Annotated in this window: 33 protein-coding genes and 1 pseudogene (1 of these 34 only partly in view); 19 read left to right on the forward strand and 15 right to left on the reverse strand. The window is 42.3% G+C overall.

All coding sequences use genetic code 11. From position 1 onward, the window contains the following. Positions 1 to 2,096: the 3' portion of a formate dehydrogenase subunit alpha gene (fdhF, locus tag G3R48_RS14480; protein ID WP_153665825.1), read on the forward strand. Its footprint begins 2,140 nt before the window's first position; only the last 2,096 of its 4,236 coding nucleotides appear in the window; its start codon lies off the left edge, out of view; it ends in the stop codon at positions 2,094 to 2,096. A 196-nt stretch (positions 2,097 to 2,292) separates the two neighbouring features. Here fdhF and chrA read toward each other — a convergent pair whose 3' ends face one another. Further along, positions 2,293 to 3,501: a chromate efflux transporter gene (chrA, locus tag G3R48_RS14485; protein WP_153665823.1), complete on the reverse strand. Its 1,209-nt coding sequence runs from the start codon at positions 3,499 to 3,501 to the stop codon at positions 2,293 to 2,295. A 192-nt stretch (positions 3,502 to 3,693) separates the two neighbouring features. Then, positions 3,694 to 4,131 carry a transcriptional regulator OhrR gene (ohrR, locus tag G3R48_RS14490; protein ID WP_194823914.1) on the reverse strand — a complete coding sequence of 146 codons (438 nt, stop codon included), beginning with the start codon at positions 4,129 to 4,131 and terminating at the stop codon, positions 3,694 to 3,696. Positions 4,132 to 4,414: 283 nt separating this feature from the next. Between ohrR and G3R48_RS14495 the strand changes: the two genes are divergently transcribed. Continuing rightward, positions 4,415 to 4,600, forward strand: coding sequence for a cytoplasmic protein (locus tag G3R48_RS14495; RefSeq protein ID WP_153665819.1), 186 nt, complete (start codon positions 4,415 to 4,417; stop codon positions 4,598 to 4,600). 68 nt (positions 4,601 to 4,668) lie between these two features. Here the strand turns inward: G3R48_RS14495 and G3R48_RS14500 are convergent, their stop codons facing one another. From G3R48_RS14500 to G3R48_RS14525, 6 genes are all read right to left on the reverse strand, one after another. Beyond that, entirely contained in the window at positions 4,669 to 5,367 is a 699-nt protein-coding gene (locus G3R48_RS14500) for a DUF3581 domain-containing protein (protein WP_153665817.1), read from the reverse strand. Between the two features lie 163 nt (positions 5,368 to 5,530). Continuing rightward, positions 5,531 to 6,553, reverse strand: coding sequence for a sterol desaturase family protein (locus G3R48_RS14505; protein WP_153665815.1), 1,023 nt, complete (start codon positions 6,551 to 6,553; stop codon positions 5,531 to 5,533). Positions 6,554 to 6,752: 199 nt separating this feature from the next. Next, on the reverse strand, positions 6,753 to 9,077 hold the full coding sequence (locus G3R48_RS14510; protein WP_228497492.1) for a TonB-dependent receptor family protein: 2,325 nt from the start codon (positions 9,075 to 9,077) through the stop codon (positions 6,753 to 6,755). Beyond that, positions 9,077 to 10,330, reverse strand: coding sequence for an imelysin family protein (locus G3R48_RS14515; RefSeq protein WP_153665813.1), 1,254 nt, complete (start codon positions 10,328 to 10,330; stop codon positions 9,077 to 9,079). The genes G3R48_RS14510 and G3R48_RS14515 overlap by 1 nt, the downstream gene beginning before the upstream one ends. Positions 10,331 to 10,416: 86 nt before the next feature. Continuing rightward, a complete protein-coding gene (locus G3R48_RS14520; RefSeq protein ID WP_153665811.1) occupies positions 10,417 to 12,177 on the reverse strand; it encodes a DUF4856 domain-containing protein in 1,761 nt (586 codons plus the stop codon). A gap of 439 nt (positions 12,178 to 12,616) precedes the next feature. After that, positions 12,617 to 14,104, reverse strand: coding sequence for a CYTH domain-containing protein (locus tag G3R48_RS14525; protein WP_153665809.1), 1,488 nt, complete (start codon positions 14,102 to 14,104; stop codon positions 12,617 to 12,619). Between the two features lie 238 nt (positions 14,105 to 14,342). Between G3R48_RS14525 and G3R48_RS14530 the strand changes: the two genes are divergently transcribed. From G3R48_RS14530 to G3R48_RS14560, 7 genes are all read left to right on the forward strand, one after another. Next, positions 14,343 to 15,023: a TIGR00153 family protein gene (locus G3R48_RS14530; RefSeq protein ID WP_153665806.1), complete on the forward strand. Its 681-nt coding sequence runs from the start codon at positions 14,343 to 14,345 to the stop codon at positions 15,021 to 15,023. Between the two features lie 27 nt (positions 15,024 to 15,050). Further along, entirely contained in the window at positions 15,051 to 16,319 is a 1,269-nt protein-coding gene (locus tag G3R48_RS14535) for an inorganic phosphate transporter (protein WP_153665804.1), read from the forward strand. A gap of 119 nt (positions 16,320 to 16,438) precedes the next feature. Further along, entirely contained in the window at positions 16,439 to 17,014 is a 576-nt protein-coding gene (locus G3R48_RS14540; RefSeq protein WP_212593378.1) for a TIGR04211 family SH3 domain-containing protein, read from the forward strand. A gap of 507 nt (positions 17,015 to 17,521) precedes the next feature. Then, positions 17,522 to 20,704: a bifunctional proline dehydrogenase/L-glutamate gamma-semialdehyde dehydrogenase PutA gene (putA, locus tag G3R48_RS14545; protein ID WP_153665802.1), complete on the forward strand. Its 3,183-nt coding sequence runs from the start codon at positions 17,522 to 17,524 to the stop codon at positions 20,702 to 20,704. Between the two features lie 427 nt (positions 20,705 to 21,131). Then, positions 21,132 to 22,481, forward strand: coding sequence for a Na+/H+ antiporter NhaC family protein (locus G3R48_RS14550; protein ID WP_153665800.1), 1,350 nt, complete (start codon positions 21,132 to 21,134; stop codon positions 22,479 to 22,481). A gap of 234 nt (positions 22,482 to 22,715) precedes the next feature. Next, complete coding sequence (locus G3R48_RS14555; RefSeq protein ID WP_153665798.1) at positions 22,716 to 23,363, forward strand: hypothetical protein; 648 nt, start codon at positions 22,716 to 22,718, stop codon at positions 23,361 to 23,363. Between the two features lie 34 nt (positions 23,364 to 23,397). Further along, positions 23,398 to 24,126: a pseudouridine synthase gene (locus G3R48_RS14560; protein WP_153665796.1), complete on the forward strand. Its 729-nt coding sequence runs from the start codon at positions 23,398 to 23,400 to the stop codon at positions 24,124 to 24,126. 40 nt (positions 24,127 to 24,166) lie between these two features. Here G3R48_RS14560 and G3R48_RS14565 read toward each other — a convergent pair. From G3R48_RS14565 to G3R48_RS14595, 7 genes and pseudogenes are all read right to left on the reverse strand, one after another. Continuing rightward, positions 24,167 to 26,322 (reverse strand): annotated as a pseudogene (locus tag G3R48_RS14565) (S46 family peptidase). Between the two features lie 475 nt (positions 26,323 to 26,797). Next, positions 26,798 to 28,003, reverse strand: coding sequence for an aromatic amino acid transport family protein (locus tag G3R48_RS14570; RefSeq protein WP_212593379.1), 1,206 nt, complete (start codon positions 28,001 to 28,003; stop codon positions 26,798 to 26,800). A gap of 286 nt (positions 28,004 to 28,289) precedes the next feature. Further along, entirely contained in the window at positions 28,290 to 29,750 is a 1,461-nt protein-coding gene (gene katB / locus G3R48_RS14575) for a catalase KatB (RefSeq protein ID WP_153665794.1), read from the reverse strand. 507 nt (positions 29,751 to 30,257) lie between these two features. Next, entirely contained in the window at positions 30,258 to 30,512 is a 255-nt protein-coding gene (locus G3R48_RS14580) for a YgjV family protein (RefSeq protein WP_153665792.1), read from the reverse strand. Positions 30,513 to 30,825: 313 nt separating this feature from the next. Further along, entirely contained in the window at positions 30,826 to 31,263 is a 438-nt protein-coding gene (locus G3R48_RS14585; protein WP_153665790.1) for a PaaI family thioesterase, read from the reverse strand. 261 nt (positions 31,264 to 31,524) lie between these two features. After that, positions 31,525 to 32,193 carry a response regulator transcription factor gene (locus G3R48_RS14590; protein ID WP_153665788.1) on the reverse strand — a complete coding sequence of 223 codons (669 nt, stop codon included), beginning with the start codon at positions 32,191 to 32,193 and terminating at the stop codon, positions 31,525 to 31,527. 262 nt (positions 32,194 to 32,455) lie between these two features. After that, the gene (locus tag G3R48_RS14595) at positions 32,456 to 33,052 is read right to left on the reverse strand and encodes a DUF2238 domain-containing protein (RefSeq protein ID WP_153665786.1); all 597 of its coding nucleotides are present in this window, start codon (positions 33,050 to 33,052) and stop codon (positions 32,456 to 32,458) included. 149 nt (positions 33,053 to 33,201) lie between these two features. Between G3R48_RS14595 and serA the strand changes: the two genes are divergently transcribed. The 10 genes from serA (at position 33,202) to G3R48_RS14645 (ending at position 50,408) form a co-directional block, all read left to right on the forward strand. Beyond that, positions 33,202 to 34,434 (forward strand): phosphoglycerate dehydrogenase, encoded by a 1,233-nt coding sequence (gene serA / locus G3R48_RS14600; RefSeq protein WP_153665784.1) that lies wholly within the window; start codon positions 33,202 to 33,204, stop codon positions 34,432 to 34,434. Between the two features lie 198 nt (positions 34,435 to 34,632). Further along, positions 34,633 to 35,604, forward strand: a complete 972-nt coding sequence (gene ygfZ / locus G3R48_RS14605) for a tRNA-modifying protein YgfZ (protein ID WP_153665782.1) — start codon at positions 34,633 to 34,635, stop codon at positions 35,602 to 35,604. Between the two features lie 307 nt (positions 35,605 to 35,911). Next, positions 35,912 to 36,655 carry an ABC transporter ATP-binding protein gene (locus tag G3R48_RS14610; protein ID WP_153665780.1) on the forward strand — a complete coding sequence of 248 codons (744 nt, stop codon included), beginning with the start codon at positions 35,912 to 35,914 and terminating at the stop codon, positions 36,653 to 36,655. Further along, positions 36,655 to 39,252 (forward strand): ABC transporter permease, encoded by a 2,598-nt coding sequence (locus G3R48_RS14615; protein ID WP_153665778.1) that lies wholly within the window; start codon positions 36,655 to 36,657, stop codon positions 39,250 to 39,252. The genes G3R48_RS14610 and G3R48_RS14615 overlap by 1 nt, the downstream gene beginning before the upstream one ends. 95 nt (positions 39,253 to 39,347) lie before the next feature. Then, the gene (locus tag G3R48_RS14620) at positions 39,348 to 40,484 is read left to right on the forward strand and encodes a lipocalin-like domain-containing protein (RefSeq protein ID WP_153665901.1); all 1,137 of its coding nucleotides are present in this window, start codon (positions 39,348 to 39,350) and stop codon (positions 40,482 to 40,484) included. Positions 40,485 to 40,889: 405 nt separating this feature from the next. Further along, complete coding sequence (gene napA, locus G3R48_RS14625; RefSeq protein ID WP_153665776.1) at positions 40,890 to 43,373, forward strand: nitrate reductase catalytic subunit NapA; 2,484 nt, start codon at positions 40,890 to 40,892, stop codon at positions 43,371 to 43,373. A 105-nt stretch (positions 43,374 to 43,478) separates the two neighbouring features. Next, a complete protein-coding gene (locus G3R48_RS14630; protein ID WP_153665774.1) occupies positions 43,479 to 43,904 on the forward strand; it encodes a nitrate reductase cytochrome c-type subunit in 426 nt (141 codons plus the stop codon). 260 nt (positions 43,905 to 44,164) lie between these two features. After that, positions 44,165 to 45,649, forward strand: a complete 1,485-nt coding sequence (locus G3R48_RS14635) for a leucyl aminopeptidase (RefSeq protein ID WP_153665772.1) — start codon at positions 44,165 to 44,167, stop codon at positions 45,647 to 45,649. A 563-nt stretch (positions 45,650 to 46,212) separates the two neighbouring features. Continuing rightward, positions 46,213 to 47,328 carry an efflux RND transporter periplasmic adaptor subunit gene (locus tag G3R48_RS14640; protein ID WP_153665770.1) on the forward strand — a complete coding sequence of 372 codons (1,116 nt, stop codon included), beginning with the start codon at positions 46,213 to 46,215 and terminating at the stop codon, positions 47,326 to 47,328. Further along, on the forward strand, positions 47,328 to 50,408 hold the full coding sequence (locus G3R48_RS14645; RefSeq protein ID WP_153665768.1) for an efflux RND transporter permease subunit: 3,081 nt from the start codon (positions 47,328 to 47,330) through the stop codon (positions 50,406 to 50,408). The genes G3R48_RS14640 and G3R48_RS14645 overlap by 1 nt, the downstream gene beginning before the upstream one ends. Positions 50,409 to 50,717: the final 309 nt, after the last annotated feature.

The raw sequence follows: 50,717 nt of genomic DNA on the forward strand, positions 1-50,717 counted from the left end.
GTCAGGGCGAAACAGAAACACTGATCACCAAGTCGACCATTTGTACTTATTGTGGTGTGGGCTGTCGACTTAATGTTAGCGTGTCACCATCAACTGGTAAAATTTGCCATGTTGAAGGCAGTATTGACTCTGACGTTAACGAAGGGATGTTATGTGTTAAAGGTCGCTTTGGGTTTGACTTCTTACAAAGTGAAGAACGCCTAACAACACCACTGATACGTAAAGAAGGTGAACTTGTTCCTTGTTCTTGGGATGAAGCACTTGACACCATTGCTGAAAAACTAACGGCGATTAAAGCCAAAAAAGGCGGCGATGCCATTGCCACTTTAGCTTCAGCAAAAGCCACCAATGAAGACAACTATTTAATTCAACGTTTTGTACGCACCGTACTGGGCACAAATAACATCGACCACTGTGCGCGCTTATGTCACTCAAGCACGGTATCGGCGTTACAGCAAAGTATTGGTAGCGGCGCAATGACTGGGGATATTCCAGGAATTAAAGAGTCAGACTTAATCTTTATCTTAGGTTCAGACACCTGTAATGCGCACCCCATCATCGCCTCTAAAATCAAGCAAGCACTGCGTCACCATGGTGCACGCTTACTAGTTGCCGACCCGAAACGAGTGTCAATTGCCGACGAAGCGCAATTATACGTTGCCCAAAAACCGGGATCTGATGTGTCGTTAATCAATGCCATTATGGGTGAGATTATCCGTAATAATTGGCATGACGTTGACTACATCAACAAGCATACCCAAGGTTTTGACGCGGTAATGGACGCGGTCTTACAACCTGAATATACACCAGAAATTGCAGCTAAAGTGACAGGTGTGAGTGCGCAAAACATTATCAAAATGGCGCACATGATTGGTACTGCAAAGAAAACGGCCATTTATTATGCCATGGGGATTACTCAGCATACTTCAGGCCATGACAACGTGACCGCGATTTCAAACTTACAATTGCTGTGTGGCAACATTGGTCAACCAGGCGCGGGAATTAACCCTCTGCGTGGTCAAAGTAATGTGCAAGGTGCTTGTGATATGGGTTCATTGCCGCAGTATTACACCGGTTATCAAAAAGTGGACAACCCAGCGGTTCAAGCCAAATTTGAACAACACTGGAATACCAGCTTATCACCTAACATTGGCCTTACCGCCACAGAAGTGATGCACGCTATTACCCATGAAGACGTCGACGCGTTATACGTCATGGGTGAAAACCCTGTATTAAGCGATCCAGATCAAGCGCATGTACTTGAAGCATTGGAGAAAATTCCATTCTTAGTTGTGCAAGATATCTTCTTAACTGAAACCGCTAAGTTTGCCGACATTGTATTGCCTGCGGCCGCCTTTGCTGAAAAAACCGGTCACTTCACCAATACCGAACGCCGCGTACAGCGCTTAGAACCCATACTGCCACCACCAGGTCAAGCGAGACAAGATTGGAAAATCATCCATGAAATTGCTAACCGAATGGGCGCAAATTGGCACTACGAGAACGAAAAAGCCATCACTAATGAAATAAATCAAGTGACCCCGCAATATCAAGGGATCTCATGGGACAGACTCAATAGTGATGAACACGGTAAACCAAGCAAAGGCATCCAATGGCCATGCCCAAGTGAAGACCATTTAGGCACACCTGTACTGCACAAAAACCAGCCGATTATTGGCAAAGGTGTGTTTACGCCAGTAACGTATCGCAGTCCTGCTGAAACCACTGACGAACAATACCCATTAGTATTATCAACGGGGCGTTTATTGGAACAATTCCATACCGGAACATTAAGCCGTAAAACGCAAGGTTTGGATACGTTAGGTTCGCCACGGGTGATGATTTCAGTCTTTGATGCAGAGCAACTTGGGGTAAACAATGGCGACATGCTGAAACTGTCGACACGACGTGGTGAGCTTGAAATTGCCGCCTTTGTGACTAAACGGGCCCAAGCTGGGGTACTGTTCTTGCCTTTCCACTTTGTGGAAGCGGCGGCGAATAAACTCACCATTAATGCCATTGACCCAGTATCTAAAATTCCAGAATTTAAGGTATGTGCAGTTAAGGCTGAAAAAGTGGTTGCTGTCGTCGCATAAGCTGACGGTTCATTTCATATTGCGCCAAAGGCAACACCATGCAGCAATATGGGTTAACCAGATGAAAATAACGCAAACTAACCTAATGCACTAAAGCATTAAGTTAAGCCAATAAAAATGCCAAACTTACACGATTAAGTTTGGCATTTTTTATGGTTTTAATATTGCTTAACAACGCTGTTGTTATCAGTACTGTTTAGCCAAGAGTCAATGTTAATAGTGCGCCGATAATGGCAAAGGCGGCCACCAGCAGCACAATATGAGGTCGAAACACTTTTAACACACCAAAACCTAACAGCACTAGCGCCATATCCTCAGACGACAACACGCTAGAGGTAAACACGGGCTGATACAATGCGGCGCACAACAAACCAACAACCGCGGCATTCACTCCAGCAATCGCTGCTGCAATTCGTGGTCGTTGGCTAATGGCTTGCCAGCTTTTAAGCCCCACTAACATCAACAAAAAACCCGGTAAGAAAATAGCTGCAGTGGCAACCAATGCCCCTAATATTGGCGATTCCAGCCAAATATCCGCCCCTAAAAAGGCTGCTAAGGCAAACATCGGTCCAGGAATAGCTTGTGCCAACGCATATCCAGTTAAAAAGCGCTCTGGCGAAACCATGTCCCCAACACTGGACTCAAGCAATGGCAACACCACATGACCGCCACCAAACACTAAACTGCCAACTTGAAAGAACTGAGCAAAAATTTGCCCTAAACTGTCGTCTTTGCCCACAAAGAATATTGAGCCCACAAGTACAGCAATAAAACAAACCAACCAGAAATAGTTTAATGAAATGGGCGCTGTGTTTGGCGCTATGGATGCGGGTTCACGGGTAGATGCGGTGTCACTAGCATCAAGTTGTTTTGAATGAGAATCAAACTGCAGCCCCCCCCATAGCGCCGCAATCAACAACACCCCAATTTGGGTCAACATGCTCGGTAAAAGAATTAAGGTTGTCGCGGTAAGTAATGCAATTATTTGCGCATGTTTGCGCTGGCAAAATTGTTTAAACATAGTCAATGTCGCATCAGCAACTATCACCACTGCCAATAATTTTAAACCATGAATAATCCCCATCACGACCGGTAAATCTAACCATTTAGCACTGGTGACGGCGAACAAAAATAACAGCATAAATGACGGCAAAGTAAAGCCAATAAAGGCAGCTAAAGCCCCCAGTAATCCCCCCCGATGAAAACCAATGGCAAAGCCAACCTGGCTCGAACCTGGCCCGGGCATAAACTGACTCAACGCCACTAAGCTGGCGTAACGTTTGTCATCTAGCCATTGTAGATCTTCAACAAAGGCTTTACGAAAATACCCGATATGTGCCGCAGGGCCACCAAAACTAATTAAACCAAGGGCTAAAAAACGGCTGAATATTTGCCAATAAAGCATATTATTTACCTGTCCTTTTTGGGTAAATCAATGAGTTTTAACGCAAATGCGTGCGCCTTAACATTGGTGCAAAAGCATAATATGACAAACACATGACAGTGAGATGACGATAGTAATTAAACGGCTGATATACACATTAATCAATCCCATATTAATTAGCAGCCAATCATCACTCATATCATTTTGTCGTCATTATGATGGGTTCATTAATCTTAAGGTGTCATCGCACAGTTGTTTTAATTTTTGTAAATCAGTACCTTGAGCGGCAATTTTACACTGCATTCGCTCGGGGATTTTTTTTGCTTGCTGTTGTAAGCCTTGACCTTTTTGAGTTAAATGTAACACCCGCACACGTTCATCTTGCTCACTGCGGCCACGCAACACTAACCCTTTAATCTCAAGCCGTTTAAGTAGGGGAGTTAACGTACCTGAGTCTAAATGCAATTTATCACCTAAGGTTTTCACGCTAATACCAGACTCTTGCCATAGCACCATCATGACTAGATATTGCGGATAAGTCAGCGATAACTCATCAAGCAAAGGGCGGTAAGCTCTTACCATGGCATTGGTTAAACTATACAGCGAAAAACACACTTGATTATCAAGCAGTAAAGTTGGTTCGTTGTTCATATCACTCTCGTTAACTTGCATGTTTGTTATTTATCATTAGGCAGCAAGTGCTGTAATGGTAGCATAATTAAATTGCACACAATTTAAAAATTGTGCAAAAAATCACACATAAATGATGAATGAATCAGCACATAAAAACGGTAATAAAAACAACACGCCTTAACAATAGATGCGTTGAAAGCCACTATTTAAGCGTATTTAATGGTGCTTGATAGCAATCAAAACTTCAGCTAACGTTAATGGTGCCGATACAGTTATACAGTTTTCACTGTCAGAGGTAATAATGACAATTTCTGTAAATGCTCCATCATCAATGCCGACAAACATTAATAGCGAAAACAGTTTAAAAGTGGCCGCTATGTCGAATAAACAACAGAAAGTTGAAGGTGATATTGCCATGAAGCTAATTAATGCTGCAGTGCCACCACCAACAGGTAATTCTGGACACAATATTAATGTCAAAGCTTAGCCTTTGGCATATTCCCAAAAAGCCATGTGATTCACATGGCTTTTTTATTGGCTGGCCGGTAAGCTGCGTTACGTGACTTTGCTGCCTTCATAGGTTTGACACATTTGTTCAATTTTGTCGTGTTCAAGCTCGCGTAATCCACTGAGTACGAGAGTTTTAATTCCAGTACCAATCACCTTACCTTGGCTGGTCAATTCAAACGTTAATTTCACGTCACCGCGTTTGCCATCCACTGTTAAGCTTTGCTCAATTAACGACAAATTCATTTCGTCAAAATCAAAGTGGTTTAATTCAAATGCCATGCTTTCATAAATCACTAATGGTCTTGCAGGGTTGATCATGACGTTATGTTGGCGCATTAATGGAATTAACACATGAATAAAGTTAACCCCTGAAAATGCCACATAACTTTTTATAAACGCCGCTTTTTGAGTGTCACATTGGCATAGGTCGCCCCTGCGCTTCACATTCAAGTAGGTTTTTTGTTTATTGTCTTGAATGTCAAAGTCGTCATCGACATCAGCGTTGATCATTAACTCAACACTGTCACCGACCATACCTTGGAAGTTAAATTGCATTTGCTGACTTAACCCATACTCCGTGAGCACTAAAGCAAATAATAAATCTCCCGGCACACAAAAGCGTTTAGCGCCGACATTATGGATAGGATTAAAGTCACCAGCGACTTGCTTAGCAAAGTCACTAGCTTGTTGTGCACTGATCACAACCGTTTGTTGTTGCTTAGAATAGTAAGGCGATAAAAACATAATTTGATAATCTATTTAGGTTGTTGTGTGCATGATGAAAACGACTGGCCTCAGAGTGTACGTTAATAATCGACGATGACACACCCGATGACTTGGTTTTACCACGATATTAATGAATGTTGAGTGCGACCAAATGTCGTTGCTTCAGCTATTGATGCACATACTAGCGCTGCGTAGATGACGTTTTAACAACGCGGCTAACGACTTTAGCCGTCGTAATAGCCCGCCATGCTTGCTTAAATGGGCTAAGGTAAATACCCATTAAGCTTTGGTGGCCGGCATCATTATGAATGCCAATTTTCAGCGTGGCGGGGTCGACTTCACTGGCCTTAACTAAGCTCCCACCGAGGCGATCCCATATTGATAATGCGCTGCCAAGATTTTTATCACGGTGCTCTATGGCAATACTGTGATGAACTTGATGCTGCGCTGGGCTAATAAACCAACCTTCACCCCTATTACCCCAACTCAACCAAATATGGCTATGACGTAAATTAGCGCCGCAAACGTTGAATATAAACACAAATATATTTGCCCCTAACACGTCATACATTTTAAGGTTAGCGCCAAACAGGTAATAACCTATCCCAACTGCGCAGCCTTGCGCTAAAGCCATACGGCAAGCATAAAGATAACTTTCTACTGGGTGACTTCGATAAATAGTAAAAGGAGTTAATACTTTAGCGGAATGATGTACCGCATGAAACGCCCACAAAAACGGCACTTTATGTAACACTAAATGCAGTAAATAGCGGCTGGCATCATCGAGTAAAAACAACAACACCGTAAAAATACCCATCACCATAACGGCGTTGCTTGTAAGCGGTTCTAGCACACCAAAACTTTGTTCTAACGTGTCACTTAACATCAACGCCACGGGCACCATGGTTAAAATTAACGGCGCATATAACAGCGCTTTGATTAATTTATTACACACTAACAAAGCATAATCGTGGCCCGCCGAGCGCGACAAATACACCTGTTTGGGAAACAAAAAACGGAATAAACCTTGTACGCTTTTAGATCGCGAAGTTTGCCAATATACAGGCAGTGCTAACACAACTGCGCCCAACAAATACCAGCCAAAAATGCGTTTATTGGCATCAAACGGATACTGAGCAATGCTGGCAACTTCTGCCAGAGTGCTTGAAAACAATGTGCTAAAAAACAAAGATAATTCCTGCATACTGCGACTCTTTGGTCATTGAGCTAATTGAGCTAATTGAGCTGATAAAGATAACCTTAGCTTTGGGATAACGTTATCTTCTATAGTCATTGCATTCATTAGATAATGAATGCAATGCAGCTAAGTGTTATCGCTTAACTGCTTTTCAATCAGCAATAATGAGTAAAGCACGTCAATCAATACCGCGTTCATCCCCTCACTAGAAACGGTATTGATAACCCAATTGCCATTGTTGCGGCTTGCTTGGCCTTGCCCCATATGGACGTCGACTGACAATCTGCTGGTTATCAAAAATGTTATCTGCTTTTACGTACACTAAGCCGTATTGGTCAAAGTCGTAACTGGCCGACATATCCACCACGGTAAGCGCTTTGGTTGTCACTCCTGATAACACCACACCGTCACCAGATGCTTCTAGCATTTCATCCACAAACCGTATTGCCATATTGATGTCCCAGGTTTGCGCGGTTAAACCAAAGGTTAATGACACTTGGTGATTAGGCAAATATGGCAATTGATCTCCCGCGCTGACATTGCCCCACATATCAAAGCCTGATTCAAAACTGGTTTTAAACTCAGACTGGGTATAGGTATACGACAGTGCTATCGGTAGGTCGATATCGTCATTTAACACAAAGCGATAATCAGAGGTCAGCTCAACCCCGTATAAATCTACTTCCCCACCATTGAACTCAATGTCGTTATCACTGCCGCAACTTGAGAACTGGCAACCTTCTTTTAAGTTACTAATGTCATTGAAAAAGCCAATCACCTCAATGTTGAAATCATCTTGATTATAGCGTCCACCAAATTCGTAATTAACACTGCTTTCGGTATCGATAAGTGGATTTTGTTTTGGGCTGGTAGGTAAAAAACCTTCATGAACGCCAAACAACAAGCCGCCATGATCAGATAAGCTGTAGAACAAACTTAAACTTGGCAACCAAATACGGGTCGATTTATCTAAGTAGTCCCCTTGCGCTCCCGCAGCGCGGTTTTGATATTTAGCATCAATAAATTCACCGCGCACACCTGCTGTAATATCTAATGCATCAATACTGATGGTGTCTTTTAAATACACCGAAATAGCATCTGTTTTCTCGCGATCGGTTGTCGTAGCAAGCGTGTCTGCGCCCGTTGAGACTAATGCCGCATTTTGCATAACATAACTGTCGGTGGTGTGATTACGTTCAATTTGGTCTTGATGAAAGCGCACGCCAGCTTCAACTTGGTTAGTAAAACCAAAGAATGCAAGATTAAGGTTAAGATCAGACTGGATCCCTTGAGAGTAATAACTGCGATCGTTATTGCCTAAAATCAATTTTTCATATTCTTCAACGCTGTCTTGCTCACCGGTTAAAATATGGTAAAAACGCTGATTGGTTTCGTCTGCATTTGGGTTGGCTAACACATCTTGCAAACTGCGATTAACGGCGCCGCCTTTAAAGCCATTAATTTTGTACCAAGCACGATCAAAGTTATTTCGATAAACTCGAGTGATGACTTCAAAATCATCGTTACTTATATAGTGATTAAATTGAAATTGGCTGTGAGTCCAATCCATATTATCGAGCTGACTCGACACGTAACGACGATTTGGATTAGCACTAAAGTCCTCATCGGTTAATCCTAAGTAGGTTTCGTTTGACGTTTCTTTGGCATAAGCCAGTTTTAGCTCAAACACTTGATCAACAAACTCACCGTCTAAGTCATAACGCAACTTGGTCATAATGTCAGACTTTTCAAACCCGGTGTCACCACCGCCATCTAAGTCTTTAAAGCCCTCAGCGCGTAAATGCACGCCTTCTACCAAGATGCCAAGGTTATTAATGGTAGTGCCATAATAACCGTGTGCTTTGGCATAACCGTCAGAGCCGGTAGCAACATCAATAAAGCCTTCGCTTACTTGTGGCACTTGTCTGGTAACCATATTTAATGAACCCGCCACGGTGTTGGGGCCATATTTAATTCCCGCAGGGCCTTTAAAGACTTCTATGGCGGTCATTTTATTGGTCATTGGAAAATAATAAGCCGATGCCGCGGAATAAGGCGCTGGGCCAATTAACACCCCATCTTCCATGATATTGATTTTTTTACTGCGCTCAGGAGTTGCGCCGCGAAAGCCAATATTAGGACGTAAACCGTAGCCGTCTTCTTCGCGAATATTGACCCCAGGAATGCTATAAAGCACCCGGTTAATATCGTCGAACTTAAAACGTTCTAACGCTAGTTCGTTAATTAATGTCGCCGAACCCGAGGCTTTATTGAGTGCTTGGCTACGCCCAATGATCTGCATTTTTTCAATGTAGCGATCTTGGGTGGTTTGCTGCGCGCTCGCAGTCTCGTCATTAGCAGCCGAACTATTAGCAGTATTGGCGGCGTTGTTAACATTGTTTGGCGCGGCATTATTATTTGCATTTTGCTCTGCATCCACTGCGGTCTGCGCTGCCATGGCATAACTGCTTAAACTGGCCTGAATGGCTAATACTAATGATAATTTCTTAGCAAGATAAAGGGGCTTCATTAGTCGTTATCTCCTGCTGATGTTTGCGGTAGTTCAAGTGCGAGGCTATTGATAAAGTCAGACTTTAATTGATCGGTAACGGCTTTTACCTCTGCATGGGTAGTGATAACTTGCTGTTCGTTATCAAGTAGCGCTTGTGCTAGCGACACTTGATAAGCACTGGCATTAGCAATCGCGGCGTCAATGGCTTGAGTAATATTTTGTGCTGTAATGGCGTCATTTTCATCGACCAAAAAGTCGTCAAAACCTAAGCCTTGTTCGCCTTCGTATAACGCTTTTAATGCCTGTAAGTTACTCAAAATATTGTCTATAGAATGGGCAGCTAATGGCGACTCAACACTTTCAGGACATACGCTAGTGCCGCAGCTATTGGCAAATAGCCCTAATGGTGTGGCTAATTTGCTGTCTTTGGTGAATACGTCAATATAAAACAACGCATCACTAAGCTTGTTAACGCCATCATGCACCGTGGTAAACTCACTGCCTTGTTCGCCTGCTTGTTTTAATTTCTGTGCGTAGCCTTGCTCGCCATCCCATTGACTGATTAACGATTGCGCATTCACATTGATATCTTTGGCGGCCTCAACAGCAAATTCACAACGGGCAATTAACCGTGATGATTCAGTGCGGTTATCCCAACCTTGTGGCACAGTTGACTCGGTGCAGCTGTGCGCTGTGGTTTCGCTAAACAGCAAATACTCTAATGCCAACATGCCTTTTCGCGCTGGCGTACGTAAACTAATGTCATAGGCAACGCCGTTAATGTTACCTTGTTCAAATGACACCACATCAAGGTCGACACCGCAGCGACTTTTTACCGGCCATGAGTAAATTTTATTACGCAGCGCATTGTCATTATTAAGTAGCGGCCCAATTTGCATCACTTCAACACGTTGCCATTGCACCATCGCATCTCGCCAGCTTTGCTTGGCTTGGCTAAAGGCTTGGTCGCGTTCATCTTGAGTCACGCTGTTTTGTGCTAGCCCTTGTTCAGCAGTGCAGTAAGCCGTTAGTTGGCTATGAAGTTGCACGCTTTTTTCTTCAAACTGAGTAAACGTTGGCGTTATCACGTCATCAACGATATTGCTGATCAGTGCACGTTGATCAAAGTCTGAGCTGGTTTCACCATTATTGTCACTGCCATTACTGTCATAGTTTGGCCCTTTGGTGCTACTGGTACTCTCACCACAACCTGCGCCAAGCAACGCACTGATCACCAGCAATGCACTTGTATAAACGGTACGATATTGCATAAAAATCCCTTCTATAAAAACGACAAAAGCTCGCCACTTTTCAGTGCCAAGCTTTTCCTCATATTGAGGTGTTTATCGTGCTGCGATTACCAGTTTTCAACATTCTCAGCGTTTAAGCCGTAAGTTGTTTGCAGTAAGTCACGTGCGGTAATTAAATCCGCGATGTAAGCGTCTACATCACCAGTTAATACCGGCTCATCAGCAAAGTATTGGTGTAACATTTCAAAGTCAGCATCGCTAATTACGCCATACTCACTGAACTGCAAACCTAAACCAAAACCTTTCATTTCAGAATAATGCTTCGCTAGATTTTCATAGTTGAAATCGGCTGCGTTACCGCCCGTTGCCAGCGGTGCTAAATCCGCATTTACGTCATTAATATAATGTACTACGGTTGCAACGATAGCTAATTCCCACGCTTTAACGCCGGTTTCAGCATACATTTTCAAATCGGTTTTTTGGTCAGCGGTTAGCGCTGCGCCAACGTTGTCGTTAATCACTTTACGACCGGCAATAAAGGCTTCCATTGCTTGCATGGTGTAGTCAGTTGGCATGGCGTTATCTGCCGTACCTAAATCACGCTTAGCAGCATTAACTGATTGACCAAAGTTATATTCTGCATGTAAATCCACTTTGCCATCACCGTCAGTGTCGTGCCAACCGTTCCAGTCTTCACGCCCTGCATCAGCGCTCACGCCGCCTGCTATTTCAATATCGGCATATTCTAAGTAATTTCGTGCGGCACCAAAGTAACCAAAACCTTCATCAAATTGATGTTCTAGGTTGGTGTATGCCGCTCCATCTTTTGCGGCACTAATATTGTCAGTTGTTAACCCTTTACCGTCAGTGTCATCACCAAAGTAGTCATCTGACGCTTGTGAGTAAGTGATCGACATTAATAAGAATTTTTGGATAAGCTGCGCAAGATCAACACCGTTTTCGTCAATATAGACTTTACTAATATCATTACCTAAAACGTCTTGACGCACTTGACCATTAATACGCTCAACAGCGTTGTCAGCCAAACGATCAAACAAGGTTTCAATTAACATGGTTGGAGTGGTTGAGCCTTTTGCCCCCCAACCTGCAAATGCACCGTTGTTCCAATCTTCATGTTGGCCACTAGCGTCATTACCAGCCACTTTGTCGTGCAAGTTTTTATAACCGGTGATTTCACTTAATAAGCCATCTTTTGAATCGGCGACAAAGGTAATCGGTAAGTCATCGTATTGCGTGGTTTCATCAGGTAGGTAGAAGTAATTTAGCTTCGCTAATACTTCGTCTTTGGTCGTTAAAGTATTATTGTCAATATCAGTCACTAACTGCGACTTGATGTATTGGTTTAATTCTTCAATAAGAATGTGACGCGCAGTTTGCCCTGTGTATGACACACTTGATTCGCCCGTGTTAAGCATGCTGTCAAACTCGTAACGGTCCATAACATCCATTAATGTCACGGTTAAATCTTTGGTAAAGGATTCTCCGCTGTTGTCAGTCACGGTAACGGTGGCTGTCAGTTCCAGGTTTTCAGTGGTGTCAGCGTCAAGCATGACATCTTCAGCAAGCATCAATTGCGTGCCATCTACCGCAAACACGTCGCCTTCAACGCTATAAGTATGCGTATCAGCACTGTCTGTATCTGTTACTGATAATTCACCAACAATGGCACCATACATATTTTCATCAACACTGGCGTTAGAAAGCATGATGTCTGTTGGCGCTGAGTTTACCGGCGTAACAGGATCAGCGACATCAGCAGCATCAGATGAATCTGAACCGCCACATGCGGTAAGTAAGCCTAATGAAAGTGCGATAGTGGATGCGAGAACAGTTTTCTTTAGTTGCATGTGTGGATCCTTGTACCTATACCTGAGATATCTGTAACAGACTTGTTACGCTTTTGTTGTAAGCATAATACACGAATGCAAATGAGAATCCATAGCATTCGCAAATTAATTTGCGCTAATATTCCTATGGTGAATATAGTCTTCACTGCAAGGGTTAAGTCATTTAAATCATCTTAAGGCATTAATAAAATGGATAAAAAATGTCAATCAAACTTGCGTTGATGAGGATAAATTTTGAAATGAATTTGGAGGGTAAAATAAAAAATGCACCTCAAAAAGGTGCATTTTAAAAATTATCGATTTAAAAGATAACGATTCACTCGCTTAGAAAAGCCGGGAGTAGTTGCACATGAGTGCGATCAAATCACTGACCATGAAACGTTAAAAATGCCTTATAGAAGCAAAGCATTGCTAATGCATCTACAGTCCAAGCGTTAACTTATTTCCAATATGGTTTTACGTTAAGCGCACTTTTACGTGAGTGCTCCATGGCTAATAATAAACTCGACTCTTTATTGCTTAGCCATGATTCAAGGTCTAATTGTTGCTCATGACTTAACTGCCTTAAGCATTGATACGCATGCAAGGTGGTGATCCCTAATGCTAAATCTTGCCAAGGTGCGCGAAAAGTTTCGCGCTCAGTAGATAAGTACAGCTCACCATAAGCAAAACCAACCAGAATACTTTCATCGAGTGCTTGCTCAACTTGACGGTAATCAACAATACTCATGTCCGCTTGTTGCGGCATTAAATCGACAATGCGTTTCCATGAGTCTTGTTGTAGCAAATTAGCAAATAATCCAAGTTCTGGATAATTAACTAATTGATGTCGCCCTTGCTGGCTGTTAAGCAGTAATTCAACCAATGCCAATTGCAACTGCCCGTAATGCGCTTGCTGCCATATTTGTGCAAGTTTTGCTTGGTATTGCTGCTGCTCAATATGTTGCTCCACACTCGTTAGCACCCCCGATTTTTGAGCTGATTTAGCCAATAAACTGCCATCATCAGCCACAATAAGGCAATGCGCTTGCAAGGCTGGAATAAAGCTAAAGTCTGACTCAAGCAAATCAAATAGCTCATCAACCTGCTGGTTTAAAAGGCCAAATTGACTCAATGTCATTCTTAACAAACGTACACATGCACGCAGCTGAGACCACAATAAACCTTGTTGATGAATGTCGCTGGTATCAATCAAAATGCTTTCGATAAGCTGCCAACGTTCAAGCCCCGTTTCAAGCAAGGTCGTTAGGGTTTTATCTAAGCTTTTATCAGTAGGTAACGCAATATAGCCAATCTTGGCAAATGTCGCCGCTTGGCTCTTACCTGCGAGAAAATACCCCCGCTGTGCTTTACTGGCTTTTCCTAAACGTAGCGGCACACTTTTAGCGATATCGGTAGCAAGTTGTAGTAACGCATTGGCGTCACCTGCCAATAATTCCAATTCTAATTCACAAATGGGGTCTGTTAATTGCCCAGCAATAACATTGCCTTCATCAAAGGCTATTTCGATTAAGCTGTCTTGAATGTAAATATGCCAAGTATGGCGTGTGAAATTTGTTTCAAAAATACACTTAAGCTGCGAATTGATTGAATTTATATTGACGGTTTCTGGCCAAATGTGAGCAGGAAACAAGCTAAGCTCTGGTTCGTTAACATTAATTTCAACATTGTACTCTGGCCTTGAGTGAATACCGCCGACTACTTTTCCCGCAGTTTTAATGGTTTGCTCGCGATAAGCATCACGTTTTCGAACACGTAATCCCATTTTTAATTGGCGTAATACAAGTGTCTCTGTGTCGAAATATTTATTGACTAAAAGATGGCTACCTTGGGTTGTTGCCCCTGGGATGTTGTTCAGTGTTTCTTTTAATAAATCAGTTAATTGCGCTGGAACAAACAACTTTAATTCTATCTCAGTGTCCATCATTATCTCGCTCAATTTGTAATCAAACCTTCATTAATTCGTCACAATAAGTTCATATTGTCACATTGTTGTAATAAAAATCCCTTAGGATTGCCTCGCTCGATTCATATATACTGAGCGCGAAAATTGAATATAAGCTGCGAATGTCGAAAAAACTTAACGCAGTTTCATTATGTGGTCGCTTGAGTTAACATGCGACCGCTTTTTTCCAAACCGGAATTAATTAAATAGGTAAACGGCAATGCCAGTAAACTCTATTTTAGGTGTGTTTGCAAAATCACCTCTTAAGCCATTAGAACAGCATATCGATAAAGTAGATGAGTGTGCATCACTTCTTGTCCCTTTTTTCGAAGCAACTATCGCAGGTAACTGGGATGAAGCTATCAAAATTCGTAAGCAAATTAGCTTGCGTGAAAATGAAGCTGATACCCTTAAGCGTGAAATTCGCTTAACGCTACCAGGTGGTCTTTTCATGCCAGTTGAACGAACTGACTTATTAGAGTTATTAACTCAACAAGACAAAATCGCCAATAAAGCAAAAGACATATCAGGTCGTATTATCGGCCGTCAACTCGTCTTCCCTGAACCCGTTCAAGACGCGTTTGCAGCATACCTCAAACGTTGTTTAGATGCGGTCACTCTTGCAAAACGAGCAATCAACGAGCTTGATGATTTACTCGAAACGGGTTTCCGTGGACGTGAACTAGAGTTGATTGCCAACATGATCACAAAATTAGACGCAATCGAAGAAGATTCAGATGACTTACAAATTCAAGTACGTCGTCAATTATTTGCTGTTGAAAGTGAGTTAAACCCTATCGATGTGATGTTTATGTACAAAATTATCGAATGGGTTGGCGGCTTAGCAGATTTAGCAGAGCGTGTAGGTTCTCGCCTTGAGCTAATGTTAGCTCGTAACTAATTTAAATAGGTTATCAAGGATAACGACATGGTTGATGTATTAGTCACCAACGGCACAATGCTAATTGCAATTGCGGCCGCATTTGGTTTTTTAATGGCTTGGGGTATTGGTGCAAATGACGTTGCAAATGCAATGGGCACCTCCGTTGGCTCAAATGCCATTACAATCAAGCAAGCAATTATTATTGCTATGATTTTTGAATTCTGTGGTGCATTTTTAGCCGGGGGTGAAGTTACCAGTACCATCCGTAAAGGCATTATTGATGCCAACTTCTTTATCGAGACACCTGAACTGTTAGTTTACGGAATGATCGGCTCACTATTAGCCGCCGGTATTTGGTTAGTTGTTGCTTCAGCATTAGGCTGGCCAGTATCAACGACCCATTCAATTATCGGTGCTATTGTTGGTTTTGCTGCCGTTGGCGTAAGTGCTGACTCAGTAGAATGGGGCAAAGTAGGCGGTATTGTCGGCTCTTGGGTCGTCACCCCAGCTATTTCTGGTTTTATTGCCTTTACTATTTTCCAAAGTGTACAAAAGCTGATTTTCAATACTAACGATCCACTTAGCAATGCTAAACGCTATGTGCCGTTTTATATGGGTTTAGCGGGCTTTGTCATGTCACTTGTGACTATCACTAAAGGCCTAAAGCACGTTGGATTACACTTCTCTACCGTTGAGGCATATGGCTTAGCGTTATTAGTTGCTGTCATTGTTGGTATGGTGGGTAAAGTGGCCATTGCTCGCCTTAAAATGAGCGAAGAAGTTGACCGTCAAACTCAGTACGGTAACGTTGAGAAAGTGTTTGCAATCTTAATGGTCGTCACAGCATGTTGTATGGCATTTGCTCATGGTTCAAATGACGTTGCTAACGCCATTGGCCCACTAGCAGCTGTAGTATCGGTTGTTGAAAGTGGCGGTCAAATCGGTTCTAAAGCGGTATTAGCTTGGTGGGTGTTACCACTTGGTGCTATTGGTATTGTGCTTGGTTTAGCCATTTTTGGTAAACGCGTAATGCAAACCATCGGTAAAAACATTACTCACTTAACCCCAAGTCGTGGTTTTGCTGCTGAACTTGCAGCCGCATCAACTGTGGTCATTGCATCAGGCACAGGTTTGCCCATTTCTACCACTCAAACCCTAGTCGGTGCAGTATTAGGTGTCGGAATGGCCCGTGGTATTGCCGCAATTAATATCGGTGTAGTACGTAACATCGTGGTCTCTTGGGTGGTTACATTACCTGCAGGTGCAGCACTTTCAATCATATTCTTCTATATGATTAAAGGCATTTTTAGTTAATTCATACTGTTTAACTTAAAAAATACCAAATTAAGAAGGAAGTCATATGACTTCCTTCTTGCATTCATGCCTTGAAATAAATAGCATGGCAGCAGGTTTTCAGGGTTTGGACTAAGACAGTGTTAAGAGTGCTTTCGATTTTAAGTTTTCTCATTTTTTCAGCGAGCAGCTTTGCTCAAGGTTCAGTTAATTATGTATCTGACGATATATACATCTTCATTCATGGTGGCCCAGGCAATCAATACCGTATTCTAGGCAGTATTGAAGCAGGGCAAGCCGTCACAAAGCTAGGTGAAGTTGATGGTGACTATACTCATGTGGTTGACCCCAAAGGTCGTAAAGGCTGGGTTGAAACCGCTAGTATTACCAATAAAGTGAGCTTTCGTGAACGTTTACCTAAAATTGAAGCTGAGCTAAAAGCAGCAAAAAATCAATTAAGTGAATACAGCTCAAGCAATACCACCATGTCTGAGCAGCTGCGTAATGCCAATGCCGCAGTAAGAGAGCTAAAAGCTAACTTAGCCAAAGTGGAACAAGAACGTGATACTGCACAAGTACAAGTAAAAGCTGCAATTGATAACCAGCGTTATCACATGTGGCAACAAGGCGGCATGATTGGTGGCCTTGGTGCATTAATTGGTATCATTTTAGTGTATTTACCGCGTCCACAACGTCGTCGTAAAGATCGCTGGTAACCCTCTCGCGAGTGGCTAACGCGAGTCGCCTTAGTTATCTCTCGATAATCACTAAATGACGTGATGACCTAATGGCACAACAACTTGCAAAATAATACCAATAAAGAAACCAGCTTAACGCTGGTTTTTTTGTGGCTAAAATACACTTAACTCAACGGCTTAATACATTCTAACTGCGAAAGTGACAGACTTTTTTACATTGTAAATTAGCCGTTACTCTGGCACGCCACCTATGCTTAACTGAAGCAAAAATCATCATATAACACTGAAAAACAAGTATTAATTCATATTGCGTCAATGGCATCTCATTGAGCTATCGCTAAGGCATCAATGCATTTTGCGTTATTTAACACAGTAAAGAAAAATTAAAGTTGTCCTACGTCACATTTTCGACGTATACTCGGCGCAACAAGATCGTACATTGTATACAAAATAAAATACTCAATATAAAAAATTGAAAAAATACAGTGTCATCGCTCCCCTTAATTGACGAGATGGAAGCATATTATGTTTAAAGCGAGCAAAGTATTAGGTGGTCATTATGACAACACCTCTCTCGATACCCTGTTTCAAGCCATTACAGATAATTATATTGTCGATGAAGAACAATATTTATCTGAATTGGTGCAACTTATTCCCTCAAGTGATGACGATATTCATCAAGTAACCGAACGCGCCCATGAATTAGTACATAACGTACGTAATTATGAGAAAAAAGGCTTAATGGTCGGCATCGATGCATTTTTGCAACAATACAGTCTTGAAACACAAGAAGGGATTATCTTAATGTGTTTGGCGGAAGCGCTATTGCGCATTCCCGATTCAGAAACCGCAGATTCATTAATAGAAGATAAATTATCGGGTGCAAAATGGGATGAACACTTAAATCGTAGTGGTTCAGTACTTGTTAATGCCTCAACATGGGGACTGATGTTAACGGGTAAAATCATTAAATTAGATCGAAAAATCGATGGTACTCCAAGCAATTTATTGAACCGTTTAGTCAATCGCATCGGCGAACCTGTAATTCGCCAAGCCATGTTGTCTGCCATGAAAATCATGGGCAAACAGTTTGTGTTAGGGCGCAGTGTAAAAGAAGCCTTAAAAAATAGCCTAGACAAGCGTAAAAATGGTTACACCCACAGTTATGATATGCTTGGCGAAGCTGCCTTAACGGCACAAGATGCCACTAAATACTACAACGAATACAGCCATGCTATTGTTGATTTAGGGGCACAAAACTACGACGAAACCTTAGCCCCAAGACCCACGATTTCAATCAAACTGTCGGCGTTGCACCCACGTTATGAAGTGGCAAATGAAGATCGTGTGTTAACAGAGTTATACGACACGGTCATTAAGCTTATCGTCCAAGCTCGTGAGCTCAATATTGGCATTTCTATCGATGCTGAAGAAATGGACCGATTAGAGCTGTCGCTGCAATTATTTAAAAAACTGTATCAGTCTGAAGCGGCAAAAGGCTGGGGGTTATTGGGCATTGTGGTACAAGCCTATTCAAAACGTGCGCTGCCGACACTTTGCTGGCTTAACCGTTTATCTAAAAACCAAGGGGATGAAATCCCGCTACGTTTAGTCAAAGGAGCTTATTGGGACAGCGAGCTTAAGTGGGCACAACAATCTGGTGAAGCAGGATATCCGCTTTATACCCGCAAAGCGGGCACGGATGTATCTTACCTTGCCTGTGCGCGCTATTTGTTATCAGATGCCACCCTCGGCCAAATATACCCACAATTTGCCACTCATAACGCACAAACTGTTGCCAGTATTTGCGCGATGGACAACAACCGTCATTATGAATTTCAGCGCCTTCACGGTATGGGAGAAGAGCTATATGACACCATACTTGCCAGCGCGGGGGCTAAAAATGTCCGTATTTATGCTCCCATTGGTGCGCACAAAGACTTACTTCCTTATTTGGTTCGTCGTTTACTTGAAAACGGTGCTAACACCTCGTTTGTACATAAACTCGTTGACCCTACAACCCCAATTGAAGGCTTAGTGGTCCATCCGTTAGTCACGCTACGCAAATATCACACTTTTGCTAACCGCCGTATTGTTAAACCTGACGATATTTTTGGTAGTGAACGTAAAAATTCAAAGGGAATGAATTTAAATATTATTTCTCAATCTGCGCCATTTTTAACCGCTATCAAGCAGTTTTCTACCACGCAATGGCAAGCAGGACCATTAGTCAATGGCAACACCTTAACGGGTGAGCAACACACAGTGCACAGTCCATTTGATACACGATTAACCGTGGGTAACATTGCTTTTGCTGACGACAAAGCCATTGAGCTGGCAATGTCATCGGCCCAACAAGCATTTCCGCGCTGGTGTAATACTCCAGTCACAGTGCGGGCTGCGTCTTTATATAAGCTGGCCGACTTGTTAGAAAGCCACCGTGAAGAATTGATTGCGTTATGTACTCGAGAAGCGGGAAAAAGCATTCAAGATGGCATTGACGAAGTACGCGAGGCAGTCGATTTTTGTCGCTATTACGCTGTTCAAGCCACCAAAATGATGGATAAACCGGAGTTGCTTCCGGGGCCAACAGGTGAGTTAAATGAGTTGTTTGTACAAGGCAGAGGTATGTTTGTCTGTATCAGCCCATGGAACTTCCCATTAGCCATTTTCCTAGGCCAAGTTACCGCAGCGTTAGCAGCTGGTAATACCGTTATTGCTAAGCCTGCTGAACAAACCTGTTTAGTGGGTTACCGCGCGGTGCAATTAGCTCATGAAGCTGGGATCCCCACTGACGTTTTACAGTTTTTGCCCGGCAGTGGCGCAACGGTTGGCGCCGCGATTACTAAAGATGAGCGTATTGCAGGTGTTTGTTTTACAGGTTCAACTGGGACCGCCAAGTTGATTAATCGTACGTTAGCTAATCGTGAAGGTGCAATTATCCCATTAATTGCTGAAACCGGTGGTCAAAATGCCATGATAGTCGATTCAACTGCGCAGCCAGAGCAAGTCGTTAATGATATTGTCGACTCATCATTTACCAGTGCAGGCCAACGCTGCTCTGCTTTGCGAGTGCTGTATGTTCAAGAAGATATTGCCGATCGGGTAATCGAATTAATGAAAGGGGCAATGGAGCAATTATCTATCGGTGACCCATCACAAGTAAAAACAGATGTTGGCCCAGTGATTGATGCTAGTGCGCAAGCAAACCTCAACGCTCACATTGATCATATTTGCCAGGTTGGCAAGTTAATCAACAAGGTTGAATTACCACAAGCGGCATTAAACGGCCACTTTGTTGCTCCAACAGCGGTTGCAATCGATTCAATCAAGGTGTTGTCTCAAGAACACTTCGGACCCATTTTGCATGTTATTCGCTATAAAGCATCACAGTTAAATCATGTCATTGATGAAATTAATAGCACGGGCTTTGGGTTAACCTTAGGTGTACATAGTCGCAATGAAGGTCATGCTATTAACTTAGTTAACCGTGTAAATGTGGGGAATGCCTATATTAACCGTAATCAAATTGGCGCCGTTGTTGGCGTGCAGCCCTTTGGTGGACAAGGTTTATCAGGAACAGGTGCGAAAGCAGGTGGTCCAATGTACCTAACCCGCTTTGTGACCGAAAAAACCCGCACGAATAACATTACTGCCATTGGCGGTAATGCAACCTTGTTGTCATTAGGTGATGCTGACGACGAATAATCGATTACATCATTCTCTTTAAAAAATAAAAATGCTCGCTTTAGCGAGCATTTTTATTTGCATGACCGACACTCGCTAATCGCTGCAAAATTTCATCGGTAGTTTATCGACTTTCCATGTCTTGTTTTGCTTATACAACGCTGTTGTTATTGATTACCACCTTACAATGTTAATTTTAACAACCAACCTTGTGACAACACTGTAAATCCAAGTGCATAAAAAAGGAAGTCTAGACGTCTAGATTGACATAATAACAATCAACCCATAATATTGGCTCAACTTGATAAGATGTGTAACAGTATTAGTTCTCGTTAATATTAAATGACACATGCAGTGATAAACCATCACTTAGATAATGTTTGATTAACTCTGTTGTAAATTAAACGAACACAGTCACGCTGTAGATGACAAGAAAGAGAGAGCCATTTTGACAAATAACACCCAACCTTCAGTCGCACCAACGACTCGCCCAGCGTCATTTATTGCGCTATTACCCTTATTTGTATTCTTAGCACTGTTTATTGGTGCTGGACTTTACTTTCAATCCCAAGGGGTTGATTTTGCTTTCTATCAATTACCGAGTGTTGTTGCTATTTTACCGGCAATCATTTTGGCATTATTACTATCAAAACAAACGCTTAATAATGCGATAGACACTTTTATGGCCGGTATCGGACACAGCAATATTATTGCCATGTGTTTAATCTATTTGTTAGCTGGCGCATTTGCCGCCGTAGCTAAAGCCACTGGCGGTGTTGATGCGACGGTGGCGATGGGATTGTCGTTTATCCCTTCTGACTTGTTATTACCTGGATTCTTTATTATTGCCGCTTTCATTGCCACCGCAATGGGAACATCCATGGGTACGATTGCTGCGGTAGCGCCTGTTGCCCTTGGCGTGGCTGACCAAGCACATATCGATTACGCCTTAATGGCTGGTGCGGTGATGTCAGGTGCATTATTTGGCGATAACTTATCCATTATTTCAGACACAACCATTGCGGCAACGCGTACCCAAGGTTGTGAAATGAAAGATAAATTCCGTGAAAACCTTATCTTTGCTATTCCAGCAGCAATTCTAACCTTCATTGCTTTTGCATTAGCAGGTCAAGGCCAAGCCGACATTGCTCCCCAAGCTTATAACATAGTGAATGTATTACCTTACTTAACGATTTTAATCTTGGCCGTTGCCGGACTAAACGTGTTCGTGGTGTTAACACTCGGTATTGTACTTGCTGGGTTAACAGGCATCTTCAGTGCTGATTATCATCTGGTTCAATTTGGTAAAGACATTTACGCAGGTTTCACTAACATGCAAGAAATCTTCATTTTATCAATGCTCGTTGGCGGCCTTGCAGCGCTAATGCAACAACAAGGTGGTTTGGCCTTTGTTAGCAATAAAATTGAAGCATTAATTAACCGCTCTTCAAATAAAAATGGACAAGCCTCAGGGCGTGCAGCAGAGCTTGGCATGGCGACCATTGTTGCCGCAACCAACGCTTGTGTGGCGAATAACACCGTTTCGATTGTAGTAACAGGTGACATTGCTAAAGAACTAGCAACCACCAACCAAGTACAACCTAAACGCGCTGCCAGTATTTTGGATATCTTTGCTTGTATCGTACAAGGACTAATTCCTCACGGTGCTCAAGCATTATTAGTGGCTTCAACCTTTGCAATTAGTCCAATTGCGGCTATTTCACATGTTTGGTACTGCATGATCCTCACTGTCGTCGCCATTGCGATTGTGATTTTGCGCAAACGTGAAGTTCAATAATCTGCAATTAACCTGTTAATAGTCATCAGCCTCCAATTTTATTGGGGGCTTTTTTATTGATAAAAAGTATCGTGAGAGGTTGCAAACACCCACTGATCCACTGTCAGTCATCGCCGCACACTTAAGTCTTTACTTTCACACTGATAAGGTTAATATTTTGTTAACACTTATTCACGTTGTTTGCCATTGTCTAGAACGCTGCACAATTACGATCTCCACTTAGTGATCATTTTTATGTCATTGCTGACAGCTGCAATATGCTGTATTGGATTTGGCACGACGTTATTTATTGAAAGCAACGGCTTCAGTGTTAGCACCCTCAATACTCGCCCCGACACCTTCGGCAATTATCTGACTTCCTCTTTCGCCATCGTGTTTAATTTATCGTTATTGTCTGCAGGGTGTTGTTTAATTCTGGCAATGATTGCCATCTTTTTTACCTTTCCAGATATGCTTAGTCGCTATATTGCTATCGCCGGTGCTACGGTGGGTTTAAGCATTTTATTAATGGGTATCTTCCCGATAAACTTCATTGATTGGCACCGAAAAATATCTACCTTATATTTGTTAAGCTCGTTTGTGCTGCATGTGTTATGCGTGCCGGATTTTTTTAAACACAACAGCACCATGTCAAAAACGGTGGTGTCGTTATCGGCGATTGGTATTGTCAGCACCGTTAGTTTGATGCTGCAATTAGACTGGAAGTTACTTGATTTTCCGCCATGCGATCACATGGACAACAGCTTTTGTACCGTTTCACTATCGATGTGGGTACTTACCCATATTAATATTTTATGGTGCATTACTTTAAGTCTAAGGATGCGCACCCACATTAAGCAGCAACAATCTGTGATTATGCAATCGCACTGGGCTAATTTATAATTGCGGCCAATTTATATCTACTCAAGCATATTTTATGGCTCATTTCCGACTTGCTCACTACCTCGCTTTATGCGGCATAGCCTCACGTAAACAATGTGCACGGCTGATAACTGCAGGCAAAGTGATGATAGAAGGCCGCCCAGCCAATCATATTGATCTAGTCGATGATACCTGCCCTGTCGAGCTAGTTGTTAACGGTAACCGCGTCCCCGCGCCTGCCAATAAGCAATATTGGATTTACCATAAACCGGTTGGGGTAAATTGCAATTTACTAGTGGATGACCCTCACAGCTTGGTTCACCAGCTACCCTCTGAGGTGCGATTATTTCCGGTAGGTCGGCTTGATAAAGACTCGCGAGGGCTGTTATTACTCACCAATGACGGTCAATTTAATCAGCAGCTAATGCACCCAAAGTTTCATTACCCTAAAACCTACCATGTGCAGCTTGAGCGTAGTTTTAATCCAAATTTCATCACTCAAATGGCCACGGGGGTCAGTTATAAAAACGTCACCACTCAAGCTTGTAAAGTCAGCGCGTTAACCTCTAATTTGCAAGGCAGCACAACAGACCGTTTTGAGATATGTTTAACCCAAGGAATGAATCGGCAAATAAGACGAATGGCAAAAGCACTCGGCTATCGGGTCATTGACCTACATAGGGTCGCAATTGGGGGGGAAGAATTTGCTGATGTGACCGAAAATAAAATGCGGCCATTATCGGCCGCAGAATTAAGCGCATTACAAGCCTTAGCTAAGCCTTAAAATGACAAAGGCTTAGCAACTTGATGACGTTAGCATTGGATTAGTGAACAATGTCCATTTCTTCAAGTAAGTTGTCAGCATGGTCTAAATACTTCATTACCCAAAGCATATAGCGGCTATCAACTTGAATTGAACGGTTTGATTTAGGATCGTAACCCCAATCACCAATGATACTTTCGTACACACCATCAAATAACAAACCAACTAATTCAGCACGACCATTTAAGGTCGGTGAACCTGAATTACCACCGGTGGTATCAAGGGTTGATAAGAAGTTGACTGGCACAGAATCTATCGATTTAACATAGAAGTCGCCGTATTGCTTTTTATTGATCAACTCAAGTTGTTTCGCTGGTGCATCAAAAGGCGCTTTGCCTGTATCTTTAGCCACAATACCTTCTAAACGTGTAAATGGCACCGCCACTAATCCGTCTTGTGGTGAATAGCCTTTCACGTTGCCAACTGTCACTCGTAAACTTGAGTTTGCATCAGCATACACAGGCTTTCCTAGCTCACGGTTATAGGCAATGATGGCATCCATAAATTGTGGACGGACTTTCATTAAGTCGCCAGCAAGCTGCTTAGCGGCTTTTTCACGCTTCATGGTTTCATCAAACGTGCTCACCGCATATTGAATAAATGGGTCATTAGATTTTTTAAAATCCTCAACGGATTTATCCATCCACGCTAAACGTGTTGCTTGGTCTGACAGCTTGGTTTTACTGTACATTTTATCAAGCTTTTTCATTAACTTAGCTTGATCAAACTGCTTACCAATACCAAACGCTTTATCAAATGCAGCCAAATGTTCTGACTGAGGCAATGCAGCATATCGACCAATTAACTCCGCTAAAATAGCCTTGTCTACGCTTGGCGCGTAACGACGGTCAATTCGTTCCATGCTTGAGGTAAAGCGCGCCATGTCACGGTCTTGATAACCGGGTTCACGTTGCATGTCTGGCAAGTTTTTTCGTGCGCTAAACGATATAAACGCTCGGCGGTGCTTTTCATGGTTGAGTAACCCATGTAAGACATTAATACGTCACGCTCTTGACCTTGTTGATCTTTAACAATCAACTTATCTAGTGCCGCTAAAGTATGACCATATTGCGCTTGGCGTTGGCTATCTGCGTTAATCCATTTGGCCAATTTTGTTTCTAGCGCTTTACGATCGTCAAGCATGGTCGATTTACCATAGAATTCAATCATTGAAGTGAAGTTTTTAGCATAGTTAGCTAAACCCGCAAGGGCGCTTTCGTACTTAATACGCTCATCGCTACCTGCTGATGCGGTATCTTTAATGATTTCAATAATGCGTTCACGTAGCACTTTTCCTTCTGGATAAGCCCACTCAAACTGGTTTTGTACTTCGTTAGCAGTGCGGTAACGATTGGTACGGCCAGGGTATCCTGCAACCATCACAAAATCGCCATCACTCACACCTTTAGCTGACACCTTTAAGAAGCTTTTTGGCTCATATGGCACATTATCTTCACTGTAATCAGCTGGCTTACCGTTTTTACCAACATAGGCGCGATAAAATGAAAAATCACCTGTATGGCGAGGCCACATCCAGTTATCGATATCGCCGCCATATTTACCCACGCTACCTGCTGGGTTATATGCTAAGCGAACATCACGAATTTCCATTTGCTTAACAAGGTAATACTCTAAACCGCCATGAAAGCTGTATACCTTACAACGGTAGCCATCTTCTGCTTCACACTGAGCCACTAATGATTTTTCTTGTTGCTCAATGCCTTTATAGAAGTCATTGCCGCTCTTATTCATTTGCCCAGCTTTTACCTTGTCAGTCACATCGGTAACGGCTTGTGTCACGTAAATACGTGAACCTGGCGTAGCAGGTAACTCATCTTTGTATGACTTAGCTAAAAAGCCATCTTTTAATAAGTTATTTTCAGGAGTTGAGTTGTATTGAATTGCGCCGTAAGCACAGTGATGGTTAGTTACCACAAGTCCTTTAGGTGACACAAATGACGCCGTACAACCACCGAGGCTAATTACGGCATTCATTGGGAATTCAGTCAGTTTAGAAATTGAAGTGGCATCAATTTCTAACCCTTTTGCTTTTAATTCATCCGCCATATCGGGTAATTGGTAAGGTTGCCACATTCCTTCGTCAGCACTAGCACCAAAACTGGCAACGAGGGCTGCGGTTAATAGCCATTTTTTCATTATTCCATCCAAGTCAGTCGCTTACATCGCGATATTGTTGTTATTACACTCTACCTGTTGAGGCGAGTATTTTATTTCACAAGGTAATTAACATTTAACAAAAAAAGCAAACAAACCATCAAATACATGATTATGCTAGTTTTTATACGTAATACCCAATTGAAGAGATATTATAATACAGATTCCTGCGCCTGCTAATCTGATTTTCGTTAACCAATGTTTCAAAGTGATTAACATCAAAAAAGGCTGAAGAAACAGAATGTTTCTTCAGCCTTTTATTTATCAAATGAGCCATTACAGCTAATACGTTTTAAACCCGTTATTCACTGGTACTTTTATGTATATTGCTACATGGACGACAGCGATTATACCCGTGACATTTACCTTTCGATAAGATTTACAGCCAGTCTTTAGTGACTGGCATCTGCTGCCGATAGACTATTTTGATGACCAACAACCATGCCAATATTCAGGTTTAGCCTAGCGTGGCAATCAATTGTGCAAACACAATTCCTACGCCCATTAATCCCACTAAGATTAAGCCGACATTACCACCGATAACTTGATACCCACCAAGGTTTTGGCCTCGCTGCTTTAACGCCATCGCAATGGGTAAGAACATAATCATCACCACTAATGGAATAGCTGCAAAGCCCAGTACTTGGAAGAAACCATCTGGGTAAAAAAGCGCACAAAGTAACGGTGGTACAAAGGTAATTAACCATGTTTGCGCGCGTCCAGTGGCAGTATTTTTAGCACGCGTAAGTTCAGCAATATAATCAAATAAACTCATGGTTACCCCGAGGAAAGAGGTAATTAATGCTAGGTTGGCAAAAATATCAATAAACTGACTAACAACGGCGGAATTGGCCACAGCTTGTAGCGCACCGACTAATGCAGGTAACGAACCTTCAAAGCTATGAATTTGCTCGCCACTAATAGTGCCTAATGTCACCAGTAGCCACAAAATATAGCTAACAAGTGGAATGGTTGAACCAACTAATAACACTTTACGCAGGGACTGACTGTCACCATCTAAATAACGCACAATAGTGGCAATACAAACATGGAAGCCAAATGAGGTAAATACCACAGGAATGGCTGCTAGCCATAACTTATATATGTCACCACCTTCAGCAAAAGACTCACTGGCTTTGGCTAATATGTTGCTGGCACTGACCTCGGGTAATAAAAAGGTCACAACTAAGACTAATAACACCACCATAGCCGAAAATAACAATCGCGATATTTTATCAATCCAGCTCACGCCAATAGCAATAATCCCGCCAAAAATGACAGTAAACAATAACACGGCAATGCGGTTATCCAGATTAACACCCAACAAAGGCTCTAAACGCGCCTCAAGTAACGATGACCCACCCATAAGATAAACCATTGTTAAAGCGAATAATAAACTCAGTAAAGACGCACCTTGAATAAACTGCCCTGCTTTACCCAATGTTTTACCGGTAATGCTATGTACGTTATCACCAATACCCGCACGCAAGTTAATCTCAAGCATTAATAATGAGGTATACGCCGACGCTCCCCAAATCGCCACCAGCAAGATAATTGCTGGCACCATTCCAAGTGCGGCAGTTGCTAAAGGCAAGGCCAGCATGCCTCCACCAATTGCTGTTCCTGCAACAATGGTTATTGAGCCAAGTACTTTTAAATTCACCACAGAGTCCTGTCATTATTATTTTAATTAAATCGACAGTAACAGAGGCATTTTAGCTGAGCAAGATACTTAGATGTTAAAAGGGCTTGAAGCCTGTTTGGAAACAATTACACAACATTTATAACATTGTTGTTCACGCCACATTTGCACTGATGTAACAATACAGCGTTACAGCGAGTATCTGGTGTCAATAGCAGGAGCCATTAACACTTCCACTTAAACTGCCAATAAAAAAGCAGCCACCGAGGTGACTGCTTATATCATTGCTTTTTATCAGTTATTGGGCTTATAGACCGAGTGCAGTTTCGATACGTTGACCGTAATCTTTATCTGCATGATAAAAATGTTGCACCATTTGTTGCTGCACAGGTTTTGTCGCTTGGCTAAGCGTTGAAACAATGGTTTCTACTAAACGTGATTTTTCTTCTTCAGAGAAAATACGGTATAGGTTACCCGCTTGCTCAAAATCATTTTGATTATAACGACTGTAACGATCAGCCTCACCGTCTAAACGTAGTGGTGGCTCTTTAAAGTCGACTGACTCAGCTAGTGGTTGTGGTGTATTTGGTCCATAGTTAGCTGTTGCATCGCCACCTGTTTGGCTACCATTATAAGGGCACTGTGTGCCTGCCATTGCGCCACCACGTTGGTGATGATTTGCTTGGGTGGCATGTGGGCAGTTTACAGGTAATTGGTTGTAATTAGCCCCAATGCGGTAACGTTGAGCATCAGCATAAGCAAATAAACGTGCTTGGAGCATTTTGTCAGGTGATGCGCCAACGCCGGGGACTAAGTTGCTGGGTGCTAATGCTGCTTGTTCTACTTCAGCAAAGTAGTTAACTGGCATGCGGTTTAGCTCTAATTCACCAATTTCAATCAATGGGTAATCAGCATGTGGCCACACTTTGGTTAAATCAAATGGATTAATTACGTAATCATTAGCTTCTACTTCAGGCATAATTTGCACATTCACAGTCCACTTAGGGAAATTCTTATCTTCAATTGCCACAACCATATCGCGTTGTGACGAATCAGGATCGATACCTTTTAACTTATCCGCTTGCTCAGCGCTTAAGTTCACTACGCCTTGCTGTGATTTAAAGTGGAACTTAACCCAAAAACGCTCGCCTTTCGCATTCCACAAAGAATAAGTATGTGAACCATAACCGTGCATTTGACGATAGTTAGCTGGAATACCACGGTCAGACATTAAAATGGTCACTTGGTGCATCGCTTCTGGATTAGCAGCCCAGAAATCCCACATCGCTTGAGGATCTTTCAAATTAGTGTGTGGGTTACGCTTTTGCGTATGAATAAAGTCAGGGAACTTAATGCCATCTCGCAGGAAGAATGTTGGCGTGTTATTACCTACAATATCGTGATTACCACGAGCAGTATAAAAACGTAAACCAAATCCACGTGGATCACGCTCAGCATCTGCTGAACCCATTTCTCCACCTACAGTAGAGAAACGCACAAACGTTTCAGTTTCTTTGCCAACACCGTTAAAGTGGTCAGCTAATGTAAACTCACTTAAGTCTTTGGTTAAAGTGAACTTACCATAAACACCTGTCCCTTTTGCATGCACAATACGCTCAGGAATTCGTTCGCGGTTAAAGTGCGCTAGCTTTTCAATTAAATGCCAATCTTGTAATAATAATGGCCCTCTTTCACCTGCCGATAAAGAGTTTTGATCGTCTGCGATCGGAGAACCATTTTGACCTGTAAGATAATTAACCTGTGACATGATTTATTCCTTGTAATTGTGTAACCAGTGCTCAATCAAATCGACTAGTGTCGGCATGTTTTAAGTACCTCGTGTTATTTCAATGAATTCATCTTAATGCCAATCAACTTATCAATAAAACGATTAAATCAGATTAACTTAATTGCATTTTACGATTATAGATCCACACTCAGATTTTCTAATCGCTATATTAATGACGAGAAAATGTAATAATTTGACCCAGATCATTAAACGAATGTAAATGCATGTAAAGATTGTGATGTGAAACTATTGACTTTGATTACCTAGCGCATGATAAATGATCTTTCCAGTATTTAATTGATTAAATTACTGTTTATAAAATTATTTTTATCATTTAAATAGCCCCTACTTTAAGGCTAGCAATGACCTTAAAAACCACTTACGGCAAATTAATATGCGACATATTTGAAAAAGAGGGAGGCAAATAACAAATAACAAATAACAAATAACAAATAACAAATAGCAAATAGCAAATAGCAAATAGCTTTACGATTGCTGGTCATCTTTAGGATTAGCGGCAGTGTTATAGAGTTTGATCAGGTAATAAATATCAATCAGTACAATAAAGAAATTCACTAACGCGACCGGAATGGCATCAATTGCCAAACCGTATGCCACAAATAGCGCAGCACCAATTAAATTCCACCAACGTAACTTTTTAATATCAGCCATCATCAATGATACCGCCACCACCACTGACGCTAAATACCCTACCCACTCCCAAATTTGACTACTGTCCATTGTGTTCACCTCAAATGGGTTGTTAGTTCGTTGCCAATCATGATTAGCGATTAACGATTTGTTTTATATTAGGAATATCTTACTGATACTCACAAGCGATATTAGCCAACAAGGCAATAAACCCACTGTTATAACACCGCACTAATTAATCAATAAAAAGCCCCCATGAAATTAAAGCGACGCTTCAATAGCTCGTTAGGGTGTATTCATTATAGATAACACTTGGGGATGCAGTGCTTCATTTTACAAGCGATAAAATAAAGCACATTGTTGGCGAGATATATTGAGCAGATGATTGATCCAACGAATCGATTTAGCGCTTCACAACCGCTGCGGTCATTCGAGAAATACAACATAATTCGTTAGCACTATTATGAATTAAAATCTCCCAAACAGAGCTGCGTTTCCCCATGTGTACTGGTTTTGCCGTGGCTGTTAATACACCTTTACGAGATGCTTTTAGATGATTGGCATTAATCTCTTGGCCAACACAATAATACTGCTCAAAATCGACCACAAAATTAGCCGCATAACTGGCCACAGTTTCAGCTAAAGCCACATTCGCCCCACCATGCACTATGCCAAGTGGATTGTGTACCGAAGGATCTGCTGGCATGGTTGCACGCATAAAATCATCACCAATTTCAACAATTTCAATGCCTAAAGTGGTCATTAACGTCCCTTTATTCCCTTGCCCTGCATCAAGCTTTTTACAGTCTGCTAATGTGACGTCTCTAAACCAAATACTCATGTGTCATCCTTCATTATTGTTACTGATGGTGAGCATGTCTGTGACATGCTTTTGTAATATATCTTAAATCATCATGGCGTAAGATTTGCCATCTCAATGAGATAAAATGTTAACCATTCACATTGAAAATTATTACCACAATGATTAACTGCAACTGCAGCACGCGCTTGCTCGCCGAGTATACACATAAACAATAAAGGCTACCTATTGGTAGCCTTTATTGTCATTAAAAATAGCGAGATTATTGCAAAATAATTGTGATTAACTGACCAGTTCAAAGTGGGTTTGATAAGTTTGTGCCCAACGTAATAGTTCAACCCGGTTGCGTGATTGGGTTTTACGAAAGATTGACGAAATATGTGCTTTTACTGTGTGTTCACTGATACATAAATGATGAGCAATTTCTTTATTACGCGCTCCAGAAGACACTAACTGAATAATCGTACGTTCTCTGGTGGTCAGCATTTCTAACATCGCGGCAGTTTCTTCTGGGACGGGGCTAGAGGTATCAATTTTTTGCACTAAACGGCGGAAAATTTTACTGATTAATGTCCGGTCATACCATAACTCACCCGACACCATTTTACGCAGGCCAGTAAGCATTAAATCCATGCGTTGATCACTATAAAGTAACCCGCGAACGCCCAATAATAATGCCGCTTCTTGATCTAACGAATCTCGATTAACTTGATAAATAGCAACAGGAACATGAGTGGCAATTCGATTTACGATAAGTGGAATACCGTTATTATCTAACGCCGCACCATCTTGGGCGATAAGATAAAAGCTATTAGAAAATTTTTCCAATTCTAATTCACTGGCTGATTTTACAATACGGGTTTTTAATCCAATAGATTCTGCCAAAATGGCCAAATGACATGGGGCATTGATTTGATGTAGAAAAACTAATTCATCTATATTAGAGCTCATCACTTTTCTCCCTGAAAAGTATCTACTTACGTACTAAATACCAAGCTAATAAACAGCTAAAAAACAGTAGTAACGTGTCATCCTGAAGTTATAACGATAAAAATCATTTACAATAATAAAGTCATACTTTTGTCTTCTAGCCATCCTCACCCATCAAATAGTAGTAGATAATCACTAGCCTGAAAGTAAAAAAAATAATACTTTAGTATGAATAAAACTCAAACCGACTTCTTTATTTATTATCCTCTAATAAACGCTCAAATCAACAATGATTTAGCTGATTGTTATGAATGCTTGTCAGTAAAAATAAACTTACAATTCCGCCAACTAATGCCATAAACATATCTGACTGTGTATCCCACACATAACCTTGTGTGCCTAAAAATGCTTGTGCATCTTCACCTGAAGCAGCCCCTACCCACCATTCAATCAACTCATAAAATGCTGAAAAAGCTAAAACGAAGCACAACGACAAAAAGTGACACCAATAACCCAATTGTAAAACATGATGCCTTAGCAATACTTCCCGCGCCAAAATCACCGGGACAAAACCTTGGGCAAAATGACCTAGCTTGTCATAGTTATTGCGTTCGCTACCCATAACTTGGGCAATCCAATCAAATAAAGGCACTTGTGCATAAGTGTATTTAGCCCCCACCAGTAACACCACACAGTGGAATAAAATAAGCCCATAAGCCAGAGGCGTTAAAGGAAACTTTCTATCAGTAAATGCCAAAATAGGCAATGCTAATAAAGCCGGAATAGCCTCAAGCCACCAAGTGAACCGTTCATAAGGCTCAAAGGCTGACCACACTATCACGACAAGGTAAATAACTATCCATAAAGCCTTTTTATTCAATTTGGTTTTCTCTTATCAGAGCGTGTTCTAAAAATAGAATAGCTTATTTAGCCATCTAGAACTCCACAATCAAACAAAAAGATGATACGTTTGACTGCTGACTAGGTCAGCTTAGTTTACGCACATATTTTTAAGAGGGTACCCATATCATGGCGAAACATTCGCTTAACAAGGATAAAATTAAAATCCTGCTTTTAGAGGGCGTCCACCAAACAGCGGTAGATGTACTAAAACGCGCAGGTTACACCAATATCGAATACCACAAAGCTTCTTTATCAGAAGATGACTTACTTGAATCGATTAAAGATGCTCACTTTGTCGGTCTTCGATCTCGCACACAATTAACTGAATCTGTGATAAACCATGCTGAAAAATTAGTCGCCATTGGTTGTTTTTGTATTGGCACCAACCAAGTTAATCTTAAAGTGGCTGAAAAACGCGGTATTCCAGTATTCAACGCCCCATTTTCTAACACCCGCAGTGTGGCGGAGTTAGTCATCGGCGAAATCATTATGCTCATGCGCGGCATTCCGCAGCGTAATGCCATGTGTCATCGTGGTGGCTGGTTAAAAAGCGCCAATGGCAGTGTTGAAGTTCGCGGCAAAACGTTAGGGGTTATTGGTTATGGTCATATTGGTACACAATTGGGCATTTTGGCTGAAACCTTAGGTATGCGTGTGCGTTTTTATGATATCGAAGATAAGCTGCCGCTAGGTAACGCATCTCAAGTGCATTCATTAGAAGCATTATTGGCCGAGTCTGATGTTGTGAGTTTGCATGTGCCTGAAACCGCGCAAACTAAAAACATGTTTGGTGTCGATCAATTTGCTCAAATGAAGCAAGGCGCTTTCTTTATTAACGCCTCGCGAGGCACCGTGGTTGAGATACAAGCATTAGCGGAGTCATTAACGGCAAACCATATTGCTGGCGCTGCTGTTGATGTATTCCCTGTTGAGCCAAAATCAAATAATGACGAATTTATTTCGCCATTGCGTGGCTTAGATAACGTATTACTGACCCCACACATTGGTGGTAGCACCGCAGAAGCACAAGAAAATATCGGCATTGAAGTGGCCGGTAAACTCACTAAATACTCTGATAACGGCTCAACACTATCAGCGGTTAACTTCCCAGAGGTGTCATTACCTCAACATAAAAATACTTCACGTATTTTGCATATTCACCATAACCGCCCTGGTGTTTTGATTAAAATTAACCAAGCGTTTTCTGAAAAAGGTATCAATATTGCCGCTCAGTACCTACAAACAACCGCCGATATCGGTTATGTGGTAATGGAAGTCAATTCTGATCAAGCTGAAGATGCGCTACATCAATTAAAATCAATTGATGGCACCATTCGCTCGCGAGCATTATTTGATTAATCACGCTTGCAACAGCACTAACGACAAGGTGGTTAACGGTGAAACCAAAGCGTGAGTTCACAAATAACCACTTTGGAGCAAAGCGATCTATTTTATAGATCGCTTTTTTGTTGTTTTTTTCAAAAAAGCCCACATTATTGTAGTAACGCCATACTTATGCGCGCAAATTACTGTTCGTGACATTCTTTAGGGATACATATGACCATTTCATCGCAGCAAGCTGACTGGACCTTTAATGATGCGCCACCAGCATTAGTCTTATCTCATCTATCTCATTTAGGCCTTATTGACGTTAGCGGTGAACAAGCCCGCAGCTTTATACATGGTCAAGTTACCACTGACATTACGTCATTAGATGCCAATCAATGGAAATGGGGCGCACATTGCGACCCTAAAGGTAAAATGCTGGCAAGTTTCAGAACCTTTGCCATTGCCGATAAATTAATGATGCTAATGCCAACAGACACCATTGACGTTGACTTACCGCAACTGCAAAAATACGCCGTGTTTAGTAAAGCAGAGTTAGTGAATGTGACCCATGAGCTAGCATTAATTGGCATCAGCGGGGCTCAAGCCCAAGCATTTGTTCGCAATCATATTGGCGATGTAAGCGCAGCGGTCAATCAACACGCTGATATCACCGTGTTAGTTGACGACGATCGTTTTATTATCATCTTGCCTGTCGCGCAAGTGGATGAATTGGTTGCTAAAGCCAATGTTGCCCTTACCGATAAAACTCATTGGCAAGCATTAGAGATTAAAGCGGGTTACCCTAATATTCACGCTCAGCATGCTAATCAATACGTACCGCAAATGTGTAACCTACAAGCCATTGACGGCATTAGTTTTAATAAAGGTTGTTACATGGGACAAGAAACCATTGCCCGCATGAAATACCGTGGTGGCAATAAACGGGCGTTATACATTGTTACTGGTACGTGTACCACTGAAATTAACGCTGACACTCAACTAGAAATTGCCGACGAAGACGGCTTTAGACGTGGCGGCAATATTATTGAGTTTGTGCAACAAGGTGAACAGGTGTTACTCACCGCCGTATTAGCTAACGACACTCTAGAGAATGCTAAGCTGCGCGTTAAAGATGATGAAGCCTCAACCTTAACTCTCACCCCATTACCGTATTCATTACTGGAACAAGAACAAGAATAAAAGAACCACAATCATCAAGGCCTCATTCGAGGCCTTTTTATTTTAACGTGCTGATTAAACTTTCATTTCATTGCCTTCGTATAGTATAAACGCAGCTCTTAGACAGGTATGCTAAAGGCGAGCGATTGCAAATAAGACACCGCCTTAACTGAATATTATCGAACCTCAACCGTCTCAAACAATGAATTATTTTTAGCGATTAACGATAAGTTATTTGGTGTAAGCAACAATAGCTCGACGCTAAAGCACATATTGTTGCGTCGTTTATTACGCGCCATTAATCGGGTAAATTTTGCCAAGGAAATCCATGGAACACGCTAACACTACGCCGCATATTATTCGACTAACTGACATTAGCAAATCGTTTGTTGATGGTGATAAACAGCTTCCTGTGCTCAACCAGCTAACCTTAGCGTTAAAACAAGGCGACACGGTGGCACTCACTGGTGCAAGTGGTAGCGGCAAAAGTACCTTATTAAATATCATTGCTGGCTTTGAATACCCTAGCCAAGGTGAATTACAACTTATCGGTCAAAGCACTAAAAATTGGCAAGACAAGCAATGGAGTCAATTTCGTCACCAGCAACTCGGCATGGTGTTTCAACAGTTTAATCTGCTCACGCCGCTAAATGTACGTGACAATATTCGCTTTTCATTACAACTCAATCGCCAAAAATGGAATGACTGGTGCGATCATCTAGTCGACGCCTTAGGGCTAGCGTCCTTATTAAATCGTGAAGTTGAATCATTATCTGGCGGTCAACAGCAACGAGTGGCGATTGCCAGAGCATTAGCGCATCAACCCGCATTACTGCTGGCAGATGAGCCGACGGGTAACCTTGACTATAATGCTAGCCTTGAAGTGATGAGCTTATTAACTTCACTGGCAAAAGCACAGCAAACGTGCGTATTAATGGTCACCCACAGTGAGGAATGCGCCCAATATATGCAGCAACGTTGGCACCTCGAAAATGGCGCTATTAATGCCGACTACAGCATTAATCATCTTAGCCAAACCAAAGGGGATATCAACCACGGCGGGCAAGCATAATGACCTGGCAACACACTTACCTCACAGCCAAAGTGTTCTTGCGCCATTATCGTCACTCACCGGTACAAGCCAGTGCTATTTTGGTGGGCATTGCCCTTGCAGTCACCTTACTTATTGGGGTTAAAGCCACTAATGAAAACGCCATTAACAGTTATAGCCAAGCGACTGAATTACTCAGTCAGCGCGCTAGTGCCCATGTTAGCTCCAACCAAAGTGACACCATTAATCAGCAAGTGTATTTTGCTTTATCACAAGCCGGAATTCCCAGCTTAGGGGTATTAGAAGGCGTAGCTGAAGGCCCAAGCGGCCATTCCATTGCCATCAGCGGCAATGACCTATTTGCTGCAATGTCGCTGGCGCTCACTCATTCACCCCCCCCAGATAAAAAAAATCCGCAGTCAAAATTGATGCCATTTTCCAGCGATATTCCATTGCAAAAGCTCATTAATGGTTATCCGGCGATATTAATGAGCCGTTCATTGGCAGATAAACTTTCTCCATCAGGTAAAGTGCAGCTAAATGGCTATCAACTTGAAGTGATTCGCGTTGATGACAGCGCAGGGTTAGGCAATGACATCGTGGCTGACTTGTCATTACTGCAACCATTATTAAAACAGCAGGGCCAACTCAGTTATGTGGCGCTATTTCCGCAATACGCTGACCAAACTAAAAGCCAGTTAATCAAAGCGGCTAAACACGCTTTAACCGCCGCAGGCATTGCGGTTTCTACGCTTAACTTTGAGGCCGATGACAACGGTGCATCATTAGGCGCATTAACCGACAGCTTCCATCTAAACCTAAAAGCCATGGGCATGTTGGCATTTTTGGTCGGGCTATTTATCGCTTATAACGGTGTGCGTTATAGCTTAATGAAACGTCACAGTTTATGTATTCAATTAATGCAACAAGGTGTGGGCGCTAACCATTTAATGGCGGCATTACTGCTTGAGTTAATCGTGTTAGTCATCATAGGAACCATTATTGGTTTTATTGTGGGATTGCAATTATCGCAATGGCTACAACCAATGGTGTCGATGACATTAGAGCAACTTTATGGCGCTAGGCTGATACCGGGAAATTGGCAATGGCAGTGGTTTATGCAAGCGTTAGCACTGACTCTTGGTGCGGCATTATTTGCCTGTTTACCCATGTTATTAGGCTTAAAACGTACACCTTTAGCGCAAGGGGCATATCAGCGCCCACGCACCCAATACTATCGAAAACTGCATGCAAAAATGTTGCTTACTGGTTTTATTACTTTGGTTATCAGCTGCACCTTGATGCAGTTTACAGAGCAATACCAATACAGTTTATTGCTGCTTGGCGCGGTGACAATTGCCATCCCATTAATGTTGCCGCAACTACTTACTTGGCTTATTCAGCTCATTGAACAATCTAACCCACAAGGGTTATTGCAATATGCATTGGCAGAAACACGGCAAATTATTGCGCCACTGTCACTGGCGATGATGGCAATGTTACTGGCAATTTGCGCTAACGTATCCATGAATACCTTAGTCGGCAGTTTTGAAATCACCCTCAAGCAATGGCTTGAATCGCGCTTACATGCAGAACTTTATATTAAGCCCAGCCCGCAGCAAATTCCTCAAGTGCAAGCTTATTTGCAGCAGGATAAAAATGTGACTGCACTATATAAACAGTGGCGTAGTGACGCGGTATTAACCCAGCGCTTAGTGGCGAATACCTCAATCAACAGTGACAATAGCGCTCATCCGCAGGCGACATTTAACCAAACTCAATTACATGTTCCGATTGCACTGGTCAGCCGAGACGCCAGCTCTATTGAACAAACGTCATCATTAAAAGTTCACTCCATTGATTTTTGGCAAGGCTTTTCCCAAGGCAGCCAAGTGATGATAAGTGAGCCATTAGCCATTAAGCAGCAACTTAATATTGGCGATAAGATAAGTGTTGATCGCTTAAACAAACCACTCACTATTGGCGCAGTGTATTACGACTACGGCAATCCCACCGGTGAAGTACTTATTGGTCAACGTTTATGGCAAGCATCAACTTTACCTGCCACTCCAATTAGCTTTGCTGTCAATTACCAAGGCGAGTTAAGTCAATTACAGCTGCAATTAAAGCAACACGCTGGACTAAACTCTTCAACCATGTATAGCCAAAAGCGCATTAAACAAGAAGCGATAACCATTTTTACCCGTACCTTTTCCATCACCTTAGTGCTCAATAGCTTGACCCTAATTGTCGCTGCTATTGGATTATTTAGTGCATCAACCATGTTAACTCAATCTAGGCTCGCACCGTTTGCACGCTTATTTGCTATGGGCGTGTCTAGAGGGCAATTACAGTTTATGGCCTTAGGACAAATGCTCATCATGGTGTTACTCACCTGTTTGGTTGCCATGCCAATGGGAGCACTATTGGGTTACTTAGTGATAAGTAAAGTCACCTTACAAGCCTTTGGTTGGAGCATTGCCATGGTGTGGGATTGGTACAGTTATGCCCAAGTGGTATTAACCGCAGTGCTCAGCTGCATGCTAGCAGTGATATTGCCGCTGTATTGGCAAACTAGAAAACCACTTATTAGCAGCTTGCAACAGGAGAGCCAGTAATGACACTGAAATTATCCCAATGTCTATTGAAGTCTTTCTCGGCTCAAAGAACCCGCCGCTCTTGGCATAACCAAGTCCTCTTTTGCAGTTTAGCGATGCTATTATTAAGCCTATTAAGTGGTTGCGATAATGCCCCTAACGACAGTAAAGATATGGGACAAATCATGGGCAATAGCGCCCAAGGCTATGCCAAAGTTGTCCCTAATAAGCCAATCACTTTCCCGCAAGATCACCTGGCTCATAACGATTTTAAACAAGAGTGGTGGTATTTAACCGCTAATTTAACCACTGCCAGTGGCGAGGCCGTCGGTATACAGTGGACACAATTTCGTATTGCGCTGTCACCGCCAGACTCAGAGCCAACCATGCTGATTGAGCAATCACAATCAAGCCCAGCATCATCAAAAAACAAGTTTCCAGCCTTACACAGTCAATGGCAAACGCGGCAGGTGTATATGGCACATGCGGCATTAACCTCAAAAACTCAACACTTTAATGCTGAAAAGTGGTCTAGAGGCAATAAACATCTTGCTGCAGTCTCCTCAAATCCATTCACTATTTTTACTCAAAACTGGCGCTGGCAAAGCGATAACAATGATATGTTCCCTGCGCAATTACGCGTTGAGCAACCCGAATTTGGCTTTCAATTACAGTTAGATAGCCAGCAACCTTTTCAGCGCCAAGGCGATAATGGCTACAGCATAAAAAGTGCCGATTCAGCAGTGGCATCTTACTATTACAGCCAACCCTACATTAATGTCTCTGGCACCATTAATCGTCATGGGAAAAGTGAAATTGTTACTGGCAAAGCATGGTTAGACCGTGAGTGGAGCTCGCAATTTTTAACTAAGGCCCAACAAGGCTGGGATTGGTTTTCACTGCGTTTAAACGCGCAACAAACCTTAATGATTTTCAGATTAAGAGGCAACAATGACGCCGGCCATTTTTATAGCGCCAGATTAATGAATGCTGATGGCCACGGCAGCAATATTAATAGCAAAGATCAACCTAATGACATCCGCATGACCCCAACCCAGTGGCAACAAACGCAAACGGGGCGTCATCCGATTGCTTGGCACATCCAAGTAACCAGCGCCAATATTGATATCACGACCAGCGCGCTCAACTCTAACAGCGATATGCCGCTTTCGGTATCTTATTGGGAAGGGCCAATTCAGTTTTCAGGCAGTCATCAAGGTGAGGGGTATATGGAACTTACCGGTTACCAATAAAGGCGACTCGCCAACGGTGAAAACGGTAAATATCCCTTTGACTGCAAAAATAGCAAAGCCAAATTACTTACACAAAAAGAGATAACTAAAAAGTTTTAGTTCATTTTAATTAATTGTGTGAAGTGAAACAGTAAATTCAACAAAATTTGTGTTAGAAGCCATTCGAGTTGACAAAACAAAAACATTAACAAATAAAGGTTTGAATTTACCTCAAAACCTCAACAACTAAACTGAGAACTAGATCACATCCAAAAATGTGATCTTGAACAACTATCAACCACTATACTCATTCAGAGGTATACCCTTAGATTTTGTGTGGCTTAAACTCGTTACTAACTCGTTATATCTTTGATATGACATTGAAGTAATAAAAGTCACTACCAAAAACACAGAGTGAGGAACACCATGAGCATTAGCCGTCGCGAGTTTCTAAAAGCCAATGCCGCTACCGCTGCAGCGTCAGCTGTAGGCATAGCGTTGCCAATCAATATCGTACAAGCTGCAGAAGAAAAAGCTGACATCAAGTGGGACAAAGCCCCATGTCGCTTTTGTGGCGTAGGTTGTAGCGTATTAGTCGGCACTAAAGCTGGCAAAGTGGTTGCCACAAAAGGCGACCCAGAAAGCCCAGTAAACAAAGGACTTAACTGCATTAAGGGTTACTTTTTATCTAAAATTATGTACGGCAAAGACCGCTTAACGTCACCGTTATTACGCATGAAAGATGGTCAGTACGATAAAGAAGGTGAATTCACTCCAGTTAGTTGGGATGTGGCATTAGACACCATGGCTGAGAAATGGAAAGCCAGCATTGCCAAAAAAGGCCCAACCTCTGTCGGTATGTTTGGTTCAGGCCAATGGACGATTTGGGAAGGTTACGCGGCGTCTAAGTTACATAAAGCAGGTTTTCGTACTAACAACATCGACCCTAATGCTCGTCACTGTATGGCATCAGCAGTTGGTGGGTTCATGCGTACTTTTGGTATCGATGAGCCAATGGGGAGTTACGATGACTTCGAAGCGGGTGAAAACTTTGTACTTTGGGGCGCCAACATGGCTGAAATGCACCCAGTACTTTGGGCACGCTTAACCGACCGTCGTTTAAGCCACAAAACGGCCAAAGTACATGTGTTATCAACCTTTGAAAACCGCAGCTTTGACCTTGCCGACAACCCAATGATCTTTAAGCCACAAACAGACTTAGTTATCTTAAACTTTGTGGCTAACTACATCATTCAAAATGGCGGCGTGAATAAAGAGTTTGTTACCAAGCACACTAAATTCGCCCAAGGTACAACTGACATTGGTTACGGTTTACGTCCTGAGCATCCGCTTGAACAAAAAGCCAAAAATCCAGCCAATGGTAAATCTACCCCTATTAGTTTTGAACAATATGCTGAATTTGTCAGTGAATATACCGTTGAATACGCATCAAAAATGAGTGGCGTACCGGTTGAAAACCTCATTGAACTTGCTAAAGTTTATGCCGATCCAAACCAAAAAGTGATGAGCTTATGGACCATGGGTATTAACCAACACACCCGTGGTGTGTGGGCAAATAACATGCTTTATAACATCCACCTATTAACCGGTAAAATTTCTACACCAGGTAATTCACCATTTTCACTAACGGGTCAACCATCAGCTTGTGGTACTGCACGTGAAGTGGGGACGTTTGCCCACCGCCTACCCGCTGACATGGTTGTTGCTAATCCAAAGCATCGTGCTAAAACTGAAAAGTTATGGAACGTGCCAGAAGGCACTATCCCGCCAAAACCGGGTTATCACGCGGTGCTGCAAAACCGTATGTTAAAAGATGGCAAGCTTAACTGTTACTGGACAATGTGTACCAATAACATGCAAGCCGGTCCAAACATTAACGATGAAATTTACCCAGGTTTTCGCAACCCAGAAAACTTCATCGTGGTATCTGATCCATACCCAACCGTCACCGCAACTGCCGCTGACTTAATTTTACCAACAGCAATGTGGGTAGAAAAAGAAGGGGCTTATGGTAATGCTGAGCGTCGTACTCACATGTGGCATCAGCAAGTGCCATCACCTGAAGGTTCAAAGTCTGACTTATGGCAGCTAGTTGAGTTCTCAAAACGTTTCAAAGTCTCTGAAGTTTGGCCCGCTGAGCTTATTGCTAAGCAACCAGAAGTCGCAGATAAAACCTTATATGATGTCTTATTCGCCAATGGTGAAATCAACAAATTCCCTACATCAGAATGTAAAGGCGATTACAACGACGAGTCAAATGACTTTGGTTACTACATTCAAAAAGGTATTTTTGAAGAGTACGCTCAATTTGGCCGTGGTCATGGGCACGACCTTGACGCATTTGACAACTACCATGAAAACCGCGGTAAACGCTGGCCAGTCGTTAATGGCAAAGAAACCGTGCGTCGTTTCATTGAAGGCAGTGACCCATATGTGAAACCAGGCGAAGGCTATAACTTCTATGGTAAGCCAGATGGCAAAGCCGTTATTTTTGCCCTGCCATTTGAGCCAGCAGCAGAAGAGCCAAATGAAGAGTTCGACCTATGGATGTCTACTGGTCGCATTCTTGAACATTGGCACACAGCGTCAATGACAGCTCGTGTACCAGAGCTTCATCGCGCCTATTCAGATGCACAAATCTTTATGCACCCAGAAGATGCCAAAGCACGCGGTTTAAACCGAGGTGATGAAGTTGTCGTAGCCTCACCTCGTGGTGAAATAAGAACTCGTGTTGAAACTAAAGGCCGTAATAAGCCACCTGTCGGAGTGGTATTTATGCCGTTCTTTGATGCGCGCCAACTGGTCAACAAACTGTTACTTGATGCGACAGATCCCCTGTCAAAAGAAACAGATTTCAAGAAGTGTCCAGTAAAAGTGATGAAGGCTTAAACGCAAACTTTGCGCCCAAAGACTAGAGCAAACTATGAGTCAATTCTGTCGTAGCCAAGGCTAACTTAATTGACTCTAAATACCTCTGAAGGTGGAGAATATCTTATGAAAAAAATCTTAACCATCGCAGCAGCAATGCTTGCAATTAGCGCCTGTTCAGGTCAAAACATTGAACCTAACGCAACACCTGTAAAAGTGGCATCACTGGCGGGTAACTCACCAATTACCGACGTACGCCCAGCTGAGGAAGTGTCTGTTTACCCAAGCCGTGGCACTGCAATCGAGCGGACTTTTGCGCATCAACCGCCTTTGGTTCCACACCGAACCACTTATGCATTAAGCACAAAGAAGAACGGGTGTTTAACTTGTCACGATCCTAAAAAAGCCAAGCGCATGAAAGCCACCGCTGTCGATGTTTCGCATCTAAAAGCCGATGGCAGCTTTAATAACGAATATTATTTCTGCGACCAATGTCATGTTGCACAAGCGGATAACAAACAAGCAATTATTGAAAACGCGTTCACTAAATAATCATTATTAGTGTGAATATAAAGGTCATTGGCGCAGGTCAATGACCTTTTTTATTAGTATCATCAACCACCTTACATCCTCAATTCAAGCTACCCTACCCTTGCTGTGCAATAACATGATTTAATGACAAAGCCGTGCTTAATTAACTAAAAACAATCAACATAACCGCCGCTATCCTATATTATCTACCACAAACAACAATATTGGCGCCTCGCTCATCAGAGCTGCGCTATTTTTAATTAACTATGTGGATGGACTCTATGACATTTTCATTTAATGTAACTAACCAATCACCAGCAACGGTTAAAGCCGATGCGATTGTGGTATTTGTTGCTAAAGACGGCGCTCTTTCAAGCAGTGCCCAAGCAATTGAAGACGCTAACCAAGGCCTTATTAGCAAGCGCTTAAGCTGCAAAGACTTAGCTGAAAAATCGGGTAACGCAATCACTCTATTTGACCCAGCAGCCATAAAAGCTGAACGTGTAGTTGTCGTTTACACTGAATCATTCACCCTTGATGCACAAGACTTTGACGAGCTATGTGACAGCCTTTCAACAATCCTGACGTCACTAAAGCAAGCTAACATTACCGTATGCTTAAACGATCTAACCGTTAACGGTCAAAATGAAGCTTACCTCGTACAACAACTCGCTGATGTACTAGTTAAAAACACCTACAAATTCACGGGTTTTAAATCAGATGACGACACCAATGAACCACTAGCCAGTGTTGTCAGTTTTTACTCTGAAAACCAACAAGCGGTTGCTCAAGCAGCTAAAACCGGTGTCAGCGTTGCTAACGGTAAAAACGTGGCACGTCACCTAGGTAACTTACCACCAAATATCTGTCATCCAACTTACCTTGCTGAAACAGCATTAACGCTTGCTGAGCAAAACAATAAATTGTCAGTGCGCATTGTTGATGAAGCTGAAATGGCTGAATTAGGTATGCATTCACTACTTTCTGTGGGTAACGGTTCAGCGCAACCATCAAAACTGATTGTGATGGAATATAAAGGGGCAGCCCAAGCGGATGCAAAACCTTATGCCTTAGTGGGTAAAGGTGTCACCTTTGACTCAGGCGGAATTTCACTCAAACCTGGCGCTGCAATGGACGAAATGAAATTCGACATGTGCGGCGCGGCCAGTGTATTTGGTACGGTTGCCTCAGTGGTTGAATTAGACTTACCGATTAACCTTGTTGCTGTTGTGGGCGCGGCCGAAAACATGCCAAGCGACTGCGCAACTCGCCCAGGTGATGTGATTAAAACCATGTCAGGTAAAACCATTGAAGTACTAAACACTGACGCTGAAGGCCGTTTAGTATTATGTGACGCACTGACATTTGTTCAGCAGTATCAACCTAAAACTATCATCGATATTGCTACATTAACAGGTGCAATTATTGTGGCGCTAGGCGATCAAGCAGCAGGTTTATTCAGTAACGACCAAGCTTTTGCTGACACATTAATTAAGTCTGGTGAGCAAACAGGTGATTTATTATGGCAATTCCCTATTTGGGAACGCTACGGTAAAAAACTAAAGAGTAACTTTGCTGATTTAGCTAACATTGGTACTCCAGGCGCGGGCAGTATTACCGCCGCGTGTTTCCTATCTGAGTTTGTTAAAGACCAAACTTGGGCTCACATCGACATTGCAGGTGTCGCGTGGAATAAAGGTAACAGCAAAGGCGCTACCGGTAAGCCAGTCGGTTTATTAGTGAACTACCTAATGAACGTAAAATAAACCGTCAAGACAAGCAATAAAACTTGCGTGAGTGTGAATGATGACCATCCACTCACGCTTTTTTATGGATAAGAGTTAGCGCATTCGATAGTAAGTGCATAAGGGTAAAGCTTAATTTTCAACGATATGCAGCGTCAATAGCGCATTAGGTTTTAAAGCAACAGGTCAACTGGTCACTTTTTTGCGTGTGAATGCCTAATCCCCCCTAACTATTGCCGCTAAAATTCAACCACTATCAAAACCAACGTCTACACTGCTTAGGAGCTAATAGCGCCATTTAGCCGCTTTGTTACCTGTTGATTCAAATTAATTACCGGCACAAAACATACTGCAACACCTTGCCACCAAACAATAACAACGCCACACGAATGTTATGAAAAATAAGCAGTGGTTACGGGATTTATGCTGATGATTTCTGCAACAAAGTAAATTTAAAATAGCAGTATTTACAAGCTGTAAATCATAAGATTTAATGTTCAATTAAGGTATTTATCGTCCTAAATATTGCTTGAAAAGATCAACGCACTTCATGCGCTAATGTCGATAACAATAAGGCTTCCAACATGCAATTTGCTCGCACGCTTCAACGCGCCCTACTCCCTTTAGCTACCATTGTCGCAGTGACGTTACCGACAATAAGCTGGGCAGATACCGTCTTACCAGTACAAGTCGAGCCAGTACAGCAAACTCGATTTGCCTCATTAGTGAAAGAAGTCGGCAAAATAAAAGCTATCGACTCCACAACATTAAGTTTTAATGCCAGCGAAAAAATTCAACAGATTAACTTTCACGATGGTGACTTAGTCAAAAAAGGTGACATTATTGCTGAGCTTAATAACACCAAAGCTAAGCTTGATTTTACTAAAGCCAAAAATAGCTTAGCGTTAAAACAAACCAAGTTAGATAGGCTCAACGGGCTGTTGGCCAAAGAACCTTATGCCATGTCGAAACAAGATGTCGATGAAGTAACCGAGAGTTATTACATTGCCAAAGCAGACTTTGCTCTAAAACAAGTACAGCTAAAAGACTATCAAATTATCGCACCATTTGACGGCAGACTGACCAGTTTTAATCAATCTATCGGCAGCCATATCAATGCAGGCACCACTTTGGTGACCTTATATAAACTGGATCCGGTAAAAGTCAAATACGCCATTGGCCAAGAAGACTTAGCGAAAGCGCAAAAAGGCCAAAAAGTAGAGATAACCGTAGAAGCATTTGCCAAACAAAACTTTAAAGGTCAAGTCAGTTACGTTGCCCCTAATGTTGACGACCAGTCTGGACGCATTGAAATACAAGCCGTCATTGATAACCCAGAGCATCATCTTGCGCCGGGCATGTTTGCCAATATTAAGCATTATTTTAGTCGCGGTAATTTGCATCTTACGATCCCACAAAATGCGGTGATAGCCAATAATAACCAACGTTATGTATGGGTTGTTGCTAACAACAAAGCCATTAAGCGCGATGTCACTTTAGGTAAAAATATTAACAATGGTTATGTCGTCGTGACTGCTGGGCTGTATAACAATGAACAAGTGATTGTCAGCGGTATGCAAAATTTATCAGAAAACAGCTTGATAAAAATACTGCCACCACAAGCATCAAAAGCGCCGCAACAGCCGCCTAAAACAGCAACGCCTGCTGCAACGTCATCAACTCAACAAGAGCAACAATAATGCGTTTACCTGAAGTGTGTATCCGCCATCCTATCTTTGCCTGTGTGTTAAGTATTATGGCCATTTTATTTGGCATTATTGGGTTTCAACATCTCGATATTCGCTACTTTCCTAAACATCAAACTCACACCGCTACTGTGAATGCCTCCATTGCAGGAGCGAGTGCGCAATATATGTCAGACAATGTCGCAGACAAGCTAATTTCAGCGGTGTCTAATGTTGATAAAGTCGACACCATGAACACTAACTGCAGCCAAGGTAGTTGTTCATTAAGTATTACTTTTAAAGACGATATTTCTGACATTGACTACGCCAGCTTAATGAATAAAGTCCGTAGTGGCGTTGAGGGGATTACTGACTTTCCTTCAAGCATGATTGGCAAACCCAGTGTGACGGATGACCAATCTAACACGACCACCGCGTCTAATATCATTACCTTTATTAATGACGGCAGCATGACCAAGGCGCAAATGTTTGACTACGTGTCGCATCATGTTGCCCAGCAAATAAAACTTATCCCGGGAGTCGGGTCGGTTTGGGGCCCCTATGGTGGTTCTTTTCAGGGCGTAAGAGTGTGGTTAAAACCTGAAAAAATGAATGCCTTTAACATTAAAGCAGCTGACGTTGTCGGGGTGATAAGCACCTATAACAACAGCTTTACTTCAGGCTCGATTATTGGTAAAAGCCGCACGTTTTCAATTAATCCGGTTTATCAAGTTAAGACTGTGGATGACGTAAAAGGCCTGGTGCTACGCGCAGATAACGAAAATATTATCCGTATTAAAGACGTCGCCAACGTGGTGATGGGCGATGACAGCTTACAACCCAGCATTCTTACCATTGACGGCAACCAAGCCATGTCATTGCAAATTAGACCTAGAAGCAATGCTAATCCTGTCACCGTCGCCAAAGATATCAAACTGAAAATAGCCCAGATGCAGCCTGAGCTGCCAAAAGGCTTATCAATGGACATGGTGTATAACCAAGCGGACTTTATTCAAGCGTCCATTGATGAAGGCGTGTCAGCATTAGTTCAAGCCATTATTTTAGTATCATTAATCATGGTGTTATTTTTGGGCTCAGCTCGCGCAGCAGCAATACCCATTGTCACTATCCCAGTATGTATTATTGGGGTATTTGCCGTGATGTCATTGTTCGGTTTTACCATTAATACGCTTACCATTTTGGCGCTGATCTTGGCGATTGGTTTGGTGGTGGATGATGCCATTGTGGTGGTAGAAAACTGCTATCGTCATATTGAGCAAGGTGAAAGTCCATTTAACGCTGCCATTAATGGCTGTAAAGAAATTATTTTTCCTATTTTAGCCATGACCTTTACCTTGACCGCGGTCTATTTGCCAATTGGGTTAATGTCAGGGCTGACGGCCGACTTATTTAGACAGTTTTCTTTTACGCTTGCCGCCGCGGTTATTATTTCAGGTATGGTGGCATTAACGTTGTCGCCGATGATGAGCGCCTATTTAATTAAACCACAGCAACATAAAGCGACTTGGTTTGTTACCCTTGAGCGCAAGCAGCAACAGTTAACTGAGGGATATACCCAGCAGTTGTCGCAGTGGTTTAATAAAAAACGCCTGATGTCTGCAATTGCTGTGGTGTTGCTGTTATTGGCGGGGTTAAGTTATTGGCAGTCACCTAAAACCTTATTACCCGCAGAGGATTCAGGCTTTATTGATGTGTCATTAACTGGGCCAACAGGTGTTGGGCGCGAATACCACCTTGCTCACAACGACGAACTAAACAGCGTTATGAAAGATGTAGATGGGATTCAAACCAACTTATCTTATATTGAAGGAGGGCCAACTAATCATGTGCTATTGAGCCCATGGGGCGAAAGAAGCCGTGATATTGGTGACATCATTGCAGAACTGACTCAAAAAGCGAAACAAACGGTATCAGCGTACAATATGTCGTTCACGATCCGCTCGGCAAATAACCTTAACATGACCACCAATATTAAGTTAGCGTTAACCACCCTAGATAAAGATCGTAATGGGTTAAGTCACACTGCCGCCAAAATACAACACGCTTTAGAAAATTACCCTGGCGTGACAGGGGTAACTAACTCGGTTGTGCGCGATCAACTGCGGTATGACTTATCGATTGATCGTAATGCCATTACGTTATCGGGAGTCAATTACGCTGAAGTCACTAACGCTTTGTCAACCTTCTTAGGCTCAGTAAAAGCGGCGAACTTACACGGTGAAGATGATTACACCTACCCTATTAGGGTTCAAGTTAATCGCAAAGAGCTAGGCGATTTTGACGTACTCAATAAACTGTATGTTAATTCAAATTCTGGCCAAGCCATTCCACTGTCGCAATTTGTTAGCATTAAACAAGTGACTGCTGAGTCGAGCATTAAAACTTACAAGGGTTTATATTCTGCTGAAATAGCGGCAAATTTAAGTTCAGGTTACGCCTTGAGTGACGTTAAACATTATATAGATAACCACATACCGGGTTTATTGACCGCTAGCCAAGACATTCATTACGATGGGGTAATTAAAGAGTTAACGGACTCACAAGCACGTACCTTGTCGTTATTCTTATTAGCGCTGGTGTTTATTTACTTAATCTTAGCGGCACAATTTGAAAGTTTTATCGACCCTTTCATCATTATGCTTACCGTGCCGTTATGTTTAGTGGGTGCTCTGCTAACACTATTTTTATTTGGCAAAAGCATTAATATTTACTCGCAAATTGGTTTCTTAACCTTGATAGGTTTGGTCACCAAACACGGGATTTTGTTGGTTGAATTTGCTAACAAAGAGCAGCTAAAAGGCATTGCGCCAATGCAAGCGGTGATTAACAGCACTAAAGCCAGATTAAGACCGATTTTAATGACCACATTAACCATGATCCTCAGTGCTATTCCATTAGCAATGGCAACTGGACCAGGCTCATTAGGGTTAGCGAATATCGGCTTAGTATTAGTTGGCGGCTTACTAACAGGTACGTTCTTCTCATTATTTGTTGTCCCTGTCGCCTATGTGGCATTCGCTCGTTTGAGGCGTATCGACGTACTGGCTAATCTACGAGAAAAAGTCAGCCACTAACGGCTCAGCTAGCTAACGATTAAAAACCGCTATATCAATAGCGGTTTTTTTATGGGTAAGTATCGATATATGGATTTCACACAAGATTTCCAAACCCCGTTTGAATTAACGTCGTGGCGCTTCGCCCACACCAGAGCAAGAAGGGGGAAACTGCTCCCCCCTCTTGCATCTCCCCAGCAGCCCCGGCGAAACTTTCTGGAAAACGAAAGATTTCCAACGGGGGCAATCCAGCTTTAAACTTCGTTTTCCATACAACATTTAATTGAGATTGCTCTTTTACAGTTGCCATCCTTACTGCCTAGATTGCAC

This window comes from Shewanella intestini (assembly GCF_018221465.1).
Lineage (GTDB): Bacteria > Pseudomonadota > Gammaproteobacteria > Enterobacterales > Shewanellaceae > Shewanella > Shewanella intestini.

Excerpts from the sequence above, each read along its gene's own strand:
- chrA (WP_153665823.1), bottom strand. The coding sequence starts at position 3,501 with ATGCTTTATTGGCAAATATTCAGCCGTTTTTTAGCCCTTGGTTTAATT.
- ohrR (WP_194823914.1), bottom strand. The coding sequence starts at position 4,131 with ATGAACAACGAACCAACTTTACTGCTTGATAATCAAGTGTGTTTTTCG.
- G3R48_RS14495 (WP_153665819.1), top strand. The coding sequence starts at position 4,415 with ATGACAATTTCTGTAAATGCTCCATCATCAATGCCGACAAACATTAAT.
- G3R48_RS14500 (WP_153665817.1), bottom strand. The coding sequence starts at position 5,367 with ATGTTTTTATCGCCTTACTATTCTAAGCAACAACAAACGGTTGTGATC.
- G3R48_RS14505 (WP_153665815.1), bottom strand. The coding sequence starts at position 6,553 with ATGCAGGAATTATCTTTGTTTTTTAGCACATTGTTTTCAAGCACTCTG.
- G3R48_RS14510 (WP_228497492.1), bottom strand. The coding sequence starts at position 9,077 with ATGAAGCCCCTTTATCTTGCTAAGAAATTATCATTAGTATTAGCCATT.
- G3R48_RS14515 (WP_153665813.1), bottom strand. The coding sequence starts at position 10,330 with ATGCAATATCGTACCGTTTATACAAGTGCATTGCTGGTGATCAGTGCG.
- G3R48_RS14520 (WP_153665811.1), bottom strand. The coding sequence starts at position 12,177 with ATGCAACTAAAGAAAACTGTTCTCGCATCCACTATCGCACTTTCATTA.
- G3R48_RS14525 (WP_153665809.1), bottom strand. The coding sequence starts at position 14,104 with ATGATGGACACTGAGATAGAATTAAAGTTGTTTGTTCCAGCGCAATTA.
- G3R48_RS14530 (WP_153665806.1), top strand. The coding sequence starts at position 14,343 with ATGCCAGTAAACTCTATTTTAGGTGTGTTTGCAAAATCACCTCTTAAG.
- G3R48_RS14535 (WP_153665804.1), top strand. The coding sequence starts at position 15,051 with ATGGTTGATGTATTAGTCACCAACGGCACAATGCTAATTGCAATTGCG.
- putA (WP_153665802.1), top strand. The coding sequence starts at position 17,522 with ATGTTTAAAGCGAGCAAAGTATTAGGTGGTCATTATGACAACACCTCT.
- G3R48_RS14555 (WP_153665798.1), top strand. The coding sequence starts at position 22,716 with ATGTCATTGCTGACAGCTGCAATATGCTGTATTGGATTTGGCACGACG.
- G3R48_RS14560 (WP_153665796.1), top strand. The coding sequence starts at position 23,398 with ATGGCTCATTTCCGACTTGCTCACTACCTCGCTTTATGCGGCATAGCC.
- katB (WP_153665794.1), bottom strand. The coding sequence starts at position 29,750 with ATGTCACAGGTTAATTATCTTACAGGTCAAAATGGTTCTCCGATCGCA.
- G3R48_RS14580 (WP_153665792.1), bottom strand. The coding sequence starts at position 30,512 with ATGGACAGTAGTCAAATTTGGGAGTGGGTAGGGTATTTAGCGTCAGTG.
- G3R48_RS14585 (WP_153665790.1), bottom strand. The coding sequence starts at position 31,263 with ATGAGTATTTGGTTTAGAGACGTCACATTAGCAGACTGTAAAAAGCTT.
- G3R48_RS14590 (WP_153665788.1), bottom strand. The coding sequence starts at position 32,193 with ATGAGCTCTAATATAGATGAATTAGTTTTTCTACATCAAATCAATGCC.
- serA (WP_153665784.1), top strand. The coding sequence starts at position 33,202 with ATGGCGAAACATTCGCTTAACAAGGATAAAATTAAAATCCTGCTTTTA.
- ygfZ (WP_153665782.1), top strand. The coding sequence starts at position 34,633 with ATGACCATTTCATCGCAGCAAGCTGACTGGACCTTTAATGATGCGCCA.
- G3R48_RS14610 (WP_153665780.1), top strand. The coding sequence starts at position 35,912 with ATGGAACACGCTAACACTACGCCGCATATTATTCGACTAACTGACATT.
- G3R48_RS14615 (WP_153665778.1), top strand. The coding sequence starts at position 36,655 with ATGACCTGGCAACACACTTACCTCACAGCCAAAGTGTTCTTGCGCCAT.
- G3R48_RS14620 (WP_153665901.1), top strand. The coding sequence starts at position 39,348 with ATGCTATTATTAAGCCTATTAAGTGGTTGCGATAATGCCCCTAACGAC.
- napA (WP_153665776.1), top strand. The coding sequence starts at position 40,890 with ATGAGCATTAGCCGTCGCGAGTTTCTAAAAGCCAATGCCGCTACCGCT.
- G3R48_RS14630 (WP_153665774.1), top strand. The coding sequence starts at position 43,479 with ATGAAAAAAATCTTAACCATCGCAGCAGCAATGCTTGCAATTAGCGCC.
- G3R48_RS14635 (WP_153665772.1), top strand. The coding sequence starts at position 44,165 with ATGACATTTTCATTTAATGTAACTAACCAATCACCAGCAACGGTTAAA.
- G3R48_RS14640 (WP_153665770.1), top strand. The coding sequence starts at position 46,213 with ATGCAATTTGCTCGCACGCTTCAACGCGCCCTACTCCCTTTAGCTACC.
- G3R48_RS14645 (WP_153665768.1), top strand. The coding sequence starts at position 47,328 with ATGCGTTTACCTGAAGTGTGTATCCGCCATCCTATCTTTGCCTGTGTG.